This window comes from Phycicoccus sp. M110.8 (genome assembly GCF_032464895.1).
GTDB lineage: Bacteria > Actinomycetota > Actinomycetes > Actinomycetales > Dermatophilaceae > Pedococcus.
On sequence record NZ_JAWDIC010000001.1, the window covers coordinates 968,800 to 1,024,665 of the forward strand.

General features: G+C 73.1%; 54 protein-coding genes and 1 tRNA gene (2 of these 55 cut by a window edge). 15 read left to right on the forward strand and 40 right to left on the reverse strand.

Annotated elements, in window-relative coordinates; all coding sequences use genetic code 11:
* The 3 genes in view from RKE38_RS04530 to glmS are tightly spaced (at most 58 nt apart) and all read right to left on the reverse strand, a layout consistent with a single transcriptional unit that may run on beyond the window.
* Window positions 1-1,308, reverse strand: the 5' portion of a protein-coding gene (locus RKE38_RS04530) for a bifunctional ADP-dependent NAD(P)H-hydrate dehydratase/NAD(P)H-hydrate epimerase (protein ID WP_316006254.1). 99 nt of this gene lie to the left of the window's left edge; 1,308 of the gene's 1,407 nt are visible here — the first part of the coding sequence; the start codon lies at window positions 1,306-1,308; the stop codon falls past the left edge of the window.
* Window positions 1,309-1,361: 53 nt separating this feature from the next.
* Window positions 1,362-1,712 (reverse strand): holo-ACP synthase, encoded by a 351-nt coding sequence (locus tag RKE38_RS04535; protein ID WP_316006255.1) that lies wholly within the window; start codon window positions 1,710-1,712, stop codon window positions 1,362-1,364.
* Between the two features lie 58 nt (window positions 1,713-1,770).
* Complete coding sequence (gene glmS / locus RKE38_RS04540) at window positions 1,771-3,630, reverse strand: glutamine--fructose-6-phosphate transaminase (isomerizing) (protein ID WP_316006256.1); 1,860 nt, start codon at window positions 3,628-3,630, stop codon at window positions 1,771-1,773.
* A 57-nt stretch (window positions 3,631-3,687) separates the two neighbouring features.
* On the opposite strand from glmS, the gene coaA reads away from it, so the two are divergent.
* Together coaA and RKE38_RS04550 are read left to right on the forward strand one after the other, a co-directional pair.
* Window positions 3,688-4,659, forward strand: coding sequence for a type I pantothenate kinase (gene coaA / locus RKE38_RS04545; RefSeq protein WP_316006257.1), 972 nt, complete (start codon window positions 3,688-3,690; stop codon window positions 4,657-4,659).
* A 61-nt stretch (window positions 4,660-4,720) separates the two neighbouring features.
* Entirely contained in the window at window positions 4,721-6,160 is a 1,440-nt protein-coding gene (locus RKE38_RS04550; protein ID WP_316006258.1) for a class II fumarate hydratase, read from the forward strand.
* Window positions 6,161-6,239: 79 nt separating this feature from the next.
* Here RKE38_RS04550 and RKE38_RS04555 read toward each other — a convergent pair whose 3' ends face one another.
* The 3 genes from RKE38_RS04555 to RKE38_RS04565 form a co-directional block, all read right to left on the reverse strand.
* Complete coding sequence (locus tag RKE38_RS04555; RefSeq protein ID WP_316006259.1) at window positions 6,240-6,989, reverse strand: hypothetical protein; 750 nt, start codon at window positions 6,987-6,989, stop codon at window positions 6,240-6,242.
* A gap of 273 nt (window positions 6,990-7,262) precedes the next feature.
* Complete coding sequence (locus RKE38_RS04560) at window positions 7,263-8,501, reverse strand: PhoH family protein (RefSeq protein WP_410055450.1); 1,239 nt, start codon at window positions 8,499-8,501, stop codon at window positions 7,263-7,265.
* A 468-nt stretch (window positions 8,502-8,969) separates the two neighbouring features.
* Window positions 8,970-9,731 (reverse strand): isoprenyl transferase, encoded by a 762-nt coding sequence (locus tag RKE38_RS04565; RefSeq protein WP_310150263.1) that lies wholly within the window; start codon window positions 9,729-9,731, stop codon window positions 8,970-8,972.
* Between the two features lie 247 nt (window positions 9,732-9,978).
* Between RKE38_RS04565 and trhA the strand changes: the two genes are divergently transcribed.
* Complete coding sequence (gene trhA / locus RKE38_RS04570) at window positions 9,979-10,683, forward strand: PAQR family membrane homeostasis protein TrhA (RefSeq protein ID WP_316006261.1); 705 nt, start codon at window positions 9,979-9,981, stop codon at window positions 10,681-10,683.
* A 114-nt stretch (window positions 10,684-10,797) separates the two neighbouring features.
* Here the strand turns inward: trhA and RKE38_RS04575 are convergent, their stop codons facing one another.
* A complete protein-coding gene (locus tag RKE38_RS04575) occupies window positions 10,798-11,094 on the reverse strand; it encodes a hypothetical protein (RefSeq protein ID WP_316006262.1) in 297 nt (98 codons plus the stop codon).
* On the reverse strand, window positions 11,091-12,005 hold the full coding sequence (gene mca, locus RKE38_RS04580) for a mycothiol conjugate amidase Mca (protein ID WP_410055451.1): 915 nt from the start codon (window positions 12,003-12,005) through the stop codon (window positions 11,091-11,093). Before mca ends, RKE38_RS04575 begins: the two co-directional genes overlap by 4 nt.
* 116 nt (window positions 12,006-12,121) lie before the next feature.
* On the opposite strand from mca, the gene RKE38_RS04585 reads away from it, so the two are divergent.
* The gene (locus RKE38_RS04585; RefSeq protein WP_316006264.1) at window positions 12,122-12,487 is read left to right on the forward strand and encodes a DUF4307 domain-containing protein; all 366 of its coding nucleotides are present in this window, start codon (window positions 12,122-12,124) and stop codon (window positions 12,485-12,487) included.
* 247 nt (window positions 12,488-12,734) lie between these two features.
* Window positions 12,735-13,229 (forward strand): transcription elongation factor GreA, encoded by a 495-nt coding sequence (greA, locus tag RKE38_RS04590; RefSeq protein ID WP_316006265.1) that lies wholly within the window; start codon window positions 12,735-12,737, stop codon window positions 13,227-13,229.
* A gap of 192 nt (window positions 13,230-13,421) precedes the next feature.
* On the opposite strand, the gene RKE38_RS04595 is transcribed toward greA, so the two are convergent.
* The 9 genes from RKE38_RS04595 to RKE38_RS04635 all read right to left on the reverse strand — a co-directional run bounded on the left by RKE38_RS04595 (window position 13,422) and on the right by RKE38_RS04635 (window position 21,783).
* Window positions 13,422-13,988 (reverse strand): GNAT family protein, encoded by a 567-nt coding sequence (locus RKE38_RS04595; RefSeq protein ID WP_316006266.1) that lies wholly within the window; start codon window positions 13,986-13,988, stop codon window positions 13,422-13,424.
* Complete coding sequence (gene ilvA, locus RKE38_RS04600; RefSeq protein WP_316006267.1) at window positions 13,988-15,211, reverse strand: threonine ammonia-lyase; 1,224 nt, start codon at window positions 15,209-15,211, stop codon at window positions 13,988-13,990. Before ilvA ends, RKE38_RS04595 begins: the two co-directional genes overlap by 1 nt.
* A 52-nt stretch (window positions 15,212-15,263) precedes the next feature.
* Window positions 15,264-16,121 (reverse strand): ABC transporter permease, encoded by an 858-nt coding sequence (locus RKE38_RS04605; protein ID WP_316006268.1) that lies wholly within the window; start codon window positions 16,119-16,121, stop codon window positions 15,264-15,266.
* Window positions 16,118-17,092 carry an ATP-binding cassette domain-containing protein gene (locus tag RKE38_RS04610; RefSeq protein WP_316006269.1) on the reverse strand — a complete coding sequence of 325 codons (975 nt, stop codon included), beginning with the start codon at window positions 17,090-17,092 and terminating at the stop codon, window positions 16,118-16,120. The genes RKE38_RS04605 and RKE38_RS04610 overlap by 4 nt, the downstream gene beginning before the upstream one ends.
* A 71-nt stretch (window positions 17,093-17,163) precedes the next feature.
* On the reverse strand, window positions 17,164-17,604 hold the full coding sequence (locus tag RKE38_RS04615; protein WP_316006270.1) for a VOC family protein: 441 nt from the start codon (window positions 17,602-17,604) through the stop codon (window positions 17,164-17,166).
* 9 nt (window positions 17,605-17,613) lie between these two features.
* A complete protein-coding gene (locus RKE38_RS04620) occupies window positions 17,614-18,936 on the reverse strand; it encodes a glutamate mutase L (RefSeq protein ID WP_316006271.1) in 1,323 nt (440 codons plus the stop codon).
* 100 nt (window positions 18,937-19,036) lie between these two features.
* Window positions 19,037-20,224 (reverse strand): cystathionine gamma-synthase, encoded by a 1,188-nt coding sequence (locus tag RKE38_RS04625; protein WP_316006272.1) that lies wholly within the window; start codon window positions 20,222-20,224, stop codon window positions 19,037-19,039.
* A 54-nt stretch (window positions 20,225-20,278) separates the two neighbouring features.
* Window positions 20,279-20,791: an MOSC domain-containing protein gene (locus tag RKE38_RS04630; protein ID WP_316006273.1), complete on the reverse strand. Its 513-nt coding sequence runs from the start codon at window positions 20,789-20,791 to the stop codon at window positions 20,279-20,281.
* Entirely contained in the window at window positions 20,788-21,783 is a 996-nt protein-coding gene (locus RKE38_RS04635) for a GNAT family N-acetyltransferase (protein ID WP_316006274.1), read from the reverse strand. Before RKE38_RS04635 ends, RKE38_RS04630 begins: the two co-directional genes overlap by 4 nt.
* 199 nt (window positions 21,784-21,982) lie before the next feature.
* Between RKE38_RS04635 and msrA the strand changes: the two genes are divergently transcribed.
* On the forward strand, window positions 21,983-22,669 hold the full coding sequence (msrA, locus tag RKE38_RS04640) for a peptide-methionine (S)-S-oxide reductase MsrA (protein WP_316007597.1): 687 nt from the start codon (window positions 21,983-21,985) through the stop codon (window positions 22,667-22,669).
* Between the two features lie 125 nt (window positions 22,670-22,794).
* Here msrA and RKE38_RS04645 read toward each other — a convergent pair whose 3' ends face one another.
* Window positions 22,795-23,259 carry a lamin tail domain-containing protein gene (locus tag RKE38_RS04645; RefSeq protein ID WP_316006275.1) on the reverse strand — a complete coding sequence of 155 codons (465 nt, stop codon included), beginning with the start codon at window positions 23,257-23,259 and terminating at the stop codon, window positions 22,795-22,797.
* Between the two features lie 183 nt (window positions 23,260-23,442).
* On the opposite strand from RKE38_RS04645, the gene RKE38_RS04650 reads away from it, so the two are divergent.
* Complete coding sequence (locus RKE38_RS04650; RefSeq protein WP_316007598.1) at window positions 23,443-23,931, forward strand: GNAT family N-acetyltransferase; 489 nt, start codon at window positions 23,443-23,445, stop codon at window positions 23,929-23,931.
* Here RKE38_RS04650 and RKE38_RS04655 read toward each other — a convergent pair.
* A complete protein-coding gene (locus RKE38_RS04655; RefSeq protein WP_316006276.1) occupies window positions 23,852-24,382 on the reverse strand; it encodes a DUF1992 domain-containing protein in 531 nt (176 codons plus the stop codon). The genes RKE38_RS04650 and RKE38_RS04655 overlap by 80 nt on opposite strands.
* A gap of 108 nt (window positions 24,383-24,490) precedes the next feature.
* Between RKE38_RS04655 and RKE38_RS04660 the strand changes: the two genes are divergently transcribed.
* Window positions 24,491-25,381: an ABC transporter substrate-binding protein gene (locus RKE38_RS04660; RefSeq protein ID WP_316006277.1), complete on the forward strand. Its 891-nt coding sequence runs from the start codon at window positions 24,491-24,493 to the stop codon at window positions 25,379-25,381.
* 72 nt (window positions 25,382-25,453) lie between these two features.
* On the opposite strand, the gene RKE38_RS04665 is transcribed toward RKE38_RS04660, so the two are convergent.
* Window positions 25,454-26,836, reverse strand: a complete 1,383-nt coding sequence (locus RKE38_RS04665) for a cystathionine beta-synthase (RefSeq protein ID WP_316006278.1) — start codon at window positions 26,834-26,836, stop codon at window positions 25,454-25,456.
* Between the two features lie 294 nt (window positions 26,837-27,130).
* Between RKE38_RS04665 and RKE38_RS04670 the strand changes: the two genes are divergently transcribed.
* Both RKE38_RS04670 and RKE38_RS04675 read left to right on the forward strand, forming a co-directional pair.
* Window positions 27,131-28,327: an SGNH/GDSL hydrolase family protein gene (locus RKE38_RS04670; protein ID WP_316006279.1), complete on the forward strand. Its 1,197-nt coding sequence runs from the start codon at window positions 27,131-27,133 to the stop codon at window positions 28,325-28,327.
* Between the two features lie 41 nt (window positions 28,328-28,368).
* The gene (locus RKE38_RS04675) at window positions 28,369-29,592 is read left to right on the forward strand and encodes an acetyl-CoA C-acetyltransferase (RefSeq protein ID WP_316006280.1); all 1,224 of its coding nucleotides are present in this window, start codon (window positions 28,369-28,371) and stop codon (window positions 29,590-29,592) included.
* A 130-nt stretch (window positions 29,593-29,722) separates the two neighbouring features.
* Here RKE38_RS04675 and RKE38_RS04680 read toward each other — a convergent pair whose 3' ends face one another.
* Both RKE38_RS04680 and RKE38_RS04685 read right to left on the reverse strand, forming a co-directional pair.
* The gene (locus RKE38_RS04680) at window positions 29,723-30,007 is read right to left on the reverse strand and encodes a hypothetical protein (RefSeq protein ID WP_316006281.1); all 285 of its coding nucleotides are present in this window, start codon (window positions 30,005-30,007) and stop codon (window positions 29,723-29,725) included.
* A gap of 20 nt (window positions 30,008-30,027) precedes the next feature.
* Complete coding sequence (locus RKE38_RS04685) at window positions 30,028-30,885, reverse strand: Bax inhibitor-1/YccA family protein (RefSeq protein ID WP_316006282.1); 858 nt, start codon at window positions 30,883-30,885, stop codon at window positions 30,028-30,030.
* A 234-nt stretch (window positions 30,886-31,119) separates the two neighbouring features.
* Here RKE38_RS04685 and RKE38_RS04690 point away from each other — a divergent pair, with 234 nt between their 5' ends.
* Window positions 31,120-31,938: a hypothetical protein gene (locus tag RKE38_RS04690; protein WP_316006283.1), complete on the forward strand. Its 819-nt coding sequence runs from the start codon at window positions 31,120-31,122 to the stop codon at window positions 31,936-31,938.
* A 59-nt stretch (window positions 31,939-31,997) separates the two neighbouring features.
* Here the strand turns inward: RKE38_RS04690 and RKE38_RS04695 are convergent.
* From RKE38_RS04695 to RKE38_RS04705, 3 genes are all read right to left on the reverse strand, one after another.
* A tRNA-Leu gene (locus tag RKE38_RS04695) sits at window positions 31,998-32,072 on the reverse strand.
* 26 nt (window positions 32,073-32,098) lie between these two features.
* Window positions 32,099-32,959 (reverse strand): SDR family oxidoreductase, encoded by an 861-nt coding sequence (locus RKE38_RS04700; protein ID WP_316006284.1) that lies wholly within the window; start codon window positions 32,957-32,959, stop codon window positions 32,099-32,101.
* Window positions 32,943-34,436: an NAD(P)/FAD-dependent oxidoreductase gene (locus RKE38_RS04705; protein WP_316006285.1), complete on the reverse strand. Its 1,494-nt coding sequence runs from the start codon at window positions 34,434-34,436 to the stop codon at window positions 32,943-32,945. The genes RKE38_RS04700 and RKE38_RS04705 overlap by 17 nt, the downstream gene beginning before the upstream one ends.
* 53 nt (window positions 34,437-34,489) lie before the next feature.
* Between RKE38_RS04705 and RKE38_RS04710 the strand changes: the two genes are divergently transcribed.
* The gene (locus tag RKE38_RS04710) at window positions 34,490-35,125 is read left to right on the forward strand and encodes a TetR/AcrR family transcriptional regulator (RefSeq protein ID WP_316006286.1); all 636 of its coding nucleotides are present in this window, start codon (window positions 34,490-34,492) and stop codon (window positions 35,123-35,125) included.
* Window positions 35,126-35,144: 19 nt separating this feature from the next.
* Here RKE38_RS04710 and RKE38_RS04715 read toward each other — a convergent pair whose 3' ends face one another.
* The 7 genes from RKE38_RS04715 to RKE38_RS04745 form a co-directional block, all read right to left on the reverse strand.
* Window positions 35,145-36,593, reverse strand: a complete 1,449-nt coding sequence (locus RKE38_RS04715; RefSeq protein ID WP_316006287.1) for an MCE family protein — start codon at window positions 36,591-36,593, stop codon at window positions 35,145-35,147.
* A 203-nt stretch (window positions 36,594-36,796) separates the two neighbouring features.
* The gene (locus RKE38_RS04720) at window positions 36,797-37,750 is read right to left on the reverse strand and encodes a Ppx/GppA phosphatase family protein (RefSeq protein WP_316006288.1); all 954 of its coding nucleotides are present in this window, start codon (window positions 37,748-37,750) and stop codon (window positions 36,797-36,799) included.
* A complete protein-coding gene (locus tag RKE38_RS04725) occupies window positions 37,747-38,259 on the reverse strand; it encodes a DUF501 domain-containing protein (protein ID WP_316006289.1) in 513 nt (170 codons plus the stop codon). The genes RKE38_RS04720 and RKE38_RS04725 overlap by 4 nt, the downstream gene beginning before the upstream one ends.
* The gene (locus RKE38_RS04730) at window positions 38,256-38,924 is read right to left on the reverse strand and encodes an FtsB family cell division protein (protein WP_316006290.1); all 669 of its coding nucleotides are present in this window, start codon (window positions 38,922-38,924) and stop codon (window positions 38,256-38,258) included. The genes RKE38_RS04725 and RKE38_RS04730 overlap by 4 nt, the downstream gene beginning before the upstream one ends.
* 61 nt (window positions 38,925-38,985) lie before the next feature.
* On the reverse strand, window positions 38,986-40,275 hold the full coding sequence (gene eno / locus RKE38_RS04735; protein ID WP_316006291.1) for a phosphopyruvate hydratase: 1,290 nt from the start codon (window positions 40,273-40,275) through the stop codon (window positions 38,986-38,988).
* Window positions 40,276-40,456: 181 nt separating this feature from the next.
* The gene (locus RKE38_RS04740) at window positions 40,457-41,383 is read right to left on the reverse strand and encodes a pseudouridine-5'-phosphate glycosidase (RefSeq protein WP_316006292.1); all 927 of its coding nucleotides are present in this window, start codon (window positions 41,381-41,383) and stop codon (window positions 40,457-40,459) included.
* Window positions 41,380-42,534 (reverse strand): carbohydrate kinase, encoded by a 1,155-nt coding sequence (locus RKE38_RS04745; RefSeq protein ID WP_316006293.1) that lies wholly within the window; start codon window positions 42,532-42,534, stop codon window positions 41,380-41,382. The genes RKE38_RS04740 and RKE38_RS04745 overlap by 4 nt, the downstream gene beginning before the upstream one ends.
* Window positions 42,535-42,607: 73 nt before the next feature.
* On the opposite strand from RKE38_RS04745, the gene RKE38_RS04750 reads away from it, so the two are divergent.
* Entirely contained in the window at window positions 42,608-43,129 is a 522-nt protein-coding gene (locus RKE38_RS04750) for a 2'-5' RNA ligase family protein (protein ID WP_316006294.1), read from the forward strand.
* Window positions 43,130-43,152: 23 nt separating this feature from the next.
* Here the strand turns inward: RKE38_RS04750 and RKE38_RS04755 are convergent, their stop codons facing one another.
* The 3 genes from RKE38_RS04755 to mfd are packed head-to-tail and all read right to left on the reverse strand — an operon-like array spanning window position 43,153 to window position 48,290.
* Window positions 43,153-44,127, reverse strand: a complete 975-nt coding sequence (locus RKE38_RS04755; RefSeq protein ID WP_316006295.1) for a MazG family protein — start codon at window positions 44,125-44,127, stop codon at window positions 43,153-43,155.
* Window positions 44,128-44,136: 9 nt separating this feature from the next.
* Window positions 44,137-44,673 (reverse strand): hypothetical protein, encoded by a 537-nt coding sequence (locus tag RKE38_RS04760; protein ID WP_316006296.1) that lies wholly within the window; start codon window positions 44,671-44,673, stop codon window positions 44,137-44,139.
* A gap of 20 nt (window positions 44,674-44,693) precedes the next feature.
* Complete coding sequence (gene mfd / locus RKE38_RS04765) at window positions 44,694-48,290, reverse strand: transcription-repair coupling factor (protein ID WP_316006297.1); 3,597 nt, start codon at window positions 48,288-48,290, stop codon at window positions 44,694-44,696.
* Window positions 48,291-48,547: 257 nt separating this feature from the next.
* On the opposite strand from mfd, the gene RKE38_RS04770 reads away from it, so the two are divergent.
* Window positions 48,548-49,165 carry a hypothetical protein gene (locus RKE38_RS04770; RefSeq protein WP_316006298.1) on the forward strand — a complete coding sequence of 206 codons (618 nt, stop codon included), beginning with the start codon at window positions 48,548-48,550 and terminating at the stop codon, window positions 49,163-49,165.
* Between the two features lie 305 nt (window positions 49,166-49,470).
* Window positions 49,471-50,223: a hypothetical protein gene (locus tag RKE38_RS04775; protein ID WP_316006299.1), complete on the forward strand. Its 753-nt coding sequence runs from the start codon at window positions 49,471-49,473 to the stop codon at window positions 50,221-50,223.
* Here RKE38_RS04775 and RKE38_RS04780 read toward each other — a convergent pair.
* The 5 genes from RKE38_RS04780 to RKE38_RS04800 all read right to left on the reverse strand — a co-directional run.
* Window positions 50,142-51,326, reverse strand: a complete 1,185-nt coding sequence (locus RKE38_RS04780) for a glycosyltransferase family 4 protein (RefSeq protein WP_316006300.1) — start codon at window positions 51,324-51,326, stop codon at window positions 50,142-50,144. The genes RKE38_RS04775 and RKE38_RS04780 overlap by 82 nt on opposite strands.
* The gene (locus tag RKE38_RS04785) at window positions 51,323-52,435 is read right to left on the reverse strand and encodes an NAD-dependent epimerase/dehydratase family protein (RefSeq protein WP_316006301.1); all 1,113 of its coding nucleotides are present in this window, start codon (window positions 52,433-52,435) and stop codon (window positions 51,323-51,325) included. Before RKE38_RS04785 ends, RKE38_RS04780 begins: the two co-directional genes overlap by 4 nt.
* Window positions 52,432-53,574, reverse strand: a complete 1,143-nt coding sequence (locus RKE38_RS04790) for a glycosyltransferase family 1 protein (RefSeq protein WP_316006302.1) — start codon at window positions 53,572-53,574, stop codon at window positions 52,432-52,434. Before RKE38_RS04790 ends, RKE38_RS04785 begins: the two co-directional genes overlap by 4 nt.
* A 3-nt stretch (window positions 53,575-53,577) precedes the next feature.
* Entirely contained in the window at window positions 53,578-54,843 is a 1,266-nt protein-coding gene (locus tag RKE38_RS04795) for an HAD-IIIA family hydrolase (RefSeq protein ID WP_316006303.1), read from the reverse strand.
* Between the two features lie 248 nt (window positions 54,844-55,091).
* Window positions 55,092-55,866 carry the 3' portion of a class I SAM-dependent methyltransferase gene (locus tag RKE38_RS04800; RefSeq protein ID WP_316006304.1) on the reverse strand. It continues 92 nt past the right edge of the window, so the window shows 775 of its 867 coding nt (coding positions 93-867); the start codon falls outside the window, past its right edge; the stop codon is at window positions 55,092-55,094.

Genomic DNA, 55,866 nt, shown 5'->3' on the forward strand with positions numbered 1-55,866 from the left:
GTGGACGAGGGCGGCCAGGCTGCCCGCGTCGACCGGGTCCAGCCCGGCGGCCAGCAGCGTCCCGGCGATCCCGGCCAGGACGTCCCCGGCCCCGGCCGTCGCGAGCCACGGCGGGGCGTCGCGCTGCGAGCGCACCGGCATACCGGAGTCGCTCGGCGGCACGACCAGCGTGGTGGCGCCCTTGAGCAGAACCGTCGCGCCCGTCGCGTCCGCGGTCCGGCGGGCGTGCCCGAGCGGGTCGGCACTGACCTGCTCGCGGGTCACCTCGCCGTCCTCGAGCCGGGACAGCAGGCGCGCGAGCTCCCCTGCGTGCGGGGTGAGGAGCGTGGGGGCGTCGCGGCGACCGGTCACGAGGTCGAGGCCGCCGGCGTCGACGAGGACCGGCAGGTCGGAGGCGAGCGCGGCCCGCGCCGTGTCGAGCTGGGCCTTGCTCCCCTGGGCCCGCGAGGCGGTGTCGAGGCCGGGCCCGACCACCCAGGCCTGCACCCGCCCCTCGCCGAGCACCGCCTCGGGGACAGCCGACCGGACCTGGGCCGTGGGCGTCGGCGTGCCCACGTAGCGCACCATCCCGACGCCCGCCTCGACGGCCGCGGTGCAGCACAGCACGGGGGCACCGGTGTAGTTCTCGCCACCGGCCACGACGCCGAGCACGCCGCGGGAGTACTTGTCGGCAGACGCACCCGGCACCGGCCACAGGTCCCGCACGTCGTCGAAGTCGAGCCGCTCCACGTCGGCCGCACCCTCGAGCGAGAGCCCGATGTCGACGAGGGTGAGGACGCCGACGGCCGGCTCGGTGGCGGGCAGCAGGTGCACCGGCTTGGCGACGCCGAACGTCACCGTCTCGTCCGCGAAGACCCCGGTGTCCGAGGCGGAGCGGCCGGCCGGGTCGTGCCCCGAGGGCAGGTCCACCGAGAGCACGTATGCCGTGTCCGGCACCGCCTCGACCCAGGCGCGGGCCGCCTCGGGCAGTCCGGGTCGGCCGCCGATCCCGAGCACGCCGTCGAGCACGAGGGCCGCGTCACCCAGCGCGGCCACCTGGTCCTCGCCCGGGCCGACGACGCGCACGCCGGCCTGACTCGCCGCCGTCCGGCCGGCCTCGTGCACCGGCCAGTCGCCCACGAGGGCCACGCACTCCAGGCCCTCCCCTGCGAGGTGGGCCAGGGCCCACAGCGCGTCGCCGCCGTTGTTGCCGGGGCCGACGAGGCCCACGACGCGGCTGCCGTCACGCTCGCGGACCCGCGCGAGGCAGACCTCCGCCAGGCCCAGGGCGGCCCGGCCCATGAGCTCGCCGTCCTCGAGCGTCGCCATCAGCGACTCCTCGGCACTGCGGACGCGGTCCGCGGCATACGCCCTCAACATGCTCAGCCCTCCGCGACGACGACGGCCGACGCGATCCCCGCGTCGTGGGACAACGAGACGTGCAACGCGTGCACGCCCAGCGCCTCGGCGCGGGCGGCGACGGTGCCGGAGACGACGAGGTGGGGGCGGCCGTCGTCACCGCGGCGGACGGTCGCGTCGTGCCACTCGAGCCCGACCGGCGCGCCCAGCGCCTTGGCCAGCGCCTCCTTGGCCGCGAAGCGGGCGGCCAGGGAGTTCAGCGGCAGCGAGCACTCCTCCTCGGTGAAGAGGCGGTCGCGCAGGGCAGGCGTGCGCTCGAGCGTCGCCCCGAAGCGCTCCACGTCGACGACGTCGATCCCGACCCCGACGATCACCGCGAGCGCCTCGAGGGGCTGCCCGCAGCGCCGCGGGTGGAGCGCCCCGGCATCGCGGTCACTCGACGGTGACGGACTTGGCCAGGTTGCGGGGCTGGTCGACGTCCAGGCCCTTGGCGGTCGACAGGTGCAGCGCGAAGACCTGCAGCGGCACCACGGTCAGCAGCGGGGCGAGGAGCGGCGACGTCTGCGGGACCCGGATCACCTCGTCGGCGAACGGCACGACGTCCTCGTCGCCCTCCTCGGCGATGACGAGGGTGCGGGCGCCGCGGGCGCGGATCTCCTGGATGTTGGAGACGACCTTCTTGTGCAGGTCGTGCGGCGTGCCCGGCCCCGGGACGACGATGAACACCGGCTGGCCGGCGTCGATGAGGGCGATCGGGCCGTGCTTGAGCTCGCCCGCCGCGAAGCCCTCGGCGTGGATGTACGCGAGCTCCTTGAGCTTGAGCGCGCCCTCCATCGCGACCGGGTAGCCGACGTTGCGGCCGAGGAAGAGGACCGAGCGGGTGTCGGCCATGAACCGCGCGATCTCCTTGACGCGGCCCATCCGGCCGAGGAGCTCCTCGAGCTTGGCCGGGATCTCGTGCAGCTCCTTCATCACGGCCTGCGCGTCGTCGGCGAACGTGCCGCCGCGCAGCTGGGCGAGGTAGAGGCCGAGGACGTAGCAGGCGGTGATCTGCGCGAGGAAGGCCTTGGTCGACGCGACCGCGATCTCGGGCCCGGCGTGCGTGTAGAGCACGGCGTCGGACTCTCGCGGGATGGTCGAGCCGTGCGTGTTGCAGATGCTCAGGGTCAGCGCGCCGAGCTCGCGGGCGTGCTTGACCGCCATGAGCGTGTCCATGGTCTCGCCGGACTGGCTGATCGAGACGACGAGGGTGCGCTCGCTGGCGATCGGGTCGGAGTAGCGGAACTCGTGGGCGAGGGAGACCTCGACCGGGATCCGGGTCCAGTGCTCGATGGCGTACTTGGCGACCATGCCCGCGTATGCCGCGGTGCCGCACGCCACGATGATGATGCGGTCGACCTGGCTGAGCTGCTCCTCGGTGATCGACATGTCGTCGAGGACAAGCCGGCCGTCGGAGTCGGTGCGCCCCAGCAGCGTGTCGCCGACGGCGTGCGGCTGCTCGTGGATCTCCTTCTCCATGAAGGTCGGGTAGCCGCCCTTCTCGGCGGCGGCGGCGTCCCAGGTGACCTCGTAGTGCTTGCCGTCGGCCGGCGTCCCGTCGAAGTTCGTGACCTCGTAGGAGTCGGGGGTGATCGTGACGATCTGGTCCTGGCCGAGCTCGAGGGCGTTGCGGGTGTGGCCGATGAAGGCCGCGACGTCCGAGCCGAGGAAGTTCTCGCCCTCGCCGAGGCCCACGACGAGCGGGCTGTTGCGGCGGGCGCCGACGACGACGCCGGGGCTGTCGGCGTGCACGGCGAGGAGCGTGAACGCGCCCTCGAGCCGGTTGACGACACCGCGCATCGCCTCGGTGAGGTCGCCGGTCTTCTCGTACTCACGGGCGACGAGGTGGGCCGCGACCTCGGTGTCGGTCTCGCTGTCGAAGGTGACGCCGTCGCGCTGGAGCTCGCCCTTGAGCGAGTGGAAGTTCTCGATGATGCCGTTGTGGATGAGGGCGAGCTTGCCGTCGTCGCCGCCGCGGTGCGGGTGGGCGTTCTGGTCGGTGGGGCCGCCGTGCGTGGCCCACCGGGTGTGGCCGATGCCAGTGGTTGCCCCCGGCAGCTCGTCGGCGTCGAGCGCGCCCTGGAGGTTCACGAGCTTGCCGGCGCGCTTCTCGGTGGCGACACCCTCCCCGGTCACGAGCGCCACGCCCGCCGAGTCGTAGCCGCGGTACTCGAGCCGCGCGAGGCCCTCCATGACGACGTCGAGCGCCTTGCCGTCGGCGTTCGGCCCGACGTAACCCACGATTCCGCACATGGGAAGCAGCGTAACGGCCGCCCGGCCTGCCGCACGCCACCGGCACCGTGGGCCACAATGGCGCGCGTGACCCACCCCTCAGGCGGCACCCACACCCTCCCCTCCCCCTACGTGGAGCTCGACCGGGACGCATGGGCGCGGCTGCGCGAGAATCAGCCGCTGAGCCTGACGGCGTCGGACGTCGCCCGCGTGCGCGGGCTCGGGGACCGGATCGACCTCGGCGAGGTCGAGGAGGTCTACCTGCCGCTGTCGCGCCTGCTCAACTTCTACGTCGGCGCCGTGGCCGGGCTGCACCGGATCACGTCGGACTTCCTCGGCGAGCGACCGGCCCGGACGCCCTTCATCATCGGCGTCGCCGGGTCGGTGGCCGTCGGCAAGTCCACCACGGCCCGCCTGCTCAAGGAGCTGCTGTCGCGCTGGCCCGGCACCCCGGAGGTCGAGCTCGTGACCACCGACGGGTTCCTCTACCCCAACGCCGAGCTGGAGCGTCGGAACCTGTTGCAGCGCAAGGGTTTCCCCGAGTCGTACGACCGGCGGGCGCTCCTGCGCTTCGTGGCGGAGGTCAAGGCCGGGCGCGCCGAGGTGACCGCACCCGTCTACTCCCACCTCACGTACGACATCGTCCCCGGCGAGCAGATCGTGGTGCGCCAGCCCGACGTCCTCATCGTCGAGGGCCTCAACGTGCTGCAGGCGCCGCGCATGCACGAGGACGGCCGCTCGGGCCTGGCGGTCAGCGACTTCTTCGACTTCTCGGTCTACGTCGACGCCCGGCTCGAGGACATCCGCGAGTGGTACGTCGACCGCTTCCTGCGGCTGCGCGAGACGGCCTTCGCCGACCCGGACTCCTACTTCCACCGCTATGCCGCGCTCTCCGACGAGGAGGCGCGCGCCACCGCCCTGCGGATCTGGACCGAGATCAACGAGGTCAACCTGCGCGAGAACGTCCTGCCGACCCGCAGCCGCGCCACCCTGGTGCTGGCCAAGGGCCGCGACCACGGCGTGCGCCGGGTCCGCCTGCGCAAGCTCTGACGGCGTCGTCGGTCTTCCCGGCGCCCGTGCACCGGCGTGCGGGGACGCACATGATGGGGGTATGCCGAGTGCCCACGACCGCGCCCAGACCGCACCTGACGACGCCGAGAAGCCGCGCACCCGCACCGAGCACGACTCGATGGGGGACGTGGAGGTCCCGGCCGACGCCCTGTGGGGGGCGCAGACGGCCCGGGCGGTCGAGAACTTCCCGATCTCCGGCCAGCCCGTCCCCGCCGGGGTCGTCCACGCCCTGGCCCAGCTCAAGGCGGCCGCCGCCGAGGTGAACGCGGAGCTGGGCGTGCTGGACGAGGACCGGGCGCAGGCGATCGCGGCCGCCGCTCGCCAGGTGGCGGCCGGCGAGCACGACGACCAGTTCCCCATCGACGTGTTCCAGACCGGCTCGGGCACCTCGACCAACATGAACGTCAACGAGGTCGTCGCCCGGCTCGCACACCTCGCCACGGGCCTCGAGGTCCACCCCAACGACCACGTCAACGCCGGGCAGTCGAGCAACGACACGTTCCCCAGCGCCCTGCGCATCGCCGCCACCCTGGCCGCGACGCAGGACCTCGCCCCGGCCCTGCTCCACCTGGCGACCGCCCTGCGCCGCAAGGAGTCGGAGTTCGCAGACGTCGTCAAGGCCGGGCGCACCCACCTCATGGACGCCGTGCCGGTCACCTTGGGGCAGGAGTTCGGCGGCTACGCCCGGCAGGTGGAGCTGGGCGCCGAGCGGGTGCTCGTCGCCGCTCAGGCCACGGCCGAGCTGCCCCTCGGCGGGACGGCGGCCGGCACCGGCCTGAACGCCGCGCCGGGCTTCGCGGCCGCCGTGATCGAGCGGGTCAGCGCCCAGACCGGGGTCGCGTTCCGGGAGGCGGCCGACCACTTCGAGGCGCAGTCCGCCCAGGACGCGGTCGTCGAGCTCAGCGGCGCCATGCGGGTCGTGGCCGTCAGCCTGACCAAGATCTGCAACGACCTGCGCTGGATGTCCTCGGGCCCCCGCAGCGGGCTCGGCGAGATCCACCTGCCGGACCTGCAGCCGGGGTCGAGCATCATGCCCGGCAAGGTGAACCCGGTCCTGCCCGAGGCGACCCTCATGGTCTGCGCCCAGGTCATCGGACACGACACGACGGCCACCCTCGCGGGGGCGTCCGGCGCCTTCGAGCTCAACGTGATGCTGCCCGTCCTGGCGCGGACCGTCCTCGAGTCGGCGTCACTGCTCGCCGCGGCCACCAGGGTGCTGGCCGACCGCTGCGTCGACGGCATCACGGCCGACCGGGACCGGGCGCGCGAGCTGGCCGAGGGGTCGCCGTCGATCGTGACCCCGCTCAACCGCTTCATCGGCTACGAGGCGGCCGCGGCCGTCGCCAAGCAGTCGATCGCCGAGCGGCGGCCGATCCGCGACATCGTCGTCGAGCGCGGGCACGTCGAGCGCGGTGAGCTCACCGAGGAGCAGCTCGACGAGGCCCTCGACGTCCTGCGTATGGCCCGCCCGCCGCGCTGACGCCACGGCACACCCGTGCGGGACGCGACGAGGGCCGCACCCGGTGGGTGCGGCCCTCGTCGAGGTGCGGGGTGGTGGCTCAGTACCAGTGCGGGCTGCGGCTCTGCCAGGCGCTCCACGCGCCACAGGGAGTGCCGTAGGAGGACTTGATGTACTGCAGGCCCCACTTGATCTGGGTGACCGGGTTGGTCTGCCAGTCGTCGGCGACGGTGGCCATCTTCGACCCCGGGAGCGACTGCGGGATGCCGTAGGCGCCGGAGGAGGAGTTGGTGGCGGTGTAGCGCCAGCCCGACTCGCCCATCCAGAGGTTGTCCAAGCAGCTCCACTGGCCGTCGCCGAAGCCGTAGTCGCCCATCAGGGCGCGGGCAGCGGCCCGCGGGTCCTTCTGGGCGTTGGCCAGCAGCGCCTGCTTCTTGGCCTCCAGAGCCTGGCGCGCCTTGTCACGGGCGACCTGCTCGGCGCGGTCGCGACGGGCCTTCTCGGCCGCGGCCTGCGCGGCCAGGGCGGCGACGCGGTCCTTCTCCTGCGCGGCGGCGATGCTGGTGTTGGTCTCGTTGCGGTCCGCAGCGAGGCGCGCGGTGTCCTCGATCTGGTTGTCGGACTGCTCGTTGGCCTGCTCGATCGCCTCGCTGCTCACGGTGAACGCCGCGGTGCCGGTCTGGCGACCGTCGGTCGCCTGGTAGCCGGCCGCGGTGGTCGCGACCACTGCGAGCAGCAGGCTCGAGGTCACGGCGGGGCGACGGACGGCCCGGACGAGACCGGAGGAACGGGAGGCTGACCTGCCTTGGCGCGACACGTTGCGGTGCCGCCCCTGGTAGGGCTGACTCATGTACGAATTCCTCCAAGAAGCCACGGGGGGATGGCCTCATCGATGCCGGGGGGACATGCCGCCCGACCGACGCGGGGGCCTGGCGTTATGAAACCGAGACTTTAACCGAACTTTGCCTGCGAACTCCAACTACCCCCAGGTTTCTGGGACGGATGTGACCAATGAGGCGCAGAAGTCATCCCTTTGACCGAGGCGCTCCGGAGGTGAAGGTGCTGCACGCGGCGGTGGCGCGCCGCTGGAGAGCGACGCGCCACCAAGGTCGTGCCTGCGGGCTCAGACCTCCAGGCCCTCCAGCAGGTCGGTGACCAGCGCCGCGATCGGGCTGCGCTCGCTGCGGGTCAGTGTCACGTGGGCGAACAGCGGGTGGCCCTTGAGCGCCTCGATCACGGCTGCCACGCCGTCGTGGCGTCCCACGCGCAGGTTGTCCCGCTGGGCGACGTCGTGGGTGAGCACCACCCGGGAGTTCTGGCCCACCCGGGAGAGCACGGTGAGCAGCACGTTGCGCTCGAGGCTCTGGGCCTCGTCCACGATGACGAACGCGTCGTGCAGGGAGCGACCGCGGATGTGGGTCAGGGGCAGCACCTCGAGCATGCCGCGGTCCATGACCTCCTCGACCACCTCGTGCGAGACCAGCGCGCCGAGCGTGTCGAAGACGGCCTGGGCCCAGGGCCCCATCTTCTCCTGCTCGCTGCCCGGCAGGTAGCCGAGCTCCTGGCCGCCCACGGCATACAGGGGACGGAAGACGACCACCTTGCGCTGCTGGCGACGCTCCATCACGGCCTCGAGCCCGGCGCACAGCGCCAGCGCCGACTTCCCGGTGCCGGCGCGGCCGCCGAGGCTGATGATGCCGACGTCGGGGTCGAGCAGGAGGTCGAGGGCGATGCGCTGCTCGGCGCTGCGGCCGTGCAGCCCGAACGCGTCGCGGTCACCACGGACGAGCCGCACCTGCTTGTCGGCACCCACACGCCCCAGACCGCTTCCCCGCGGCGAGAGCAGCACGAGCCCCGTGTGGCACGGCAGCTCGGCAGCCGCCTCGTTCTCGACCCGGCCGTGCTCGTAGAGCGCGTCCATCTCCTCGACGGTCACGTCGAGCTCGGCCATGCCGGTCCACCCGGAGTCGACGACGGCGAGCTCGGCGCGGTACTCCTCGGCCTGCATGCCGACGGCAGAGGCCTTGACCCGCATGGGCAGGTCCTTGCTGACGACCGTGACGTCGTGGCCCTCGAGGGAGAGGTTCTTGGCGACCGCCAGGATGCGGGTGTCGTTGTCGCCGAGGCGGAACCCGGCCGGCAGGCTCGTCGGGTCGGTGTGGTTGAGCTCGACGCGCAGGGTGCCGCCGTCCTCGCCCACCTTCACCGGCGCGTCGAGGCGGCCCTCGCGGACCCGCAGGTCGTCGAGCAGCCGCAGGGCCTGGCGGGCGAAGTAACCCAGCTCCGGGTGGTGCCGCTTGCCCTCGAGCTCGGTGACCACCACGACCGGCAGGACGACCTCGTGCTCGGCGAACCGCATCATGGCGCGCGGGTCGGAGAGCAGCACCGAGGTGTCGAGGACGAACGTGCGGTGGGCCGGTGTGCGATGGGCGACGGCACTCGTGGCGCTCGCGTCGGCCTGGGCGGGCGCCGTGCCGCGCGCGGCGGTGCGGGCGCGACGGGTGGAGTCGGGAGTCGAAGCGTTCGAGGCCAATGTCTCTCCTCGGCACAGCGCGCCGGCCGGCGCAGTGCGCCTACTCGCGAACCAGGTGCCGGGACCACGCCCACCCACGGATGGGCCGGGTCCGGCCCTCCGTCCGGAGCTGGTTTCGCCCCATGTGGTGGACCTCCCGAACGCCGGACGGGTGCCCTGCGTCAGCGCTGACGCTACGGCTCGCGCGGGCTCGCGACGCGCAGGATCGCGGCGTGTCACCCAGAGTTAACCCGTTGGCCCGAGGGCGTCCCCCGCCGTTCGTGCAGAGAGGACGCCCGCCGAGTCCTCGTCCGGGGGCTACCCGCCGAAGCGACGGTTGCGCTCGGAGTAGGCGCGCAGTGCCCGGAGGAAGTCGACGTGGCGGAAGTCCGGCCAGTACGCCTCGCAGAAGTAGAACTCCGAGTGGGCCGACTGCCACAGCAGGAACCCGGAGAGCCGCTGCTCCCCCGACGTGCGGATCACCAGGTCGGGGTCCGGCTGGCCCTTGGTGTAGAGGTGCTCGGCGATGTGCTCGACCTGCAGCGTCTCGGCGAGCTCCTCGATGGTGGTGCCGTTGGCCGCGTGCGCGGTGAGCATCGAGCGCACCGCGTCGGTGATCTCCTGCCGCCCGCCGTACCCGACGGCGACGTTGACGGTCATCCCCTGCACGGCGGCGGTCGCGTCGGCGGCCTCCTTGAGCTTGCGCGCCGTCTCGGCGGGCAGCAGGTCCAGCGACCCCACCGGGTTGATCCGCCAGCGCTGGGTGGCGGCCAGGTCGGTGACGGCGTTCTCGATGATCGACAGCAGCGGGACGACCTCGGCCTCGGGCCGGTTGAGGTTGTCGGTCGAGAGCAGCCACAGGGTGACGACCTCGACCCGCGCCTCCTCGCACCACTCGAGGAAGTTGGCGATGTTGTCCGCCCCGGCCTGGTGGCCTTCCTTGGTCCCGTGCCCCCGCGCTGCCGCCCAGCGGCGGTTGCCGTCGAGCATGACCCCCACGTGGCGGGGAAGCGTGGCCTTGTCGAGCCGGCGCCTCAGGCGGCGCTCGTATGCCGCATACAGGAGGTCGGACAGCGCCACAACGACTCCTCACGTGGTCCGGGGACGACGGATCCGCCCGACATCCCACGCTACCCCTGTCCGGCCCCGGCGGTGCGTCAGGACGACCCCCATGTCCGCGGGCCTGCGCCGAGCAGTCCCGCAGCGGGGCGGAGCAGTTCGGCAGGGGGGCGGTGTCGTGGGTCGCGGCGTCCGGGACCTGCCCGTGCGGCCGACCTCACAACTTACTGCTCAGTAACCTACGTATCCGTAGGTTATGATGGCCCGCATGACCCCGACGCCCACCCACCACAGCCCGGAGTCACCCGAGCAGGGGCCGATCGAGGCCGTCGTGGCCGCCGTCAAGCCGCGCCTGCGCGGCTGGCTGCACGCCGGCATGGTGCCCCTGGCAGTCGCCGCGGGCATCGTCCTGATCGCCTTGGCACCGAACACGCCGGCCCGCATCGCGGCTACCGTCTTCTCGGTCACCGCGTGGCTGCTGTTCGGCACGTCCGCCGTCTACCACCGCGGCAACTGGTCGCCGCGGGCGGCGGCCGTGCTCAAGCGGATGGACCACTCGAACATCTTCCTCATCATCGCCGGCACCTACACGCCGTTCGCGATGCTGCTCCCCCGCGCGCAGGCCACCCAGATGCTGCTCATCGTCTGGATCGGCGCCATCGCGGGCGTGCTGTTCCGCGTGTTCTGGGTCGGCGCCCCGCGCTGGCTGTACACGCCCATCTACGTCGCCCTCGGCTGGGTGGCCGTGTTCTACATGGGCCCGCTGCTGCACTTCGGCGGCCCGGCGATCGTCACGCTCATCGCCGTCGGCGGGGTGCTGTACACCGTGGGGGCGCTCGTCTACGGCATCAAGCGGCCGAACCCCTCACCGCGCTGGTTCGGGTTCCACGAGATCTTCCACACCCTGACCGTGGCCGCCTTCGCGGTGCACTACATCGCCGCGTCGATGTCGCTGTACCGCACCAACGCCTGAGGCGTCGCACCAACGCCTGAGGCGTCGCACCACCGCCGCGAGGCGGCCCCGCACCGCCCGACTGGGCGTCACACGCCCTGGTGACGCGGTACCACCGCACTGCCTGACGCGTCGTCAGGCGCTGCGGTGGTGCCCGTCCGGGCCCTCGCCCGGCGGGGTGTCCGTGCCGCCGGCAGCCGTGCCCTCGTCGGGCGTTGCGGCCGCCGGGCCGTCCGCCTCGGACGGGCCCTGGGCGGCCTTGCGGTCCGTCCCCGCCTCGGCCTCCTTGCGCAGCTCCTCGGCCCGGTAGGACATGCGGCGCATCCGCGCGTTCATGTTGCGCATGAGCAGGTAGAGGGCGATCGCCAGCACGAAGAAGGCGACGAAGCCCCACAGGCCCGGGGAGACCAGCGAGGACGGGGCGCCGTTCACGCCGACACCGCCACACGGCCGTCGTAGGCGACCTCGAGCCCGGACTTCGTGGCCAGGACGTCGCCGGTCGCCACGTCGTCGATCCCGGCGAACAGGTCGTCCTCCACAGGCTCCACCGGCACGTACGACACGGCGGCCTCGAAGTCCTCGGTCGGCCAGACCCGCACCTGCAGGTCCCGGGGCACCTGGAAGAAGTGGCCGTCGGGGTCGATCTGCGTGGCGTGCGCGAGCAGCGCCTGGTCGCGCTGGTCGAACCAGTCGGCGCAGTGGATGCGGGTGGTGATCGTCCGCGCGTCCTGCTCGGTCCAGCGGTCGAGCCACTCGGCATACGGGCTCTCCCGGCCCTCCGCGAGGAAGGCCTCGTGGAAGGCGACGTACTTGGCCCGGTTGTGCGCGTTGTAGTAGATCTTCAGCGGCTGCCAGGGCTCGCCCGCGTGGGGGTACGCCTCGGGGTCGCCGGCCGCGGCGAATGCCGCCATCGAGACCGTGTGGGTCATGATGTGGTCGGGGTGGGGGTAGCCGCCGTTCTCGTCGTACGTCGTCATGACGTGCGGGCGGAACCGCCGGATCTCGCGGACGAGCGCCTCGGTCGTCACCTCGAGCGGCTCGAGGGCGAAGCAGCCGTCGGGCAGCGGCGGAAGCGGGTCGCCCTCCGGCAGCCCGGAGTCCACGAAGCCCAGCCACGTGTGCTGCACACCGAGGATCTCCTGCGCCTTGCGCATCTCCACCCGCCGCACCTGCGGGAGGTCGCGCTCGATCTGCGGGTCCCCCTTCAGCTTGGGGTTGAGCACGTCGCCGCGCTCGCCACCCGTGCACGACACGACGAGCACGTCGGCGCTCGTCGCCGCGTACTTGGCCATCGTCGCCGCGCCCTTGCTCGACTCGTCGTCGGGGTGCGCGTGCACCGCCATGAGCCGCCACCGGTCAGCCACTGTCACCCTCTCCTGGGTCATCACGGACAATGGGTGTCCGCCACGAGGCGGACACCACCTGACCTCATCCTCTCACCGCTCCGGAAGGCTCCGTCATGCCACTCCCCCGCCCCGCGCCCGGCACCGGCCGCTGGTGGGTCGTCGGCATCGTCGGCATCGGCCTCGCCACGGCCCTGGCCGTCTGGCTCGGGCTGGCGAACTCGGTGGGCCGGGTGACGTGGGTCGACACCGGCTACAAGGTCGTCGACGACCGCAGCGTCCGGGTCGAGTTCGACGTGCACCGCCCGTCGGGCGAGGCGGTCACCTGCCAGGTCAACGCGCTGGACCAGTCCTTCGGCGTCGTCGGCACCCTGGAGGTCCGTGTCCCGGCGTCCAGCGAGCGGTCGGTGCACCAGGTGGTCGTCGTCCGGACCGCGACCCGTGCCGTCACGGGCACGGTCAAGAGCTGCGACCCGTCCTGACCAGCGGGTTTCCCGTCCGACCGGACGGAAATCGCGGACGCGACGCAGCCGCTCGGCATACCCTCGGGCACGGCGCCCGGGACGGCACGAAATGGACCGTTCGGACGGCGCCGCGGTAGACTTGTCCATTCACCGAGCGGTCTGGACCTCCTGTCACCTGCGTGGCGAGGGTCCGGGCCGCATTGCGTAGCACCCCGCACCCCGGCCGACACCGCGCCGGGCGGGACCCCAGCCAAGGAGTAACACCGTGAGCGAGACCGCGACCCCCACCGCGAGCTACCTGACCCAGGACGCCTTCGACCGCCTGAAGGCCGAGCTGGACCAGCTCTCCGGGGAAGGCCGCACCGAGATCGCCAAGCGCATCGAGGCGGCGCGCGAGGAGGGCGACCTCAAGGAGAACGGCGGCTACCACGCGGCCAAGGAGGAGCAGGGCAAGATGGAGGCCCGCATCCGCCAGCTGACCCAGCTGCTCGAGAACGCCGTCGTGGGCACCAAGCCCGCGGACGACGGCATCGTCGAGCCCGGCATGGTCGTGACGATCGACATGTTCGGCGACGACATGACCTTCCTGCTGGGCTCGCGCGAGATCGCGGACGGCTCCGACCTCGAGGTCTACAGCGAGAAGTCCCCGCTCGGCGCGGCGATCAACGGCAAGAAGGTCGGCGACACCGCCTCCTACGAGGCGCCCAACGGCAAGACCATCGAGGTCACCGTCACGGCCGCCAAGCCCTACGGCGCCTGACCCCGCCAGCACCTGCACCACCGAAGGGGCCGCCCGCGACCGGGGCGGCCCCTTCGTCGTGCCCGGGCCGCACCCGGCCGCAGGTCTGCGCACAGACGACCGTGACACTGCGCGCAGAGCGGATCCGCGCGCAGTGGGACGCGGGTGTGCGAGCAGACGAGCGGGTGGCCGCGCGCGGCCGCGCCCGGCGGGTCAGCGGTCGTCGACGAGCTGGAAGAGGCGGTGGTCGGCCCAGCGCCCCGCGATGTGCAGGTATGCCGGTGCGTCACCGATCACCGTGAAGCCCACCTTGAGCAGCACCCGCTGCGAGCGCACGTTGTCCAGCAGCGTCCCGGCCTGGAGCCGGTGCAGCCCCAGCTCGTCGAACGCGACCTGCACGACCTCGCGCAGCGCGGCCGTCGCTAGCCCGCGACCGCCGACGTGCTCGGAGAGCCAGTAGCCGACGTTGGCCGACTGGGACGGCCCGCGGACGATCTCGTTGAGCGTGATCTGGCCGACCACCTCGCCCCCGTCGTCGAGCACCACGAGGGGCAGCCGGGTTCCCTCCCGGTACTCGGCGAGCCGGGTCGCGACGAGGGCCCGCTGGCCCTCCACCGTGGCGTACGACGCAGGGCGGTCGGGGGCGGTCGGCGCGAGGAACTCGCGGTTGGCGACCAGCAGCTCGGCCAGGCGCTCGGCGTCGGACTCGCGGACCAGCCGGGTGACCCGACCGGCAGCAGCCCCCGGGTGGGCGCCCGGGCCGTCGACGGTGGCCACCATCAGCCGAACTTCAGCTGGTAGCCCTTGCCGCGCAGCGTGCGCAGGACCTCCTCGCAGTGCTGGCGACCCCGGGTCTCCAGCTGCAGGCCGATCTCGACCTCGTCGACGCGGATGGTGGTGCCCGTGCGGATGTGCTCGACCTCGAGGACGTTGGCGTCGACGGCGGCGCAGTCGGCCAGCAGGCGGGCCAGGTGGCCGGGGGTGTCCGACACGCGCACGCGGAACTGCAGGTACCGGCCGGCGGCGGCCATGCCGTGGCGGATGATCCGCAGCAGCAGGAGCGGGTCGATGTTCCCGCCGGACAGCACGGCGACGACGGGTCCGTCGACCGGCTGGCCGGCCCGGCCGAGCAGGTGCGCGACGGCAGCGGCCCCCGCCGGTTCGACGACGAGCTTGGCCCGCTCGAGGACGAACAGCAGCGCCCGGGACAGCTCCTCCTCGCTCACCGTCTCGATGGCGTCGACGAGGTCGCGGACGAGCTCGTAGGGGACGTCACCCGGCATGCCGACCGCGATGCCGTCGGCCATCGTCTGCATGCGCTCGTAGGGCACCGGCTTGCCTGCCGCGAGCGAGAGCGGGTAGGCCGCTGCCTGCTCGGCCTGGACGCCGATGACGCGCACGTCGGGACGGGCCGACTTCACCGCGACCGAGATGCCGGCGAGCAGGCCGCCGCCACCGGTGCTGACCACGATCGTCTTGACGTCGGGGCACTGGTCGAGGATCTCGAGCCCCGCGGTGCCCTGGCCGGCCACGATGTCGCGGTGGTCGAACGGGTGGATCAGCACCGCACCGGTCTCGGCCTCCCACTCCCTCGCCTTGACCAGGCACTCGTCGATGGTCGTGCCGACCTGCTCGATCGTCGCGCCGTAGGCCTGGGTGGCGAGCAGCTTGGGCATCGGGGCGCCGTGCGGCATGTAGACCTTGACGTCGATGCCGAGCAGCTGCCCGGCGAGGGCGACGCCTTGGGCGTGGTTGCCGGCGCTCGCCGCGACCACGCCGCGCGCCTTCTCCTCGTCGGAGAGCCGCGCCATCCGGGTGTACGCACCGCGGATCTTGAAGGACCCGGCGCGCTGGAGGTTCTCGCACTTGAGGAAGACCTCGCAGCCGACCCGATCGGTGAGGGCCCGGCTGTACTCGAGGGGCGTGGGGCGGACGACCCCGCTGAGCAGGTCCTGCGCAGCGCGGATGTCCTCCAGGGAGACGGACAGCATCGGTGGTGCCATGGCGAGCAGGCTAGTACCCGCCGGACGCCCTCCGGACCACCCGGCGGGGACGCTAGTCGCGCACCCTGCGGTTGAACGCCCGGATCGCCAGCGGCGCCATGACGAGGGTCAGTCCCACCGTCCAGATCACGGTGGTGAGGACGGGGTGGTGCAGCGGCGGCTGGGCGTCCGCGGCCGCGGGGCCGGCGTTGCCCCAGAGCTGCCGGACGGCCTGCACCAGGGCGGAGATCGGGTTCCACTCGGCGATGACCCGCAGCCAGTGCGGCATCCGCTCACTGGGGGCGAAGGTGTTGGCCAGGAAGGTGATCGGGAACATCGTCGTGAACATGAGCCCGTTCACCGACTCGACCGAGCGCATCGCGGAGCCGACGAGGATCCCGACCCAGATCATCGCGAAGCCCCACAGGAGGAGCAGCAGGTAGGCCAGGACCGCGTCGACGAAGCCGCCGCGGATGCGCCAGCCGACGCACAGGCCGGTCAGCGACATGACGAGGATGCCGATGCTCGAGTGCATGAGGCTGGAGATGCTCCGGCCCACGAGGACTGCCGAGGGGTGGATCGGCAGGGACCGCATGCGGTCGACGATGCCCTTGTCGATGTCGGCGGTGAGGCCGACCGCGACGATGAACGAGGCGAAGGCGATGGTCTGGCCCATGATCCCGGCCATGAGCCACTCGCGGTAACCCGCGGGCGACCCCTGGACGGCGATCGAACCGCCGAAGACGAAGGCGAACAGCAGCACGAATATCACCGGCTGGACGGTGACGTCCATGAGCATCTCGGGCATCCGCTTGATGTGGATGAGGTTGCGCCTGGTGATCGCGAGGGACTGGCGCAGCAGGCCGGTGCGCTGGATCTGCGGCCTCGCCAGGCCGCTGGCGGTCCGGCGGACCCCCGTGTCGGTGCTCATGCGACGACCTCCTCGTCATGGCGGGACTCGCCGTCCTCGGCCCGGTGACCGGTGAGGCTGAGGAAGACGTCGTCGAGGCTCGGCCGCTTGAGCCCGAGGTCGTCGAGCTCGATCTCGCTGCCCTCGAAGACGGCCGCGATCCGGGTCATGTCGCGCAGCCCCCCGGCGGGTGCGGTCAGCTGGCGCGCCCCGTGGTCGACGTGCACCTCGCTGACGTGGGCGCGCAGCAGCGCCTCGGCGGCAGCGAGGTCCTCGGCGCGCGACACGGTCAGCACGATCGCCGCGGCCCCGCTGCGGTCCTTGAGCTCGAGCGCCGTCCCCTCGGCGATGACGCGGCCGCGGTCGACGACGACGATCCGGTCGGCGAGCTGGTCGGCCTCCTCGAGGTACTGGGTCGTGAGCAGCAGCGTGGTCCCGTCGCGGACGAGGCCCCGCAGCACCTCCCACAGCTCGACCCGGCTGCGCGGGTCGAGGCCGGTGGTGGGCTCGTCGAGGAAGAGCACCGGCGGCGTCGCGATCAGGCTGACGGCCAGGTCGAGCCGCCGCCGCATGCCGCCCGAGTAGGTCTTGACGACGCGGTCCCCCGCGTCGGTGAGCGAGAAGCGCTCGAGCAGGTCCCGGGTCGCGCCGCGCACGTAGGAGGAGGACAGGCCGTAGAGCGACCCGATGAGGCGCAGGTTCTCGCGCCCGGTGAGCAGCTCGTCGACCGTGGCCGCCTGGCCGGTGAGACCCATGGAGCGGCGCACGGCGTCGGGGTCGGTGCGCACGTCGTGCCCGGCGACCCGGGCGGTGCCCGCCGTCGGCTCGGTGAGCGTCGTCATCATCCGGACCGTGGTGGTCTTGCCGGCGCCGTTGGGCCCGAGCAGGCCCAGCACCGTCCCCTGCGGCACGACGAAGCTGACGTCGTCGACGGCCCGGGTGTCGCCGAAGGTCTTCACGAGGTGCTCGGCCTCGATGGCGGGCGCGCTCATCGTTCGAGCGTAGGCCGGTGCAGGGCGCTCGTTCGACCCATTTTCGCCTCCCCCGGTCCCCGATCGCGGCCTCAGCCGGCCTTCGTGGCCCGGCCGATCAGGCAGAACGGGTGGCCGGCCGGGTCGGTGTAGACCCGGAAGGTGCCCGTCTCCGACGGCTGGTGGTCGTGCACCCGCGCCCCCGCCGCCAGCACCGCCGGCTCGGCCGCGTCGATGTCGCCGGCCCACAGGTCGAGGTGGAACTGCTGCGGGTGCGCACCACCGGGCCAGGTCGGGGTCTCGAAGTCGTCGATGCGCTGGAACGCCAGCGCCGGACGCCCATCGGGGTTCTCCGGCGACAGGCCCCCGCCGGGCGGCACGAGGGTCGACCAGTCGCGGTCGGAGCCGTCCTCCAGGGGCCAGCCGAGGACCTCGGAGTAGAACCTCGCAAGCTCAAGCGCGTCGGGGCAGTCGAGGATGACGAGGTCGAGCAGCGGCTTCGGCGGGATCGGGACAGCGGTGTCGTCGGCCATGGCCCGACGCTAGGCCCGACCACCGACAACGGTCGAGGCCAGCGCCCGAGCCGCTTCCGGGTGCTCCTCGCGGAGCAGCCCCACCGCCGCGAGCAGGTATGCCGTGTCGGTCACCACCCGCGCCCCGCGCGGGACCTTCCAGCCGCCGGCGTGGTCGGTCGCGACGGCAGCCAGCACGGCGTCCCGGTCCACCTCCGGGGCGTGCCGGAGCACGCCCCCGGACCCCACGACGACGGCCACGTCCGCCAGGGGACGCGGGCTGCTGCCGGGGGCCGGCGGACGCGCGTGGCGCCGCACGGCGACCACCGCGGCGGTCCGGGCCAGGGCGAGGTCGAGCCCCCGCTCGCGGTCGTCGACCGGCAGGTGGCCGGGGGCGGCCGCCAGCTGCGCGGCATACGCCTCGAGGCCCTCGGGCAGCGGCAGGTGCTCCCGGGCGGCGGCGGCGACGACGCCCTCGGCGTTCCAGCGCATGCCGAGGTCGGCCTCGACGGTGCGGGCGTGCCACAGGGGGGCGACGACGTCCTTGGCGAGGCCGGCGTCCTCGCCCTGCGGCGTGATGACGGAGTAGACGTCGGTCGTGGCCCCGCCGATGTCGACGACGAGCACGTCGCCGCCGACCGCGTCGGCCAGCACCTCGACACCGTTCAGGACGGCGTCGGGGGTGGCGGCGCGCACCAGGCGGCCGAACTCGGGCCCGCGGGACAGGCCCTTGCCGCCGATCACGTGGTGCAGGAAGGCCGCCCGGATCGCCGCCCGCGCCGCGTCGGGTGCGATGACGCCGATCCAGGGCAGGACGTTGTCGGTGACCGTGAAGGTGCGACCGGTCGAGGCCAGCACCGCGGCGACCTCGTCTGCGGCGTCCGCGTTCCCGGCCACGACGACGGGCGCCGTGACCCGGGCCCTGGCGAGGCGGGTCGCGTTGTGCAGCAGCACGTCGGCGTTGCCGCCGTCGGTGCCGCCCACGAGCAGGACGATGTCGGGCCGGCTGGCCCGCAACGCGGCGACCCCGGCGCCGTCGAGCCGCCCAGCCGCCACGTGCTCGACCCGGGCCCCCGCGCTGAGCCCGACCCGGTGGCCCGCCTCGGCCGTGACGTCGCGCTCGTACCCGACCACCGCGAGCCGCAGGCCGCCGCCGGCGCTGGAGCAGGCGACGACCTCGTCAGGGGTGCCGTGCCGGGCCAGCTCGCCGAGGACCGCCCGGTAGCCGTCGAGGACGTCGGTGCCGATGGTCGTCGGCGTCGAGGCCGTCGCCACGAGCCGGCCGTCGCCGGTGTCGACGAGGGCGGCCTTGGTGAAGGTCGACCCGAAGTCGACGGCGAGGGCGAGGGGCATGGAGGAGGGACTTTCGCCGGTCTCGGTGGCTCTGTGGTTCGGGAGTCGGTGGCTGGTGGCCGGTGGCTCGTGGCTCGACGTCGCGGGCCGGTCGCCCGGGTCAGCCGAGCCGGTCGAGGGCCTGGCCGAGGTCGGCGATGAGGTCGTCGACGTCCTCGATGCCGCAGGACAGGCGGATCAGGTCGGCCGGCACCTCGAGCTCGGTGCCCGCGACGGACGCGTGGGTCATCCTGGCCGGGTGCTCGATGAGCGACTCGACGCCGCCGAGCGACTCGCCGAGGGTCCACAGCTGGGTCTCGCCGCAGACCTTGACGGCGACGTCCTCGCCCGCCTTGACCTGGAACGAGATCATCCCGCCGAACCGGCGCATCTGCTTCTTCGCGACCTCGTGGCCGGGGTGGCTCGCCAGGCCCGGGTAGTGCACGGCCTTCACCGCCGGGTGGCCGCTCAGGAACTCCACGACCCGCTCGGCGTTGTCGCTGTGCTTCTCCATGCGGACCGCGAGCGTCTTGAGGCCGCGCAGCACGAGCCACGCGTCCATCGGTCCTGCGACCGCGCCCATCGAGTTCTGGTGGAAGGCGATCCGGTCGGCCGCGTCGGCGTACCCCGGCACCGCGATGTCATGGCCGACGACGACCGCGCCACCGACGACGTCGGAGTGGCCGCCGCAGTACTTGGTCGTCGAGTGGGTGACGATGTCGGCGCCGAGCGACAGCGGCTGCTGCAGGTACGGGCTGGCGAACGTGTTGTCGACGACGAGCAGCGCGCCGGCCTCGTGCGCCACGGCCGCGAGCGCCTCGATGTCGGCGATGCCGAGCAGCGGGTTGGTCGGCGTCTCGACCCAGACGATCTTCGTCGCCCCGGGCCGGATGGCCGCGCGGACGGCGTCGACGTCGCCCATGGGCGCGATCGAGTGCTCGACGCCCCAGGGCGTGAGGACCTTGTTGAACAGGCGGTAGGTGCCGCCGTACGCGTCGTTGGGGACGACCACGTGGTCACCGGGTGCGAGCAGGGCGCGCAGCACGGTGTCCTGGCCGGCGAGCCCGGAGGAGAACGCGAACCCGCGGACACCGCCCTCCAGGGCGGCGAAGCACTCCTCGAGCGCCGTGCGGGTGGGGTTCGCCGAGCGCGAGTACTCGTACCCGCCGCGGAAGCCGCCGATGCCGTCCTGCTTGTAGGTCGAGACCTGGAAGATCGGCGTGATGACCGCACCGGTCCCCGCATCGGGCTCCTGCCCGGCGTGGATCGCCCTGGTCGAGAACCCCTGCTGCCGCGCGTCGTCGCTCATGGCGGCAAGGCTAGCCGTCGCCCGGGAGGCGTCGCCCACCGCCGGGTGCGGCGCTCAGCGGCCCGCACCCTCCCCGCGGGCGGTCGCCCGCTCCTCCCGGGGCGCCTCGACCACGACCAGGTCGCCGACGCGCACCGGCCCGCCCTCGAGGATGCGGAACACGGTGCCTCCGCGGGCGTGCATCGCCTTCATCGCACCGGGGGCGATCCAGTCGTCGAGCAGGCGGCACGGGGCGGCGGGTCGAACGACCTCCAGCAGCACCTCCCCCACCCGCACCCGCGTCCCCGGCTTGCCGGGCACCGGTCCGCCGGAGATCGTCAGGTTGCGCCGGGTCGCGCCGGGCTCGACGACCGACCCCAGGGCTGCACCTGCCGCCTCGAGGTCGAGGGCCGACTGGATGGTCACGTGCCGGTGCCGCGACCCGTGGTACCGGTCGCCCACCAGTCCGGCACCCGCCTCCGCGACCACCGACTCCACGGACCGCGTGGGGATCCGGCGCGCCGGTGCGACGTGGATCGAGACCACCTCACCGAGCGACGTCCCGGGCTCGACGACGACCAGGCTCACCGCAGCTCCTTCTGCCACTCGCGCATCGCCGCGTCCTCGGCATACCCGAGCTCGCGGTTGACGGCGAGCATCGGTGCGTTCTCCTCGGCGTTCCACGTGCGCACGCTCGCTGGGCCGGGCAGGTGCTCCACGAGGGCGAGCGTGTTGGCGGCCTTCATCCGCAGGCCGAGCCGGTGGCCGCGGTGCTCGCGCAGGACGAGCGTGTCCTGCTGGTAGACGACGGACGGGTCGCTGGTGACCGTGGTCTGGGTGTAGCCGGCGACCGAGCCGTCGGCGGCGAAGGCGAACGTGTCGACCGCCGTGCGACCCGCCGCCGCGATGCGGGCGTAGTCCTGGCGGACCCGCTCCTCGTCCCAGTCCTCCTCCTCGAGCTGGAGGTCGCCGAGCGGGACGTCGGTGCTCATGCGGCGACCGAGGAGGGCGCGCGCAGCGACCCACTCGTCCGGTATGCCGCCGAGCGCCGTCCGGAGGACGTAGCCGTCACCGTCGTGGTCGGCCAGGACGGTGGCGAGGCGGTCCCGGTCGAGGGGCAGCTGCAGCGAGCTGCGCAGGTTCGTCTGGGCAGGTGCGTACCCGAACCGGCGGGCGAAGCCGCCGTGGACGTCTTCTGAGCCGGCCACCCACACCGTCTCCGCGACGAGCAGGTCTCGGCCGGCGTCGCGCTGCACCTCCTCTGCCTGTCGCAGCAGGGCCCGGCCGTGACCGCGGCCACGGTGGTCGGGGTGGACGGCCAGCACGAGGACACCCAGCCGGAGGTTGTCGTGCAGCGGCATGGCGAGCGAGGCAGCCCCCACCAGCCGTCCGGCGTCGTCGTGGACGGCGAGCGCGACCGTGCGTCGTGCGGGGTCTCGCAGCAGGACGCGCCGCTCCTCAGGGGTGCGGGCGGAGTGCAGCTCCCCGAGGTCGTGCACCGCGGACGCGTACAGCACGTCGCACCACGCCTGGAAGCTCTCCTCCGGGCCGTCGGGTCGGATCTCGACGATTCCGGTCATCCGCCCACCCTGTCGCACCGGTGACGAGCACCGCAAAGGAGTTGTCGCAGCAGCGGAGCACGGGTCGTGGTTCCACCGCCGGAGGGACCGGGGTGGACGCCGAGGGACCAGGGTGGACACCGACGGACCGGGGTGGAACAGCCGCGGGCGTGGTCGCGTTGAACGGGTCGTGATCTTCGGGAGCCGCAGCAAGTCGACCATGCCCACCGCCGAGGAGGCCCTGCAGGGCCGTCCCACCCGGCCGTTCTCGATCGCACCGGAGCACCTGGTGCTGCACACCCCCGTCGAGGGTCCCTGGCCCGAGGGCACCGAGGTGCTCTACGTCGCCATGGGGTGCTTCTGGGGGGCCGAGCGCATCTTCTGGCAGCAGCCGGGTGTCGTCACGACCGCGGCCGGTTACATGGGCGGGTTCACGCCGAACCCGACCTACGAGGAGACCTGCACGGGTCGCACCGGCCACGCCGAGACCGTCCTCGTGGCCTACGACCCCGAGCAGACCTCGCCCGAGCTGCTGCTCAAGGAGTTCTGGGAGAACCACGACCCCACGACTGCGAACCGGCAGGGCAACGACATCGGCACGGCATACCGGTCGGCCATCTACTGGACCACCGAGGGCCAGCGCATCGCGGCGGAGGCCACGAGGGAGTCGTTCCAGAAGGTGCTGACCGAGCACGGGTACGGCGCCATCACGACCGAGATCCGCTCGGCCGACGACGCGGGGCCGTTCTACTACGCCGAGGACTACCACCAGCAGTACCTCTTCAAGAACCCCGGCGGCTACTGCAACCACGGGTTCAAGGGCATGACCTGCCCCGTGGGCATCGTCAAGCAGGACCAGCTGCCCTCGCAGGAGAGCGTGCTGCGCACCAACGACTCGGGCGCCTGACGCCCACGCCGTCCCCGACCGAGGGCGACTCGTGCCACAACCGGCACGAGTCGCCCTCGTCCGTGCGGACCGAGGGCGAAACGTGCCGGATCCGGCACCAGTGGGCCGCAGGACGCGGCGGTGCGTCAGCGTCGGGTGACGTAGTACGCCGAGGGAGTGGCGTCATTGAACGCCCAGCTGTCGCGGAGCACGCCCCTGGAGTCGCGCAGGTATGCCGTGTCGCCGGTGTTGTTCCAGACGTACCAGGAGCGGTTGTAGTACCGGTGCGACGCCGTGGCCGAGCCCTTGCCGGTGTGGATGGTGACGGAGGCGCCGGCCTTGAGCGTGAACGTCGGGAACCGGTACGTGTAGCCCTGCTTGTCGCGGAGGGTCCAGCCGGTCAGCGACCGGTTGGTCCGGGTCGTGTTCTTGAGGACGACGTACTCGGCGTTGAGGCTGCTGTTGCCTCCGCGGTCGGCGCCGGGCGAGTCGTACTGGATCTTGACGATCCGGATCGGCGGGGTCGTGGCCGAGGCGGCGGACGGCACGGCGAGGCCGACCCCCACGGCGACGGCGGCGGACAGGGCGAGGGAGACAGCGGTGCGGCGCATGCACCCGACCGTATTGACCCCTTGCGCCCGGTGAGGGCCGTTTCGCACCTCTGCCGACCCGGACCGACCGAACGGACGAGGCCGGACGGCACGATCATGCCCTCCGGGCCGCGACCCGGCGCACCGGACCGGAGGGCGCCGGTGCGGCGAAGGTGCCGCCCGGCGGCATACGGTGCCCACGTGATGATCCGCGAGATGACGGCGCAGGACGTACCGGCGTTCCTGCCCACCTTCCACGCGGTCGTCGACGACGGCGAGACGTACGCCTACCCGCAGGGCCTGGACGAGGACGCGGTGCGCGGGCTCTGGCTCGAGCAGCCGCCCGGCCGCACGGTGGTCGCCGTGGACGACGACGGCACCCTGCTCGGCAGCGCGAAGATGGGGCCCAACCGGCCGGGTCGCGGCTCGCACGTCGGGACGGCGAGCTTCATGGTGGCCGAGGCCGCGCGCGGTCGGGGGGTCGGGCGCGCGCTCGCCGCGGAGGTGCTGGCGTGGCACCGGCGCGAGGGCTACGCGGGCATCCAGTTCAACGCGGTCGTCGAGACGAACACCGCGGCCGTGCGGCTGTGGCAGGACCTCGGGTTCGAGGTGCTCACGACCGTCCCAGGAGCCTTCCAATCCAGGCGGCACGGCCGCGTCGGCCTGCACGTGATGTACCTGCCCCTGGGCTGACCTCGGCCGCCGCTGCCGCCCGGGCTCGTTCGGCGCGCGCCTGCTCGGCCCGCTCCTCCCGCAGGCGTCGCCACTGCCCGACCATGTCCTCGACGTCGACGGTGGGGGCGATCAGCGGCGGCATCGCACCGACAGCAGGGCGCAGCCGGTCGAGCTTGACGCGCCGGTTGAAGTCCTCGAGCACGGCCCGCACCGACTCCTCCGTGCGCAGGTCGAGCAGCGACTCGGGGAAGGTCTGCCGCTCCTTGCGCAGGGCAATCGCGGGCGGCATCGCCCCGGTCATGTCGAGCTGCTCGCGCTGCACCAGGCCCTTGACCCACCAGTCCGGGTCGTCGACGTCCGAGGCCCCGATCCCGCGCAGCGGCTTCCCGGCGCCGGGCAGGTTGTCGAACTCGCCGCGCTCCTGCGCCTCGCGGATCGCGCGCTCCACCGGCGACTCCCAGGGGTCCACCCCTCGACCCTACGTCGGGCACGCGGCCCGGCGCCGCCGTCGCCGCCCCCCGCCCGCCCGGCCGCCGCCCGCCCGGCCGCCCGGCCGCGGGCCGCGTAGGGTCGCCGCGTGCGGATCGTCTCCCTGCTGCCCTCGACCACCGAGATCCTGTTCGCGATCGGCGCGGGCGACGACGTCGTCGGCGTGACGTTCGAGTGCGACACCCCGGCGCAGGCCCGCGAGCGCCGGATCGTGTCGACGACGGCGATCCCCGAGGGCCTGTCGTCGGCCCAGATCGACGCGTTCGTCACCCGCGCGATGGCCGCCGGCGAGGACCTCTACCACCTCGACGCGGGCGCCCTGGCCGACCTCGACGCCGACCTCGTGGTGACCCAGGACCTGTGCGCAGTCTGCGCCGTCGACGTCTCCAAGGTGGACGACGCCCTCGCGCACCTCGGCTGCACCGCCGAGGTCCTCACCATCGACCCGCACAGCCTCGAGGAGGTGCTCGGCTCCGTCCTCACCCTCGGCGCCGCAACCGGTCACGAAGACGAGGCCGCCTCCCTCGTGGCCGGGCTGCGCGAGCGCCTGTATGCCGTGGAGCGGCGCGTGCGCGACCGTCCCCGCCCGCGGGCGCTGGTGCTGGAGTGGACCGACCCGCCGTTCGCCCCGGGCCACTGGGTGCCGGAGATGGTCGAGGCCGCCGGCGCGGTGAGCGCGCTCGGGTCGGCCCGGGAGAAGTCGGTCCGCGTGACGTGGGACGACGTGCGCGCGAGCGCGCCCGAGGTCATCGTCTGCGCACCGTGCGGCTACGACCTGGAGGGGTCCGCTGCCCTCGCCCGCGCGGCGCTCGACGCCGGCGAGCTGCCGGACGGCATACCGGTGTGGGCGGTGGACGCGAACGCGTCGTTCGCCCGCCCCGGGCCCCGGCTCGTCGACGGCGTCGAGGCGCTGGCCTCGGTCCTGCACCCGGACGCGGCGCAGCCGCCGCGCCCGGACATGGCGCGACGGCTGCGGTAGCGCCGGCACCGTGGGATTGGGTGCCCGGACGGTCGGAAACCCGACCGTCCGGGCACCCAGTCCCAGCGAGCGTCAGTCGACCAGTGCGATGAGCAGGTCGGCGCGGGTCAGGACCCCGACCGGCTTGCCGTCCTCGACGACCATGATCGCGTCGTGCTTCTCGAGCTCGGCCCGCGCGGCCGAGACGGGCTCGCCCGCGCCGACGAGCGGCAGCGACTGCTCCATGTGCTTCTCGACCGGGTCGGTGAGGTGGGCGGTGCCGTTGAAGAGGGCCTCGAGCAGCGCGCGCTCGCTCACCGAGCCGGCGACCTCGCCGGCCATGACCGGCGGCTCGGCCTTGACGACCGGCATCTGCGACACCGAGTACTCGTGCAGGATCTCGATGGCGTCGCGCACGGTCTCGGTCGGGTGCGTGTGCACCAGCGCGGGCAGGTCGCCCGCCTTCTTGTGCAGGACCTCGCCGACCGTCGTCTCGGTCTGGGAGTGCATGAAGCCGTAGGAGCTCATCCACTCGTCGTTGAAGATCTTGCTCATGTACCCGCGACCGCTGTCCGGCAGCAGCACGACGACGACGGCGTCGGCCGGCAGGTCCTTCGCCGCGCGCAGGGCGGCGACGACCGCCATGCCGCAGGAGCCGCCGACGAGCAGGCCCTCCTCCTTGGCCAGGCGCCGGGTCATGGCGAAGGAGTCGGCGTCGCTGACCGCGATGACCTCGTCGACCACGGCGGGGTCGTAGGCGCTCGGCCAGAAGTCCTCGCCGACGCCCTCGACGAGGTAGGGGCGGCCGGAGCCGCCGGAGTAGACCGAGCCCTCGGGGTCGGCGCCGATGATGCGGACCCGGCCGCCCTCGCGGTCGGCCGAGACGTCGCGCAGGTAGCGACCGGTGCCGGTGATGGTGCCGCCGGTGCCGACCCCCGCGACGAAGTGCGTGACCTTCCCGTCGGTGTCGGCCCAGATCTCCGGGCCGGTCGACTCGTAGTGCGAGGCCGGGCCGTTCTGGTTCGCGTACTGGTTCGGCTTCCAGGCGCCCTCGATCTCGCGGACCAGCCGGTCGGAGACGGAGTAGTAGGAGTCGGGGTGGTCGGGGGCGACCGCGGTCGGGCAGACGACGACCTCGGCGCCGTACGCCTTGAGCACGTCGCGCTTGTCCTGGCTCACCTTGTCGGGGCAGACGAACACGCACTTGTACCCGCGCCGCTGGGCGACCAGGGCCAGGCCCACGCCGGTGTTGCCGGAGGTCGGCTCGACGATGGTGCCACCGGGCTTGAGCTCCCCGGACTCCTCCGCGGCCTCGACCATCTTCAGGGCGATGCGGTCCTTCACCGAGCCGCCCGGGTTCATGTACTCCACCTTGGCGAGGACGGTGCAAGCCACACCCGCGTCCTCGGTGACCGTGTTGAGCTTGACGAGGGGCGTGTTCCCGACCAGGTCGGCGATGTGCTCTGCGTACTTCACCCGGCCATCCTCTCAGATGCTGGACACCGGGCCGGCCGGGCCGGGGCCGGCCCGCGGGGAGCCGCGGCCGACCCACTGCGGGCCCCGGATGCCCGCGAGCGCCCTCCTCCAACGGGGCTACCGCGGGTGTCGGATGCGGGGTCGGGCTGCGGGGCGCACCATCTCATCAGGGCGACCACACCGGGCCACCTCGACACCGCGACGCAGCACCGCACCCGGAAGGGGGTGGAAACCCCGATGACGACCTCGACCGTTAGCGTCAGTGGGACAGTCGACGAGAGGGGTGGTGTGCCCATGGGCAGGGCTCGACGCGCACGCAGGATCGCCGCGACGGCCGCCTACGGGGGCGGTGGGCTGGCTGCGGGGATCGGTGCGCTGGGGGCGCTCGGGTACGGCGTGCTCAAGGTCGAGGCGATGATGGCGCGCCGCGTCGTCGGCCAGCCGTTCGACGGCGCGCCCGACGACAACGGCGTCTACGGCGCCGGCACCGGCGACCCCGTCGACCTCGTGGTGCTCGGCGACAGCTCCGCGGCGGGCATGGGCTGCGATTCCCCGCACCAGACCGTCGGCGCGATCATCGGCAACGGCGTCAGCGCGCTGACCGGCCGGCCGGTACGCCTCACCAACACCGCCGTGGTCGGGGCGGAGTCCTCCGACCTCGAGCTGCAGCTCGCCAACGCCCTCGACCTGGTCCCCCGGCCCGACGTCGCGGTCATCATGGTCGGCGCCAACGACGTCACCCACCGGATCGACCGGGCCGTGGCCGTCCGCCACCTCGAGCAGGTGGTGCGGGCCCTGCGCGAACTCGGCACCGAGGTCGTCGTCGGCACCTGCCCGGACCTCGGCACCATCCAGCCGATCCCGCAGCCGCTGCGCCTGCTCGGCCGGCGGTTCTCCCGCGACCTCGCGGCGGCCCAGACCGTGGCGGTCGTCGAGGCCGGCGGTCGCACCGTGTCCCTCGGCGACCTGCTCGGCCCCGAGTTCGCCGAGCGCCCGCACGAGATGTTCAGCGAGGACCGCTTCCACCCCTCCCCGGCGGGGTACGCGCGGGCCGCGGCCGCGCTGCTGCCCAGCGTGTGCGCCGCCCTGGGCGTGTGGCCGGAAGGTACGGGCGCGGCACGCACCCCGGACTCCCGCCGCGGTGAGGGCGTCGGACCTGTCGCCGTGGCGGCGAAGTATGCCGTCATGGACCCCGGCACGGAGGTGAGCGCGACCGATGTCGGCGGCCAGAGCCGGGGACCCCGGGGCCGCTGGGCCATGCTGCTGCGCCGCCCGCGCGGTGGCGCGGCCGCGGCTGCCCCCGCTGCGGCAGCCGAGGGGAAGGCGGCGGGCTCCGAGGCGACCGGGACGGCGGGCCGCCCGGCCGACGCGACGCCGGTGGGGGCCACGGACGCCCGGACCCGGGCTCGGGACACATCCCCGACCGGCTCGGGCGAGAGCAAGCCCACATCCCCCGGACCGGCCGCACGGCATACCATCGACACGGACTAAGCGGCCGCTTATCGCGCGGCCCTCGACGAGGAGGAACCCCCGTGACCGAAGCCGTCATCGTCTCCACCGCCCGCACGCCCATCGGGCGCGCGTTCAAGGGCTCGCTCAAGGAGATGCGGCCCGACGACCTGTCCGTGCAGGTGATCCGGGCCGCGCTGGACAAGGTGCCGGGCCTGGACCCCGCCCTCGTCGAGGACCTCTACTGGGGCTGCGCCGAGCCGTCCGGCCGCCACGGCTCCAACATGGCACGCGTCATCGCCGTGCTCGCCGGCCACGACCACCTGCCCGGAGCGACGGTGAACCGGTTCTGCGCCTCGTCGGTGCAGACGACCCGCATGGCGTACCACGCGATCAAGGCCGGCGAGGGTGACGTCTTCATCAGCGGCGGCGTCGAGTGCGTGTCGCAGTACACGAACTGGGCCGGCGCAGGCGGCTCCGCCGGGGACGACCAGAACCCGCTCTTCGCCGACGCGCAGGCGCGCTCGGAGCAGATCGCGAAGACCAACGAGACCTGGACCGACCCGCGCGAGCAGGGGCTGCTGCCCGACGTCTACCTCTCGATGGGCCAGACGGCGGAGAACGTGGCCACCCTGCGCGGCATCTCCCGCCAGCGGATGGACGAGTGGGGCGTCACGAGCCAGAACCGCGCCGAGAAGGCCATCGCCGACGGCTTCTTCGAGCGCGAGATCGCGCCGGTGACCCTGCCCGACGGCACGGTCGTGAGCAGGGACGACGGCCCGCGCGCCGGCGTCACCCTCGAGTCCGTCTCGCAGCTGCAGCCGGTGTTCCGCGAGCAGGGCACCATCACGGCCGGCAACTGCTGCCCGCTCAACGACGGCGCCGCCGCCGTCGTCGTCATGAGCGACACCAAGGCCAAGGAGCTCGGCCTGACTCCCCTGGCCCGCGTCGTCGCGACCGGCGTCTCCGGCCTGTCGCCCGAGATCATGGGGCTCGGCCCGGTCGAGGCGTCGCGTCAGGCGCTGGCCCGCGCCGGCATGACCATCGGCGACATGGACCTGTACGAGATCAACGAGGCGTTCGCGGCCCAGGTGCTGCCCAGCGCCGACGACCTCGGCATGGACCTCGACAAGCTCAACGTGCACGGCGGCGCCATCGCGCTCGGCCACCCGTTCGGCTCGACCGGCGCCCGCATCACCACGACCCTGCTCAACGGGCTCGAGGCGCGTGACGGCCAGTTCGGCCTCGAGACGATGTGCGTCGGCGGTGGCCAGGGCATGGCGATCATCTACGAGCGCCTGAGCTGACCCGCAGGGCCGTCGCGTGGACGCGATGGCCCCCACGCGTTCGAGAGGGTGTCGAACGGCTGCTCCCGGGAGTCCGGGGAGCCGTTCGGCACCCTCTCGAACGTGGTGGCAGGTATGCCGTGTGCGCGCCTCAGCCCAGGGCGCGGCGCAGGTCGGCGAGGCGGCTGCCCAGCCCCTCGGCCCGCCCCGCCGCGCAGGCGTCGAACACCAGGACGGTGAGCTGGTCCAGCAGGACCGCCGGGCCCAGGTCCGGCACGGTCCCGCCCGGCCGGTCGGCGGCGGCAAGGTCGTCGACCAGGGCCCGCACGGCGGGGACGCGAGTGAGCGCGCGGTCCAGCGGCAGCTCACGCCACCGCCGGGCCACGCGCTCGAGCTCGGTCGACACCTCCTGCGGCACCGGCGAGGTCGGCGGCACGGAGGAACTCCTCGTCAGGGTCAGTTGCTGCGCATGCGGCCGAGCAGCCGCAGGATCTCGAGGTAGAGCCAGACGAGCGTCACGACGAGGCCGTGGGCCAGGAGCCACGAGTACTGCCGGGGGGCGCCGGCGGCGATGGCCCGGTCGATCGAGTCGAAGTCGACGGCCAGCATGAGCGAGGCGAGCCCGATCGCGAAGATCGAGATGCCGAAGCCGAGCATGCCGGTGCCACCGAGTCCGAACGACTGGCGCGCCACGAGGGCGTAGACGAGGTTGACCAGCGCGAAGATGGCGTAGCCCATGACCGCCATGACGACCATGCGACGGAACTTCTCGGTGACCTTGATCAGGCCGGTCTTGTAGGCGATGAGCATGCCGGCGAAGACGGCGAGCGTGCCCATGACGGCCTGCGGCACGATGCCCTGGAAGGCCGTCTCCTGGCCGGGCTGGTAGAACGCCGCGCTGTACGACTCGCTGATCGCGCCGACGAAGAGCCCCTCGAAGACGGCGTACGCCACGATGAGCGGCACGCTGACCGTCTTCTTGAAGGCGATGGCCAGGCCGAGCACGAGCGTGGCGACCACGCCGACGCCCCAGATCGCGATGCCCCAGGTCGGCGAGAGCGCCCACCCGACGGCCCCGGACACCAGCACGATGGCCAGCAGCGTGGCCGTCTTCATGATGACGTCGTCGATCGTGACGCGGCCGGTCTGGACCGGGCCGGCGGACGGGCCGTTGTAGAGGTCCTCGAGCTGCCGCTGCGACATCGCGTCGTTCGCACCCCAGCCGGTCGTGGGCTGCTGCGGGGCACGGCCGAACCCGGCGTAGCCCCGGCGGGACTCCTTGTCGATCCGGTCGATCACCGGGTTGCTGGCCATCGTTCGTCTCCTCGGGAGGCTGGTGCGGCCCTGCGGTCGGCCGCCTGCTGTCCAGACTACGTGCGACACCCGGCCCGCAGTTCCCGACGCACCAGGTCGCCCCCGGTGGCGTCGGGTCAGGAACCGGACACGTCCACCTTTGTGCGTATTTTCCCTGATGCGCCCGGCGGACCCCGTGGCCGTGCCCCCGGCACATACTCGTGCGCATCCGGGCAACCACAGGGGAGGACTGCCATGGTCGGACCGGTCTCCAGCGACCCGACGGTGCGGTGGCGCACCACGGCGCTCGTCCTGGGCGGTGTGCTGGCCCTGCTCGGGCCGTACGTCGTCCTCACCAGGGCCACGCCCTCCGACGCGAGGGACTCGACCGCCCAGGCGGTCCTGACGACCCCGCCCGGCGTGGCGAGGATGACCGTCTCCCGGGCCCCGACCTCCACCCCGCGCCCGGCGAGGCCGACCACCAGCGCGACCAGCGGGGGCGGCGACGTCACGGGCGCGGACGTCTCACCGGGCTCGCCGCTCGGTGAGGCGATGGCGTCCTGCCGCCTGGCGTCGCTGCGGGTGGCGGCCTCGATGGGGGCGGCCGACGTCTCGCTCTCGCAGTTCGACAAGCACATCGATGCGATGAACCTGCTCGTCGCCGGCAAGATCAGCCTCGCGGTGGCCACCCAGTTCTGGGACCAGACGCGGGTCGGCGCGACCCAGAACGCCGCCGACTACCGGCGCACGCAGGACTCGACGAGGGACAGCCGGTCCCAGTGCCAGGGCCTGGACCCGGACGTGGCCGCCACCCTTCCCTACGGGCCGGTGGACCAGCTCAACCGGTGCGTCTCCTACGTGGGCCGGGCCTCGACCGCCCTCACCCGTGCCGACGCCGCGGTCACCACGTGGCAGCACCACATCCACGACATGGAGATGCTGCGCATGGGCGACATCACGCCCGCCCAGGCGACCGCGATGTGGCGGAAGAACTGGCACACCGGCCAGCGCCAGCTCGCGGCGTTCGAGGCGGCGCAGAAGCAGGCCCGCGCAGTGCACTGCCCGCTCGACTGACCGACCCGGGCCGGCCTGCCTGACCGGGAACCCGCCGCGTGGGTCACGAGGGCCGTGTGTGCCCCCGACGGGAGTCGAACCCGCACCCGGGGCGATTTTAAGTCGCCTGCCTCTGCCAGTTGGGCCACGGGGGCGCGCCCAGTATGCCGGGGGCCGCGGCTCAGGCGGACGCGGCCGCCCTGCGTGCCGCGCGCTCGTTGAGCCGGCGGTGACCGGTGGCCTGCACCTGGATCATCCCGCGGGCCACGGGGGGCAGGTAGCGCAGCGTGCGCCACGTCAGGTGGGCGAGGAACCCCACCGGGATGACGGCCTTGTTCGCCGCGAGGCCGTCGACCGCCTTACGCGCCACGAGCTCCGGGGTGAGGAACGACGGCTGCATCAGTCGCACGCGAGCCCGGACGCTGTCGCCCCCGAAGCTGGGCGGGGCGGCATACACCTTGTCGAGCAGCGGGGTGTCGACGAAGCCCGGGCACAGGACGCTCACCCGCACCCCCTGGCTGGCCGCCTCGGCGCGCAGCGCCGTCGAGAGGCCGACCACGGCGTGCTTGGTCGTCGTGTACGGCAGCATCGCCGGCGCCGGGATGAGCCCGGCGAGCGAGGCCGTGTTGAGGATGTGCCCGTGTCCCTGGCGGCGCAGGTGCGGGTATGCCGCGGTGACGCCGTGGATGACGCCACGCAGGTTCACGTCGAGGGCCTTGGCCCAGTGCCGCTCGTCGAGCTCCTCGAGCAGGCCGCCGATCGCGACGCCGGCGTTGTTGACCATGACGTCGAGCCGGCCCCGCTCCGCCACGACGCCGTCGACGAGAGCCGTGACGGCGTCGGCGTCGGCCACGTCGAGGGTCGCCGCGGTCGCGGTGGCTCCCAGCCGCGTGGCCGCCGCCTGTGCCTTGGCGGGGTCGATGTCGGCGACGACCACCGAGCTGCCGCGGGCCACGAGCTCGGCCGCGATCGCCAGGCCGATGCCCGAGCCGCCGCCGGTGACGATCGAGACCTGCGGGGTGAAGTCACTGCGCGAGAACACGATCGGCCTCCGAGGCGGTCGGGGTGGACAGGGGCTGGAAGTCCTCGTCGCGGCGGCGGCGGGTGCGCCACCAGTACGAGACGGTCGAGCCGGGCCAGAGCGTCGCGTTCCTGCCGTGCTCGTCCAGGTACCAGCTGTGGCACCCGGTCGTCCACACCGTGTGCTGCGACCGACGGTCCATCTCGCGGCGGAAGGCCTCCTGCGCGGCGGGCGTGGTGACGGCGGGACCCTGCACCCGGGCGCGGGCCAGCGAGTCGAGGACGTAGCGGGTGGCGAGCTCGATCATGAGGACCACCGAGTTGTGGCCGAGGCCGGTGTTCGGCCCGAGCAGGACGTACAGCTCGGGGAAGCCGGCCACCGTCACACCGAGGTTGGTGCGCATGCCGTCGGCCCACGCGTCCGTGAGCGTGCGGCCGCCGAGGCCCCGGATGTCGATCCGCTCGTAGCTGCCGCGGACGTCGAACCCCGTGCCCAGGACGACGGCGTCGACCTCGTGGCGCGAGCCGTCCGCGGCGACGACCGCGCCGTCCTCGACGGCGGCGATGGCCGACGTCACGAGGGACACGTCCGGCCGGTTGAAGGTGGGCCAGTAGTCGCTGGACAGCAGGATGCGCTTGCAGCCGATGCGGTAGCGCGGGGTGAGCTGGTCGCGGACCTGCGGGTCGTCGACGGCCTTGTGCAGCTCGCGCAGGGCCAGGCGCTCGACGAGCCGGGCGATGGCCGGGAAGCGCACGAACAAGGGCGCCCGTGCCTCTAGCTCCCAGTAGGTGCGCCACCGGACCGCGCGCTGGAGGGCCGGGAAGCGCCGGAAGAGCCGCTGGCGCCGCGGGCTCCACGGACGGTCCTTCTTCGGTATGGTCCACGCCGGCGTGCGCTGGAAGACCGTGGTGTGCGCGGCCCGCGGGGCCAGCTCGGGCAGCAGCTGCACCGAGCTCGCGCCGGTGCCCACGAGCGCGACACGCTTGCCGTCGAGGCCGTCCTGCTCGGGCCAGTCGGCCGTGTGCAGCACCGGCCCGGGGAACGTGTCGAGCCCCGGCACGTCGGGCACCCGGGGCTCGTGCAGCGCGCCCACGCCGAGGACCAGCGCGCCCGCCGTCCAATGCCGCCCGTCGGCCGCGGTGAGGTGCCAGCGGCGGGCCTGCTCGTCCCACTCGGCCGCGCGCAGGTCGGCGCCGAAGACGGTGCGCTCGCGCACGGCATACCGGTCGGCGACGTCGCGCAGGTAGGCCCAGATCTCGCCGGCCGTGGCGTAGTCGCGGGACCAGGACGGGTTCTGCTCGAAGGAGAAGGAGTAGAGCCGTGAGGGCACGTCGCACGCGCATCCCGGGTAGCGGTTGTCGCGCCAGGTGCCGCCGACCTCGGCGGCCTTCTCCAGCACGACGTAGTCGCGCTCGCCGCGCTGGGCCAGCCGGATCGCCATGCCGAGGCCGGAGAACCCGGTGCCCACGATCGCCACGGAGTGGTGGGGGACGGACATGCTGCACAACTTACCATGAGTAAGTTGTGGGCGGGAGGCCCTAGGATCGCCGGGTGAGCACCGCCCCGCAGGACCGCCCGACCCGCCGCCGGATGCCGCGTGCCGAGCGCGAGGCGCAGATCCTCGTGGTCGCCGAGCAGGTCTTCGCCGAGCGCGGGTACTCGGCCACGACCATGGAGGACGTCGCCGAGCGCGTCGGGGTCACCAAACCGCTCATCTACGAGTACTTCGGGTCCAAGGAGGGGCTGCTCTCGGCCTGCATCGTCAAGGCGCGCACGCAGCTGCGCGAGGTCACCGAGGCCGCCTGGGAGGCCACCGGGCCGGGGGCCGAGCTCGTGGACGTGTTCCGCGCGGGGGTCCTCGCCTTCTTCGAGTTCATCGACGAGCACGCCAACGCCTTCGTCCTCATCCAGCAGGAGGGGGCGATGGCCTCGCAGGCGAGCCCCCTCATCGAGAGCATCCGCGAGCAGCAGTCCGAGGCCATCGCCCGCACCCTCGCGTCCGCGTCCGGGCTCGGCCAGGTGCCCTTCGAGCTCCTCCAGGGGTATGCCGAGGTGGTCGTCGGCGCGTGCGAGCGGGTCGCCGTGTGGCGCGCCCGGCGTCCGGGCACGACCGCGGGCGAGGCGACCGAGCTCGTGGTCTCGGCCCTATGGGGCGGCCTGGCGTCCCTGCAGCCCGACGCGGTCTGACGGCAGCGGGCGCCCGGGGTCAACGCTGGTCGACGGTGCTGCCGCGGAGCATCGGGCCGGCGAGCAGGGTCGTGATCGCCGACGGCGAGGTGGCCTGGGGTTCCAGGAGCGCGGTCACGAGCTGCTGCTCCTGCGTCGTCCCCGCGAGCCCCGCGTCCGGGTCGGGGATCGCCGCGCCCGCCGCGCCCGCGAACATCTGCGGCAGCGCCGAGTAGGACGGGTCGGAGCTGTAGCCGCCGACGTTGTGCGTGCCGTCGTCGAACTTCTTGCCCGGGACGGGGTACTCCTGGCTCGTCGGGTGGCCGAACCGGTCGTGCGGGTTCGGCAGCAGGTTGCAGGCGGCGGGACGGTGCTCGCCCCAGCGGGGCTCCTCGCCGGGTGCGTAACCGGGCCGCTGCGAGGAGCTCAGCTCGACCGTGATGTGGAACCGGCGGTCGCGGAACGCGTCGTCGATGCGCGGCTGCCAGTCGACCAGGGCCTGGGTGAAGCAGGGGTACTGCGGCGAGTACTTGGCGAACAGCTCCATGGTCGGGCGGCCGACCTGCCCGACCCGGATGATGCGGTCACCGTTGGCATCCAGGAAGTCTGCCGTCGTGTTCGCGAACCCCGCCGTCCCCGCCAGGAACCCCGCCAGCTGGTCCTTCTTCGTCACGATCGTCGTGTTCGTCGTGATCAGGTTCGTCGCCGCCCGCACCAGGTCCGGCGCCGCCACGGCATACGTGCTCGCCAGGTCAGCCAGCCCGCTGATGTCCGCCTTGATCACAGGCATCTTCGGGTTCAGCTGCTTGAAGTAGTCGTCCACCAGCACCAGGTTCTGACCCAGCCGCGTGCCGCGGCCCTCCAACGCCGACGCCAACGCGTTCAACGTCGTCGCCAGCTTCTCCGGCCGCACCGTCCGCAACAACGGCAACAGGTCGTCGAACACCTTCTCCAGCTCGATCGCCACACTCGTGCGGTCCTGCCGGATGGTGTCGCCCGACTCGAGGTGGCGCCCGGACGGGTGCGCCGGGGGCACGAGGTCGACGAAGCGCTCCCCGAACAGCGTCTTGGGCAGCAGGCGCGCGGACACGTCGGCGGGGATGAGGTCGACCTGCGCGGGGTCGAGCGCGAGGCGGAGCAGGGCACCGTGGCCGGTGGTGGAGATCCCGCGGACCTCGCCCACGATGAGGCCGCGGATCTTGACGTCGGCGGAGGTCTGGAGCTGCGAGCCGATGCGGTCGGTCAGCAGGGTGACGTCGACCGTGCGGGTGAAGACCTTGGCGTACGACGCGACGCACAGGGCCATCAGCAGGCCCACCACGAGCAGGAAGGCTGCGCCGTAGGCCCGGTCGCTCAGGCGGGCGATCCAGCCGCGCGCCGGGCCGATGGGCGAGGTCGGCGTGGTCGGGAGCACGGCGGCATCGAGGGCCCCCGGGTCGGCTGCCCGGTCGTCCTGCGGCGGTCGCACCCGTCCCTCGACCGTCCTCACCACCCCTCGCTGCGTGATGTGCGTCACCGGGCCAACGAGGCGGCGACCCGCGAGGTTACGGCCAGTCAGTTCCGGCCCGCGCTTGCTCCCGAAGTCCCGGACTTCGGCGGTCAGGCCCGGCTGGAGCCCCGAAGTCCCGGACTTCGGCGGTCAGACCCGGCTGGAGCCCCGAAGTCCCGGACTTCGGGGTCAGGTCCCAGGCGTCAGGCGGTGCGGCCGGCGACGGACAGCGCGATGCCGTCGAGGATGTCGTGCTCGGAGGTCACGACACGCTCGACGCCGCGGGCGGCCAGGCGGGAGACGACCTCGCGCCAGATCAGCGCCCCGCCGCCGATGACGTCGACGCGACCGGGGTGCATGAAGCCGAGCTCGGCGCGCTGGGCCCGGGTGCGGTGCAGCAGGTCCTCGCACGAGGCGATGACCTCGTCGGGGGTGAGCGTCGACAGGTGGATCCGGGCAGGGTCGTACTCGGGCAGGCGCAGGGCGTTCGCCGTGATCGTGGTGACGCTGCCGGCGAGGCCGACGAGCGAGGCGACGCCGTCGAGGTCGACGACCTCCTCGGCCAGGTCGAGGGCCGCGCGGACGTCGCGCACCGCCGCCTCGACCTCCTCGGCCGTCGGCGGGTCCGAGACCAGGTGCCGCTCGGTCATCCGGACGCAGCCGATGTCGACGGAGCGAGCGGACTCCACCCGGTCGGTGCCCCGGACGAGCTCGGTCGAGCCACCGCCGAGGTCGACCACGAGGTACGGCCCCGGGATGCCGTGGGCCCGCAGGTCCCCGGTCGCGCCGCGGAAGGACAGGGCGGCCTCCTCGTCGCCGGAGACGACCTCGGGGGCGACGCCGTAGTCGCCGAAGGCGTCGCGGACCCCGGCCACGAACTCCCCCGCGTTCGAGGCGTCCCGGGACGCGGAGGTGGCCACGAACCGCACCCGCTCGGCGCCCAGCTCACGGCACTGCCCGGCATACGTGCCCGCCATGGCCAGCGTGCGGGCCATGGCCTGCGGGTCGATCGAGCCGGTGCGGTCGACGCCGTAGCCCAGGCGCACGACCTCCATCCGGCGCAGCACGTCGGTGAGCTCGCCGGTGGCCGGGTCGACGTCGGCCACGAGAAGGCGGATGGAGTTGGTGCCGCAGTCGACGGCGCCGACGCGCGTCACGCGCCCGCCGCCGGGGCGTCGGGCACGCAGGACCCGTCGGCCCACCACTCGCCGAGCATGGCCAGCGCCTCGTCGCCCAGCGGGTTGACCCCGGGGCCGACGGCGAGGGAGTGCGCCACGAGGACGTGCAGGCACTTGACGCGCGTGGGCATCCCGCCGGCGGAGATGCCCTCGATCTCGGCGACCGTGCCCAGGGCCGCGCGGCGGGCGAGGTAGTCCTCGTGGGCGGCGGCGTACGCGGCGGCGAGGTCCTCGTCGGTGCCGAGCCGCTCGGTCATCTCGCGCATCACGCCCTGGCTCTCCAGGGTGGAGATGGCGCCGGTCAGCTTGGGGCAGGTGGCGTAGAAGGTCGTCGGGAACGGCGTGCCGTCGGGCAGCCTCGGCTCGGTCATGAGCACGTCCGGGCGGCCACAGGGGCAGCGGTGGGCGACGGCGGCGACGCCGCGCGGCACGCGACCGAGCTGGGCGTCGACGGCCTCGAGGTCCGCCGCGGTGGGCTGCTCGCTCACTTGCCGGGCGCCGTCGTCTCGCGCGGCCCGGCGTCGGCGGCACGGACCGACTCCCACAGCTGGCCGTACCACGGGTGGTCGCTCGCGCCGGCCGGCGCCTTCGCGACGCCGGGCTCGGCCTGGGCGACCGGCTTGCCGTCGATCACGGTGTACGACTTCTCCCCGACCTTGACGAACTTGAGCCGCTCCCGCGCCTGTTGCATGACGTACGCGTTGTCGTTCCAGCGCGCCTGCTCCTTCTGGAGCCCGATGACGTCGTCGCGCTGGCTCGCCACCTGGCCGCGCAGGGCCTCGATCTCACCCTGCTGGCGCAGGTAGGAGCGCAGCGTGGGCACGAGGGTCACGGCGAGCAGCACGAGGATCGAGGCGAGCACGACCACGCGCATGACGCCGCGAGCCGCCTTGCGCTCCTGCGACACCTGGACGGACGTCGCCTTGCGCAGGGCGCCCGAGGCCGTGGCGCGCGGGCGCCCGGGACCGGCGCCCGGCCGGGCGGAGGTGCCCCGCGCCGCGGCCCCGCGGGCGGACGACGGGCGCGCCGACGCCCCACGCGGGGAGGCCCCGCGGGGGGCGGCGGGACGGCCCGAGGCGGTGCCGCCCGGCGTCGCCGCGGTGCGGCGTGCCGGTCGCCCGCGGCCGGCGCTGCCGTGCCCGGTGCCCGCCATGTCGAGCCCTCCCTCGTCCCCTCGGTGGCGTGTCGTCGGATGCGTGCTGCGGACGCCGGCGTCAGCGGCCGGCGGTGAAGCGCGGGAAGGCGCCGGCGCCGGCGTACACGGCGGCGTCGTCGAGCTCCTCCTCGATCCGCAGCAGCTGGTTGTACTTGGCCACGCGCTCGGACCGGGCCGGGGCGCCGGTCTTGATCTGGCCGCAGTTGGTGGCGACCGCGAGGTCGGCGATGGTGACGTCCTCGGTCTCGCCGGAACGGTGGCTCATCATGCAGCGGTAGCCGTTGCGGTGCGCCAGGTCGACGGCGTCGAGGGTCTCGGTGAGCGAGCCGATCTGGTTGACCTTGACCAGCAGCGCGTTGGCGGTGCCGCTGGCGATGCCGCGGCCCAGGCGCTCGGGGTTGGTGACGAACAGGTCGTCGCCGACGAGCTGGACCTTGCTGCCGAGGCGCTCGGTCATGGCCTTCCAGCCGTCCCAGTCCTCCTCGTCGAGCGGGTCCTCGATGGACACCAGCGGGTAGGACTCGACGAGCTCGGCGTAGTAGTCGATGAGCTCGCCGCTGCTCTTGGCGACGCCCTCGAACTGGTAGGTGCCGTCCTCGTTGTGGAACTCGCTGGCCGCGACGTCGAGCGCGAGCGCGATCTGGGTGCCGGGCTGGTAGCCGGCCTTCTCGATGGCCTCGAGGATGAGGTCGAGGGCGGCGCGGTTGGACTGGAGGTTGGGGGCGAAGCCGCCCTCGTCGCCGAGGCCGGTCGCCAGGCCGCGCTCCTTGAGCACGGACTTGAGCGCGTGGTAGACCTCCGCGCCCCAGCGCAGGGCCTCGCGGAAGGACTCGGCGCCGATCGGCGCGATCATGAACTCCTGGACGTCGACGTTGGAGTCGGCGTGGCTGCCGCCGTTGAGGATGTTCATCATCGGGACGGGCAGGACGTGGGCGTTCGGGCCGCCGACGTAGCGGAAGAGCGGGAGGCCGGCCGACTCGGCGGCGGCCTTGGCGATCGCGAGCGAGACGCCGAGGATGGCGTTGGCGCCCAGCTTGCCCTTGTTGTCGGTGCCGTCGAGGTCGAGCATCACTTGGTCGACGAGCCGCTGCTCGCTCGCCTCGTAGCCGACGAGCTTGGGGTTGATCTCGTCGAGCACGGCATCGACGGCCGCCTCGACACCCTTGCCGAGGTAGCGGCCCTTGTCGCCGTCGCGGCGCTCGACCGCCTCGAAGGCACCCGTGGAGGCACCGGACGGGACCGCCGCGCGGGCGATGGTGCCGTCGTCGAGGGCCACCTCGACCTCGACCGTGGGGTTGCCGCGCGAGTCGAGGATCTCGCGGGCGCCGACTGCGTCAATGCTGGCCACAGACTTCTCCATCGTGGTGCTCCGAAGGGGTACGTCCCGAGGCTACCGGGCGAGCGGGTCGCCATCGACGACCGACCCGCTCGCCGGACCGGACCAATGGGGCGTATGCCGCGCGGCACACGCGGCGGCCGGGCTGGTCGAAGGCCCCGGGGAGGGCGGACCCCCTCGCGGGCCCGCGGGCTCAGGACGTCAGGCGCTCGTAGGCGACGGCGATGGCGGCGCCGAGGTGGGCGTTGTGGCGCACCAGGGCGATGTTCGTGTCGAGCGACTGCCCGCCGGACAGCTCGACGATGCGGCCGAGCAGGAAGGGCGTGATGTCCTTGCCCGTGATCCCCCGCTGGTCGCACTCGGCGAGGGCCCGGTCGATGAGCCGGCCGATCTCGTCGGCCGGGATCTCGTCGGCCTCCGGCACCGGGTTGGCGACCGAGATCGCGCCCTCGACCCCGAGGTCCCACTTGGCCGCCATCATCGCGGCGACCTCCTCGGGCGAGTCGACCCGCAGGGGCGCCGGGTGGCCGCTGGACCGCGAGTAGAAGGACGGGAACTCGTCGCTGCCGTGCACGACGACCGGCACGCCCAGGGTCTCGAGGGTCTCGAGCGTCAGGCCGATGTCGAGGATCGACTTCACGCCCGCGGACACCACGGCGACGTCCGTCCGGCCGAGCTCGGTGAGGTCGGCGGAGACGTCGAAGCTGTGCTCGGCGCCGCGGTGCACCCCGCCGAGGCCGCCGGTCACGAAGACCCGGATGCCGGCGAGCGCGGCCAGGCGCATCGTGCTGGCGACCGTCGTGGCGCCGTGCACCCTGCGGGCCATGACGTACGGCAGGTCGCGCAGGCTCACCTTGGCGACGTCGGGCGAGCTGGCCAGGGTCTCCAGCTCGTCCGGCGACAGGCCGATCCGGGGGACGCCGTCGAGGACGGCGATGGTGGCAGGCGTGGCCCCGCCGGCCCGGATGATGCCCTCCACCTCGAGGGCCATCTCGACGTTGCGCGGGTAGGGCATCCCGTGGCTGATGATCGTCGACTCCAGGGCGACGACCGGCCGGCCCGCGGCCAGCGAGTCGGCGACCTCGTCGCGCAGCGCGAGGGACGGGTGGGGAGTGGTCATCGCTTCTTCTCCTGGCTGGGTCGGGGTGCGTGCCGGCGCAGCTCGGCGTCGACGAGGCTGGCGGTCAGGTCGGGGCGGACGGTCTCGGTGCTGGCGACGGTCAGGCCGGCGGCGGCCTGGCCGAAGCGCGCCGCCTCGACCGGGCTGTCGCCACGCAGCCACGCGTGGACGAACGCCGCGGTCATGGAGTCCCCGGCGCCGGTGACGTCGGCCACCTCCACAGTGGGCGCGGCCAGCGTCGTCACCGTCACGCGCCCGTCGTCGTCCCGGCTGCTGAGGATGCTGCCCCGGACGCCGCGGCGGACCCAGACGTGCGTCACTCCGCGCCCGTGGAGGACACGCGCGGCACGGGTGATGGCGGCCCTGGTGTCGGCCACCGGCTCGTCGACGATCGCCGACAGCTCGTCCGAGTTCGGGGTGATCGCGAGCACCGGCCGCTCCGGCGAGAGCGTGGCGGCGAGGTGCCGGGCCTTGGGGACGCTCACCGGGTCGAGGACCACCGGCACCCCGACCGCGTGGGCGAAGTCGAGCAGCCAGGCGGTGGGCGCGGCGGGGATGTTGCCGTCGACGACGAGCAGGTCGGCGTGGGCGAGCAGGTCGCGGGCCGCCCCGAGCTGGCGGACGGTCAGGGCGTCGGTGACGGTCATGTTGGAGATGGCGACGAGCAGCTCGCCCGTGGCGTCGAGGACGGCGAGGTAGGTGCCCGTCGGGCCGTCGACGGCGATCATGTGGTCGACCACCACGCCGGCGTCGCGGGTGAGCGCCACGACCTGGTCGCCGAACGGGTCGCGGCCGACGGGGGCGACGAGATGCGTCGGGGTGCCGAGCCTGGCGAGGTTCTCGGCGATGTTGCGCCCCACCCCACCGGGTGTCGTGAACGCCTCCCCCGGGTTGGAGGTGCGCAACTCCACGGCCGCACGGGAGTGCGCCTTGATGTCCATGTTGGCGCCGCCGACGACGACGACCGAGTGGGCGGCCGCCCGCACGACGTAGCCGCGGCCCAGGATCACGCCCTTGCGGGTGAGGTTGGACAGGTGCACCGACACGGCAGCCTTGGTCGACCCGACGCGCTCGGCGAGGGCGGCGGCGTCGAGCAGGGGGTCGGCGCGCAGCAGGTCCACGATCTCGCGCTCGCGCTGCGTCAGGCTCATGCTTGGAACTCTAAGGCATCTTCAACAAACCAAGTAGACCCCGCCGGTCCGGCGGGTCGCGCACAATGGCTCCGTGGCCCTCGCGGTGTGCCTGCTCTTCGACACCCGGACCGACCGTGCGCTGCGCGGGCTGTGGGCCCGCCTCGAGGAGCACGGCATACCGACGCTGCTCACCCACACGCACCGTCGGCACGTGCCGCACGTGTCGTATGCCGTGTACCGCACCTTCGACGTCGACCGCGTGCTGGCGGCGGTCGCGGACCTCGCCCCCATCGAGCCGGTCACCCTGCACTTCGACGCGGTCGCGCTGTTCCGGCGGCGTCGCGCAGCCCTCGTCGCCGCCGCCACCCCGCAGCTCCTCGCGCGCCAGGCCGCGGTCGTGGCCGCCGGCGAGGCGACGGGCGCGGACCTGCACGTGCACTACCGCCCGGGTCAGTGGATCCCCCACGCGAGCCTGGCCACCAGCGTGCGGCGCGACGACGTCGCGACCGCCGCCACGACGGCGTTCGAGATCCTGCCGCTGCGGGCGGTCGCCGAGCGGGTCGCCCTCGTCGACAGCAGCACCGGCCGGCGGTGGGACCTGCCGGCGCCGTGACACCGGGGTGGGCCCGGCCCGGGTCAGGCCTGCTGGTCGAGGGCGCGCAGCGCCCGGCGCAGCTCGGCCTCGGCGTCCGTGCCCTCGGCGCGGGCGCGGGCGACCAGGGCCAGCAGCTGGGACGCCACGTCGTCGCCGGCGGGCGGCAGCGCGTCGCCCCGCCGCTCGAGCCGGGCGACGACCTTGTCCGCCGCGAGCAGCGCGGGCAGCGACGCCGGTATGCCGTGGAGCAGCCCGGCGTGCCCGGCCTCTCCACCGGCGTGCTCGGCCTTCGCCGCGCGCTCCTGGGCCTTGATGAGCTCCCAGTTGCGCTCGACCTCCTCGGGCGTGGCGGCCGCGTCGTCGGCGAACACGTGCGGGTGGCGGCGCACGAGCTTGGCGACGAGGCCGCCGGCGACGTCGTCGATGTCGAACGGCTGCTCCGGGTGCTCCTCGGCGACCCGCGACTGGAAGGCCACCTGCAGGAGGACGTCGCCGAGCTCCTCGCGCATGTGGTCGCGGTCGCCGGACTCGATCGCCTCGGCCGCCTCGTGCGACTCCTCGACGAGGTACTTCACCAGCGACTCGTGGGTCTGCTCGGCGTCCCACGGGCAGCCGCCGGGCGAGCGCAGGCGGTCCATGACGGCCACGACGTCGAGCAGCCGGGCACCCTGGACGTCCCAGGAGCCGACGACGACCTCGACCTCGGGCGGCTCGGGCAGGCGCGACACCTCGGCGGCGACCGCGTCCGTCAGCCCCGGGTCCGCGTCGGCCGAGGACACCCACACGACCTGCCCGGCGCCCGCCCTGGCCACGAGCTCACGGGCCAGCGCAGGAGGAGGCGCGTCACCGACATACGCCACCGGCACGCCGGACTCCACGAGGGCGGCGGCGAGCGGCTCGTCGGCTGCGCGGGCCAGCACGGAGTCGGCCGCCTCGACGGCCTGCCAGGCGGACCGGCTCAGCAGCCCCGGGGCGACCCGGGGGCTGGCGACGAGCAGGCTGAGGCGGCCGGCCACGACGGCGCGTCAGCCCTGGGGCGTGGCGGTCGCCGTCGGCGCCTGCTGCTTGATCCAGTTGGGCGAGGTCGCGTCGAACGCGATCCGCTTCGGGTCGAACGTGCCGTAGCGGGGGTTGATCGTCACCTTGGCCTTGTGCAGGGCCGCGATCGCCTCGTTCTGCTGCTGCTGGTCCAGGGCCGAGGGGTTGTTCGGGTTGAGCAGGTCGCTCGTGCGGATCAGCTCCAGGGCCGCCTCGCTGAGGCGACCGGAGGAGTCGTCCATGCTCGCGCGCACCTGGCTGTCGGAGACGCCCTTGCCCGCGCGGTCGGCGACCGGCGTGACGAAGGGGGCGTAGACCAGCAACGTGAGCGCGGTCGCCGTGTCGATCTGCGCGTTGGGCACGACCTCCTTGATGGAGGTCACCGCCTGCTGCACCTCGGTCTCGGAGATGCGCTCGCCGTTGACGACGGCGGCGGTGTCGGCGGTGGCGCAGCCGGACACGGCCAGCACGCCGGCAGCCACGACGGCCACGGCGGACGCGCGCAGGACGCGAGTTGCGTTCACGAAGTTCCCTCTCTCGGTGCTCAGCGGGCGGTCGCCGCTCCCTGTCCGGCTCCGACGCGGGCCGCGTCGGAGACGCTGCCCAGCAGCACGGCGCGGATGAGGTCGCTGGCCCACTGCAAGACTGCCGTGTCGCGCAGCGGTTTTCCACCCACCCGGGCCGTGGTCGGCTTCGGCACGAGAATGGTATGCAGTGCGTCCTTGACGAGTGACTTCGGGTACAGCCGCTGCAGGCGCAGCTGCGCCGACTCGGGCAGGTCGACCGGCCCGAACCGCACGTAGTTGCCCTGCACCGAGATGTCGGCGACCCCCGCCTGGCGGGCCACGGTGCGCAGCCTGGCCACCTCGAACAGGTGCTGCACCGGCTCCGGCGGGGGGCCGTACCGGTCCTGGAGCTCGGCCACGATCTCGGCCAGCTGGTCCTCGTCGACGACGCTCGCGAGCTTCTTGTACGCCTCGAGCCGCAGCCGCTCCCCCGGCACGTAGTCGTGCGGCAGGTGCGCGTCGACCGGCAGCTCGATCTTGATCTCCGCCGGGGCCGTCTCGCCCTCGCCGCGGAAGTCGGCCACCGCCTCGCCGACGAGCCGGACGTAGAGGTCGAAGCCGACGCCGGCGATGTGCCCGGACTGCTCGCCGCCGAGCAGGTTGCCGGCGCCGCGGATCTCGAGGTCCTTCATGGCGATCTGGATGCCGGCGCCGAGGTCGGTGTGGCTGGCCATGGTCTGCAGCCGGTCGTGCGCCGTCTCGGTCATCGGCTTCTCGGGCGGGTACAGGAAGTAGCAGTAGGCCCGCTCGCGGCCGCGGCCGACGCGGCCGCGCAGCTGGTGCAGCTGGCTCAGGCCGAGGACGTCGGCACGCTCGACGATGAGGGTGTTGGCGTTGGAGATGTCGAGGCCGGTCTCGACGATGGTGGTGCAGACGAGCACGTCGAACTTCTTGTCCCAGAAGTCGACGACGACCTGCTCGAGCTTGTGCTCGCCCATCTTGCCGTGGGCGGTGGCCACGCGGGCCTCGGGCACGAGCTCGCGGATGCGGCTCGCTGCCTTCTCGATGCTCGACACCTTGTTGTGCACCAGGAACACCTGGCCGTCGCGGAGCAGCTCGCGCCGGATCGCGGCGACGATCTGCTTCTCGTCGTAGGCACCGACGTAGGTCAGGACCGGGTGCCGCTCCTCCGGGGGCGTGGCGAGCGTGGACATCTCGCGGATGCCGGTCACGGCCATCTCGAGCGTGCGCGGGATCGGGGTCGCCGACATCGCGAGGACGTCGACGGAGGTGCGCAGGCTCTTGAGCTGCTCCTTGTGCTCGACGCCGAACCGCTGCTCCTCGTCGATGACGACCAGGCCGAGATCCTTGTAGCGGATGTCCTTGGACAGCAGGCGGTGCGTGCCGATCACGAGGTCGACGCTGCCGTCGGCGAGGCCGGCGACGGTCTCGCGGGCCTCCTTGTCGGTCTGGAACCGCGACAGGGCCTTCACCGTCACCGGGAACTGCTGGTAGCGCTCGGTGAACGTCTGAAGGTGCTGCTGGACCAGCAGCGTGGTCGGCACCAGCACGGCGACCTGCTTGCCGTCCTGGATCGCCTTGAACGCGGCCCGCACGGCGATCTCGGTCTTGCCGTACCCGACGTCGCCGCAGATGAGGCGGTCCATCGGGACGGTGCGCTCCATGTCGGCCTTGACCTCGTCGATGGACGACAGCTGGTCGGGCGTCTCGACGTAGGCGAAGGCGTCCTCGAGCTCGCGCTGCCACGGGGTGTCGGGACCGAACGCGTGGCCGCTGGTCGCCATGCGGGCGGAGTAGAGCTGGATCAGCTCGGCCGCGATCTGCTTGACATAGCGGCGGGCCTTGCTCTTGGTCTGCTTCCAGTCCGAGCCGCCCATGCGGTTCAGGGTCGGCTGCTCGCCGCCGACGTAGCGGGTCACCTGGTCGAGCTGGTCGGTGGGGACGAACAGCCGGTCGCCGGGCTGGCCCCGCTTGGACGCGGCGTACTCGATGACGAGGTACTCGCGGGTGGCACCGCCGACGGTGCGCTGGACCATCTCGACGAACTTGCCGACGCCGTGCTGCTCGTGGACGACGAAGTCGCCGGGCTTGAGCTGCAGCGGGTCGACCTGGTTGCGCCGCCGCGACGGCATCTTGCGCATGTCCTTGGTCGAGCCGCCCGTGCCGGTCGAGCCGGTCAGGTCGTTCTCGGTGATGACCGCGAACCTGCTGGCGGGGCAGAGGAAACCGTTGCCGACCGATCCGTTGGTGAGGTGGACGACGCCGTCGGTGAGGTCGGTCAGGTCGGCGTCGAGGCGGGCCGGCACCGACTCGGTCGCCAGCACCTCGGCGACGCGCCGGGCCATGCCGGGGCCCTCGGTGACGACGACGACCCGCCAGCCGTCACCGACCCAGCGCCGGAGGTCGGCCACGGCGTCGGGGGTGCTGCCGCGGTAGCGCGGCGCCTCCTCGAGGCCGGTGTTGACGACCACGGCGTCGTCGGCGGCGGTCTCCTCGTCGGCGACGAACGGCGAGAGGTCCCACCACGGCATACCGAGCTCGGCGGCGTGGGCGCGCAGGTCGGCGACGGTCCAGAACGAGGCGGTGCCCAGCACGCCCTGCAGGTCGATCGGCACGGCGTTGCCCGCGGCGGCGTTGGCCCAGCCGGCGTCGAGGAACTCCTGGCTGGTGGCGACGAGGTCGTGGGCGCGGGTGCGCACGCGCTCGGGGTCGCACAGGACGACCGCGCTGCGCTCGCGCAGGGTGTCGAGGATGCTCTCCATGCCGTCGACGAGGGCCGGCGTCAGCGACTCCATGCCCTCGACGGCGATGCCCTCGGCCAGCTTGCCGAGCAGGTCGAGGGCCCCGGGCAGCTGGTCCATGAGCGCCCTGGCCCGCTCGCGGACGGAGTCGGTGAGCAGGACCTCGCGGCACGGCGGGGCCCACAGGCCGTGCTCGGCCACCTCGAGGCTGCGCTGGTCGGCGACCTTGAACCAGCGGATCTCCTCGACCGTGTCGCCCCAGAACTCCACCCGGACCGGGTGGTCCTCCGTGGGCGGGAAGACGTCGAGGATGCCACCGCGGACGGCGAACTCGCCGCGCCGCTCGACGAGGTCGGTGCGCGTGTATGCCGCGGCCGCGAGGTCCTCGACGACCTGCTCGAGGGGTGCCTCGTCGCCGGCCCGGAGCGAGACCGGGGCGAGCTCGCCGAGGCCCTGCGCGAGCGGCTGCAGCACCGCGCGGACCGGGGCGACGACGATGTCGAGCGGGCCGTACGTGGCGTCGGTGGGGTCGGGGTGGCGCAGCCGGCGGAGCACGGCCAGCCGCTTGCCGACGGTGTCGCTGCGGGGGCTGAGCCGCTCGTGCGGCAGCGTCTCCCAGGCCGGGAAGTCGGCGACCCGGGCCGGCTCGAGGAAGCACCCGAGCGCGTCGACGAGGTCCTCGGCCTCGCGGGTGGTCGCCGTGACGACGAGGAGGGGGCGGTCGGAGGCCCGCGCCATGGCCGCGATGAGCTCGGGGCGCGCGCCGGCCGCCACGCTGAGGTCGGCGGACGGCTCGCCGGAGCGGGCGACGGTCAGGGCACCGGCCACCGCGGGGTCGGTGGCGAGGACGTCGAGCAGGGGGGCCAGCGACACGGGGACATCTCTCCTGGGGCAGCACGAACGCCCCACCGCAAGGAGCAGGTGGGGGTGCTCCCAATCTAACCGCGACCCCCGACACGGCACCCGGGCACGGGCCCGACGCGCACCCGCCCACCAGCCGGTCGCGCATACGCGCACGGGCCGGTCGTGCAGCCGGCCCACGACCTCCTACAGCATCGGCATGGGGTGCCGGCCCGCCGGCGCTCGTACCGTCGAAGGGCATGGGCAGACCGACCACCCGGGGAGAGACCATGACCACACGGACCCGCCTGGCCCTGACGAGCGCCGTGGCCGTCGTGGCCCTCGGCACCGCGGGCTGCACCGGCGGCTCCGGGTCCGGGTCGGGCGGTCACGGGTCGGCTGCACCGGCCCGCAGCGCGACCTCGTCCACGTCCGGGTCCACGCCGTCCCGGGCGACCGTCAAGGACACCCGCGCCGACATCCCGCGGGTGAGCCCGGCGAAGCTGGCCGACGTGTCGTACGCGAAGGCCTCGGCCGGGCGCATGCAGCTGTTCAGCCCGGTGGCCAAGGCGTCCGGCGGCCTGGCGACCCAGCGGTCGGTCACCACGGTCCGCGTGGGGGGCAAGGACGCCGGCGTGGTGGCCGTCTACACGCTCAAGCCGGGCTCGTCGAAGAGCACCACCTTCCAGGACCAGTACGTCGTGCAGCTGCTCAACTCCGTCTCCCGGTCGACTGCCGAGCCGCGCTTCGTCAAAGTGGGCTCGCAGGTGATGGCGCTGTCCACCGGGCAGCGCTCCGTCGCGGGCTGGGTCAGCTCGAACCAGCTCGTGCTGGTCCTGCGCCAGGGGAGCCAGCCCGACCTCGCGGCCCTCGCCGCCGCCGTGCAGGCGACACCACTCAAGGGCTGAGCCGCGCCGCGGGCTCCGGCCCACCCTGCCGGCACCCCACCCCCACCGACGGGCCGGGAGGCCGCGGTCGCCGACAGGTGTCGACGGGGCCTGTCCCGGGGTGCCCCGCCCCGGTGGTCGGGGCCGTCCACGATGGCGCGGTCCGTGCCGGTGCGTACGCATTCTGGACGATGTCCGCGCCTGCACCGCTCGGTAGCGTCGGCCGACAGTCGCACCTCCCCATGTGCAGGGCATGGGCGTCCCGGCGGCTCCACCACCAGGGAGCCGCCGGGACCTGCCTCGTCGTCCCCAGGGGGGTCCCGTCCATGCGCGTCGTCCTCAGCAGGCTGCCCGGCACGGCCTGGTTCGGGCTCGGCTCCGCGGTCTGCCTCCTCGCCCTCGGCCTGCTCGTCGCGACCGGCGCCACGCACGCCCTGGACGTCGCGACGACCGCCCGGCTGCGCCCGGGGGACGCCTGGGGCGGCGCGCAGGTCTCCGCGGCCCCGTGGATGGCACGCCTCTCCCCACCGCACATGGTGCTGGTGCTCGCGACAGCCACCGCCACCGCGTGCGTGTGGCGCCGGACGTGGCGCCCGGCGCTGTTCGCCGCCGTCCTGGCCACCTGTGCCGTGGTGCTGACGGCGGCGGTCAAGCTGGCCCTGCAGCGCCCCGACCCGCACGGCTGGGTGGCACCCTCCGGCGGGGCCTTCCCCTCCGGCCACGTGGTGGCGGTGCTCGTGTGCTGCGCCGGATCGGTGATGGTGCTGTCGTCGCGGGTCCGGTGGTGGCAGTGGGCCCCCGTGCTCGCGGCCGGCGCGCTCATGGCCCGGGCGCTCCTGGTCTCCGCGGCCCACTGGCCCACCGACGTCGCCGGCGGCGTCCTGCTGTCCCTGGTCGTCCTCAGCGGGGTCGGCCTGCTGCCGCTGCGCCAGGGGCCGCTGCGCCAGGAGCCGTCCCGGGTGGGATCCGCGGGTCCTGGGTCCTTGCGTGCCCGGTCTCAGGCCGTCCTGGCGGTGCGCACGACCTCCGCGTCGCGGAGGAACGACAGCAGCCGCGGGGCCACCACCTCGGCGTCGTAGTCGCGCTCGAACCGCGCCCGCGCCGCCCGCCCCGTGCGCAGCAGCAGCTCCGGTTCGCTCATGAGCGAGACCAGCACGCGAGTCGCACGGGCCACGTCGTCCACCGGCCAGAAGAACCCCTCGACACCGTCGTCGTACAGCTCTCCGATCCCGCCCGCCTCGGCGCACACGACGGGCAGCCCGGCCGCCATCGCCTCGATGACGGCGAGGGGTAGCGACTCGGACACGGAGGCGTGCACGTACGCCTCGTACTCGCCCAGCCGCTGCTGGACGTCCGGCTGGAAGCCCAGGAACCGGACCTGATCACCGACGCCGAGCTCCTCGCACAGCGCCACGAGCCGGTCGTGCTCGACCCCTTCGCCGAACACGTCGAGGACGTACCGGTGCCCCTGGTCGCGGGCCTGCGCCAGCACCTGCACGAGGAAGCGGTGGTTCTTCACGCCCTCGAGGTTGCCGACCGACACCAGGTGGCCCCTGCGGCGCGGCCCGTCCCCCACCCGGGGAGAGCGCACGAAGTTGTGCAGCACCCGCGCCGGTGTCCGGTCCACCTCTGGACACCACTCCCGCAGGGCGGCCCGCCCCCAGGACGACACGAAGACCAGGCCGTCGACGCTCGTCACGACCTCGCGCTCGATTCGCCGGATCCACCGGTAAACCGGCCCGCCCCTCGCGATCTGGCCCTTGTCGGCCCACTCGTCCGACTGGGAGATCCTGAAGTGCACAGCGAGCACCACGCGCTGGTGCGGGCCCTGGCGGGCCGCGAGGGCCGCCCGTGCCGAGACCGGGCACTGGGCGTAGACCGTGCACGCCCCCACGGAGGCGAGCCGGCGGCGCAGCACCCGGCGCAGGACGTACTCGTGGCCGGAGCGGTACCACCAGACGTTGGCCGGCCCCCAGACGCGCTCGAGCACCACCCGGGCGCCGAAGAGCGGCAGCAGCAGGGCCCGCCGCACGAGCGACCCCTCGGCCCAGCTGTGCGGGGTGAGCACCTCGGCGTCGGCACCGACCGAGCGCAGGTAGGCACGCAGCTGGCGCACGTGGGTGTGCACCCCTGTGATCCCCTGCTCCCTCGCGATCGAGGCGACCAGGACCGGCGTGTTCACGTCGCCGCCCGGCGCACGACCCCGAGCTGGCGCATCTTGGCGTCGGCGTCGGCGAGCACGTCGTCCAGGCCCGGCATCCCCTCCAGCCACGCGGCATACTCCGCGACGGAGTCGGCGGGGATCCGCTTGGGCTCCCAACCCAGGTCGCGCAGCGCCGAGATGTCCGAGTGGATGTGCCGGGTGTCACCGAAGCGGTACTCCCCCGAGACCCGCGCCGGCAGGTCGGACCCGTAGTGCGCCCGGACGACGTCGGCGAACTCCGCGGTCGTGTATGCCGTGCCGCCGCCGACGTTGAACACGTGGCCGGCCGCGCGGTCGTCGGTGAGGGCGAGCTCGTTGGCGGCGACGACGTCGTGGATGTTGACGTAGTCGCGGATCATGCCGCCGTCCTCGTACAGCGTCGGCGCCGAGCCGAGCAGGTAGTGCAGGCAGAAGATCCGGCACGCACCGGAGTACGCGTTGTAGATGGACTGCCGCGGGCCCTGGACGATGCTGTACCGCAGGGCGACGGTCGGGATGTCGTAGCGGCGGCCGAGGTTGACCGCCACCATCTCCTCGCCGTACTTCGACATCCCGTAGGCGTTCTGGGGGTGCGAGAACGACTCGGGCGTGAGCAGCATCTCCAGCGGGCCACCGCACTGCGGGCACCGGTGGTCCCACTCCCCCTTCGCCAGGGCCGACTCGGGTCGCATGTCCGGGGCCTGGGGTCCGTCGACGGGGCAGGAGTACAGCCCCTCCCCCATGGCCGACTGCGACGAGGCGACGACGACCCGCTGCAGGTCGAGCCCCTCCGCCACCGCGATCTCGTAGATCAGGGCCGTGGACACGACGTTGGTGGAGGTGAACCGCGAGAAGTCGGTGAGGTAGTCCTGGTAGGCGGCGAAGTGGTACACCGCGTCGACCCGGCGCAGCAGGTTGGCGAGCAGGTCCTTGTCGCGGACGTCGCCCACCCACAGCTCCGCCCCGGGCGTCAGGTAGTTGGGCTTGCCGTCGCGGTGGACCGGCGCGGTGAGCGCGTCGAGCACGACGACGTCGTGGCCGAGCTCCACCAGCCGGTCGGCGGTGTGCGAGCCGATGAAGCCGGCGCCTCCGGTGACCAGGATCCTCATCGTCCGCTCCTCATCGCGTGGACCTCGCGGTAGACCTCGAGGGTCGACTTCGCCGTCTGCGCCCACGTGAACTCGCCGGCGCGGGCGAGGCCTCGTGCCCGCAGGCCGTCGGCCGACGCCATCGCCTCGAGGATGGCGCGGCCGATCGTCTCGGGCGCCTCGGGATCGGCGAGCACCGCTGCGCCACCGGCCGTCTCGGGCATCGCGCTGCGGTCCGACGTCACCACCGGGCACCCGCACGCCATCGCCTCGAGGATGGTCAGCCCGAACGTCTCGTTGTGCGACGGGTACACGAACACGTCCGCGGCCCGGTAGAAGTCCACCGTCTCCTCGAGCGCGACGCCCCCGACCCAGACCACGTCGTCGGCGATCCCCAGCTCGTCGGCGAGGGCGTGCAGCTGCGCGACGTATGCCGTGTCGCGGCCGGGACCCACGACGACCAGCTTGTGCCCGTCGAGGTCGCCCTTGACGAGGGCGAACGCGCGCAGCAGCCCCTCGCAGTTCTTGTACGGCCACAGGGAGGACACGAAGAGCACGAACGGCCCGTGCACGGCATACCGCTCGGCGAGGCGCCGCCGCGCCTGCTCGGGGTCACCCGGCCGGAACACCTCGTGGTCGACGGCCTCGGGGATGAGCCGCAGCTTCGACGGGTCGACGTCGAGGTGCTTCTCCACCTCGGCGCGCAGGCTCTCGGAGTTGATGATGATCGCGTCGGCCACGCTCGCGGTGCGCGGGTAGCCGATGCGGCGGTACATCCGTGCCGCGGCACCGATCGCCTCGGGCGCGGTGAACGCGTGCATCGTCTTGAAGTGCGCCACGAGCCCGGGCGCCGGCTTGACCATCGGCGCGATCAGGGTGTTGAAGACGTCGATCCTCTTCAGGGGCAGGCGGATCGGCGCGTAGAGGTGCTCACTGAGGGTGCGCAGGTTCCGCCGCTCGTTCGACCACGGGAAGGTCACGTAGTGCACCCCGCGGCCGTAGCCCTGGTGCATCGACCGGGTCCGCGGGCTGACCAGCAGGTGCAGCTCCTCGTCCTCGGTGAGGTTGGCGGCCATCTCGGGTATGACCCTGGTCCAGAACCAGTGGGCGCCGGAGGGGTGGTCGGGGTCGTCGGTCAACAGGTTGATGGCGACACGCATCGCTCAGAACACCGCGCTCTCGACCGCGGCAGCCTCCATGTGCGACTGGCGGACGTACTGCGCCAACAGGTGCATGCACGCCTGGTGGCTGTCCTCGATGACGCCGTAGTTGAGCGAGTCGACGTGGATCGACACCGTGGCCAGCTCACGGGACGGACCGCCCGTGAAGCCGGTCAGCGCGATGGTCTCGACGCCGTTGGCCGCGCACCACTCCAGCGCCCGGACGATGTTCGGCGAGCGGCCCGACGAGCTGACCGCCACGACGACGTCACCGGGGCGCGCCTGCGACTGCAGCTGGTACTCGAACACGCTGTCGTAGCCGATGTCGTTGGCGATCGCGCTGAGGATCTCCACGTTGGTGCTCAGGCTCTGCACCCGGGTGAGCAGGTCGGTGCCGATGCGGACGCCCTTCACGTGGTCGCACTGGAAGTGGTTGGCGATCGAGGCCGAGCCTCCGTTGCCGATGGAGAAGACCGCAGCGCCCCGGGTGTATGCCGCGTCGAGGATCCGCGCGGCGGCCTCGAACCGCCCCTCCTCGACCGTGGCCAGTGCGCGGGCCAGCTCGTCGGCGTAGTCGCCGGCGAACCACCCGGCGTCGCCGTAGGCGTGGGCGGGGAACGCGGTCGCCGCGGCCGGCGGGGCCGCGGACACCGGCGACGGCGCGGAGACACGCGAGGACGCGGCCGCCGCGAGCGCTGCACCGTCGACCGGCCCGGCGGCCAGCTCGGCCAGGATCAGCTCGACGGCGTCGGCGAGGCTCGCCACGCTCGTGATGCCCGGCTCCACGGCCGCACTCCCGCCGACGAGGAGCGGCGAGGCGCCGACCGCGCGCGCCAGGCCGACGTCGCAGGCACTGTCGCCCACGACCCAGGAGCGGGCGAGGTCGAGCTCGAGCGCGCCGGCAGCGGCGATCGCCATGCCGGGCCCCGGCTTGCGGTCGGCGCTGGCCCGGGCGAACGGCGCCACGGTGCCGTCCGGGTGGTACGGGCAGGAGAACCACGCGTCCACGTGCGCGCCACCGCGGGCCATCTCGGCCGCCATGTGCTTGTGCACGAGCTCGACGTCCTCGAGCTCGTAGTACCCGCGCGCCACCCCCGCCTGGTTGGTCACGACCGCGACCGGGATCCCGGCGGCGTTGAGGCGGGCGATGGCCTCGATCGCGCCGTCGAGGAAGACCACGTCGTTGACCGATCCCACGTAGCCGCTGTCGACGATGATCGTGCCGTCCCGGTCGAGCAGGACTCCCCGCCCGGCGTGTCCCAGAGCCATGTCCGTCTCCCCGCGCTCCGTCGTCACCCGGTCGCCCCCGCGACCGCAGCCCCCGGCAGCACGCGCCCACGTCGGTGGGGTCGGACCGGGTCGGGGCAGAACCGCTCCGTGACCCTTGCGGAGTCGGTCACGGACGTCGGTGCGCCTTGGCTGAAGAGCACTCGAGAATCGTCGTCCCGCAGCGGAGGGGACGGCACGGGCCCGTGTAGTACAAGGGTCTACTGCACCTGCATGAGCGGCGACGGGGGTCAGGCCCGGGCTCGCAGCCAGACCCACAGGTGCCAGCCCATGGCACGGCCCAGGGGGCGTAGGCCGTGGACGGGGAGGGGAGGCGCGTGCATGTACCGCTTGAAGTGCCTGGTGAGCTCGAAGTCCGGGAAGTCCTCGCGGACCTGGGCCGGGCTGTACACGCGGGCGAACGGGTTGAGCGGCCCGTCAGTGCTGTGGTGCGTGAACGTGTCGAGGTCGAGGTAGCGCCGCAGTCCGACCTCCTCGGCGTTGGCGAGGTGCTGGCGCATCATCGAGGACCTCACTGCGACGGGGCTGTTCCGCAGCGGGTACGCCGCGGCCACGGCCGCGCGGCGCAGGACCCGGATGCTCACGAGGTGGTTGAGCGAGCGCCGGGCGTACAGCATCGCGACGAGCGTCCCGCCCGGCCGCAGGACGCGGTGGATCTCGGCCTGGGCGCGGTGGATGTCGGGGACGTGGTGCAGGACGCCGTGGCTGAAGGCCAGGTCGAAGCTGCCGTCGGGCCAGGGGATGTCCAGCACGGACCCCTGCCGTAGGTCGTCGAAGGGCTGGCCGCGGGTGGTCAGCCGGGTGCGCACCCGGTCGACCGACTCCTCGGTGAGGTCGAGCCCGGACCACGAGGCTCCCCGGCGGATCAGCTGCTCGGACTCCGCACCCTGACCGAGGCCGACTTCGAGGACCCGCTTGCCGCGCCAGTCCACGAGGTCGAGGCACTCGGGGATGTGGCGCTCCTGGTCGTACCGCCAGGCGTCGTAGGCCGCGAAGAACCGCTCG

Bases quoted from the DNA above. Each gene is read 5' to 3' on its own strand.
- RKE38_RS04610 (WP_316006269.1), bottom strand. From the start codon at position 17,092: ATGAGCGCGCCCGCCATCGAGGCCGAGCACCTCGTGAAGACCTTCGGC.
- RKE38_RS04605 (WP_316006268.1), bottom strand. From the start codon at position 16,121: ATGAGCACCGACACGGGGGTCCGCCGGACCGCCAGCGGCCTGGCGAGG.
- RKE38_RS04705 (WP_316006285.1), bottom strand. From the start codon at position 34,436: ATGTCCGTCCCCCACCACTCCGTGGCGATCGTGGGCACCGGGTTCTCC.
- RKE38_RS04555 (WP_316006259.1), bottom strand. From the start codon at position 6,989: ATGAGTCAGCCCTACCAGGGGCGGCACCGCAACGTGTCGCGCCAAGGC.
- RKE38_RS04635 (WP_316006274.1), bottom strand. From the start codon at position 21,783: ATGACCGGAATCGTCGAGATCCGACCCGACGGCCCGGAGGAGAGCTTC.
- RKE38_RS04670 (WP_316006279.1), top strand. From the start codon at position 27,131: ATGGGCAGGGCTCGACGCGCACGCAGGATCGCCGCGACGGCCGCCTAC.
- RKE38_RS04730 (WP_316006290.1), bottom strand. From the start codon at position 38,924: ATGGCGGGCACCGGGCACGGCAGCGCCGGCCGCGGGCGACCGGCACGC.
- RKE38_RS04595 (WP_316006266.1), bottom strand. From the start codon at position 13,988: ATGGTGGCCACCGTCGACGGCCCGGGCGCCCACCCGGGGGCTGCTGCC.
- RKE38_RS04585 (WP_316006264.1), top strand. From the start codon at position 12,122: ATGCCACTCCCCCGCCCCGCGCCCGGCACCGGCCGCTGGTGGGTCGTC.
- RKE38_RS04770 (WP_316006298.1), top strand. From the start codon at position 48,548: ATGACCACACGGACCCGCCTGGCCCTGACGAGCGCCGTGGCCGTCGTG.
- mca (WP_410055451.1), bottom strand. From the start codon at position 12,005: ATGGCGGTGCACGCGCACCCCGACGACGAGTCGAGCAAGGGCGCGGCG.
- msrA (WP_316007597.1), top strand. From the start codon at position 21,983: ATGCCCACCGCCGAGGAGGCCCTGCAGGGCCGTCCCACCCGGCCGTTC.
- ilvA (WP_316006267.1), bottom strand. From the start codon at position 15,211: ATGGCACCACCGATGCTGTCCGTCTCCCTGGAGGACATCCGCGCTGCG.
- RKE38_RS04685 (WP_316006282.1), bottom strand. From the start codon at position 30,885: ATGGCCAGCAACCCGGTGATCGACCGGATCGACAAGGAGTCCCGCCGG.
- RKE38_RS04560 (WP_410055450.1), bottom strand. From the start codon at position 8,501: ATGATGCGGTTCGCCGAGCACGAGGTCGTCCTGCCGGTCGTGGTGGTC.
- RKE38_RS04795 (WP_316006303.1), bottom strand. From the start codon at position 54,843: ATGGCTCTGGGACACGCCGGGCGGGGAGTCCTGCTCGACCGGGACGGC.
- RKE38_RS04690 (WP_316006283.1), top strand. From the start codon at position 31,120: ATGGTCGGACCGGTCTCCAGCGACCCGACGGTGCGGTGGCGCACCACG.
- RKE38_RS04620 (WP_316006271.1), bottom strand. From the start codon at position 18,936: ATGCCCCTCGCCCTCGCCGTCGACTTCGGGTCGACCTTCACCAAGGCC.
- trhA (WP_316006261.1), top strand. From the start codon at position 9,979: ATGACCCCGACGCCCACCCACCACAGCCCGGAGTCACCCGAGCAGGGG.
- RKE38_RS04785 (WP_316006301.1), bottom strand. From the start codon at position 52,435: ATGAGGATCCTGGTCACCGGAGGCGCCGGCTTCATCGGCTCGCACACC.
- RKE38_RS04740 (WP_316006292.1), bottom strand. From the start codon at position 41,383: ATGACCACTCCCCACCCGTCCCTCGCGCTGCGCGACGAGGTCGCCGAC.
- RKE38_RS04745 (WP_316006293.1), bottom strand. From the start codon at position 42,534: ATGAGCCTGACGCAGCGCGAGCGCGAGATCGTGGACCTGCTGCGCGCC.
- RKE38_RS04550 (WP_316006258.1), top strand. From the start codon at position 4,721: ATGCCGAGTGCCCACGACCGCGCCCAGACCGCACCTGACGACGCCGAG.
- RKE38_RS04650 (WP_316007598.1), top strand. From the start codon at position 23,443: ATGATCCGCGAGATGACGGCGCAGGACGTACCGGCGTTCCTGCCCACC.
- glmS (WP_316006256.1), bottom strand. From the start codon at position 3,630: ATGTGCGGAATCGTGGGTTACGTCGGGCCGAACGCCGACGGCAAGGCG.
- RKE38_RS04790 (WP_316006302.1), bottom strand. From the start codon at position 53,574: ATGCGTGTCGCCATCAACCTGTTGACCGACGACCCCGACCACCCCTCC.
- RKE38_RS04615 (WP_316006270.1), bottom strand. From the start codon at position 17,604: ATGGCCGACGACACCGCTGTCCCGATCCCGCCGAAGCCGCTGCTCGAC.
- coaA (WP_316006257.1), top strand. From the start codon at position 3,688: ATGGCGCGCGTGACCCACCCCTCAGGCGGCACCCACACCCTCCCCTCC.
- RKE38_RS04645 (WP_316006275.1), bottom strand. From the start codon at position 23,259: ATGCGCCGCACCGCTGTCTCCCTCGCCCTGTCCGCCGCCGTCGCCGTG.
- RKE38_RS04625 (WP_316006272.1), bottom strand. From the start codon at position 20,224: ATGAGCGACGACGCGCGGCAGCAGGGGTTCTCGACCAGGGCGATCCAC.
- RKE38_RS04775 (WP_316006299.1), top strand. From the start codon at position 49,471: ATGCGCGTCGTCCTCAGCAGGCTGCCCGGCACGGCCTGGTTCGGGCTC.